The organism is Flavonifractor sp. An4, from assembly GCF_002161755.1.
In the GTDB taxonomy this organism is placed as follows: Bacteria; Bacillota; Clostridia; order Oscillospirales; family Oscillospiraceae; genus Flavonifractor; species Flavonifractor avicola.
Genome location: NZ_NFIL01000008.1, coordinates 57,672 through 103,371, shown reverse-complemented (window position 1 = coordinate 103,371; position 45,700 = coordinate 57,672). Strand labels below are relative to the sequence as shown.

Sequence of the window (45,700 nt, the reverse complement as noted above, 5' to 3'; positions counted from 1 at the left end):
CGCCCACCCAGACGGCCCAGCCATCCGCCCGGCCCTCCGCCGCTCCCGACGACGAGAAAGAGGATCAGCCGGAGGCCGCCCCCCTGGATCTGCGGTTCATCCTGATCCCTCTGGCGGTCGTGCTGGTGGTTCTGGCCTTCCCCATCCGGCGGGCCATCGGTCGAAGCCGGCGCGAGAAGCGGTTTAGCCAGGCCAACACCAACCAAGCCGTCATTGCCGCTTATCTCTATCTGAAAAAGCTGGAGAAGTGGGGCGGACAGACTTCTGAGGAAATCTTTGAACTGGCCAAAAAGGCCAGATTCAGTCCCCACACCCTGACGGAAGAGGAGCGGCAGGTCGCTGTACAGGCCGCCCATACTGTCTCCACTCAGGTGGACAAGTCCCTGCCCTGGTACAAGCGGTTCTGCTGCCGCTATATCCTGGGTCTGTGCTGACCAGACAACAGCAAAAGAGCCCGCCGCAGTGTTCTGCGGCGGGCTCTCTGATTTAATGTAACTCAGAGCACCTCAAATTCCAGCCAGGTGTACTGCTTGCGCACCATCCGCAGCCGCACCCCATCCTGATAGATCTGGTCGGATTCGGCCAGCCCGTAAAGGGACTGGGCCAGGAAGGTCTGGAGGGTCTCCAGGTCGGAGGTGGGCAGGGCTGCGAAGAGCAGCCTGGACACAACCTTTACGAAATCCACCGCGCTGTCTTCGCTGAAGCTGCCGTTGATGCCGAAACAGCACTCGCCGGAGCAATCCTGGTGGATGGACTTGGCATGGAGGGCCAGATGGACGCCGGTAACGTCCTCTCCCCTCACAAGGTTGATCCGGTACTGCTTGTCCTCATTGGGGTCGTCCACCCACTCCTTCTTTTCGCTTTTCCGGCCCTGGAGGGCATCGGTAAGGCCCTGGATGGACTGGGCCAGGTCGTGGGAGGTCTTGCTGTAGTTGACGATGGCCGCCTCGCCCTCCTCCTTGCCCGCCTTGTAACCCTGGGGCAGTATGGCCTGGATCTTGCGGAGGACCTCCATGGGCGAGTCCTTGAAGTGCCTGCCCTCCAGCAGCTCCAGCTGCTCGCCATGGACCATGGGCAGCCGGCCCCGGGAGCGGTTCAGCTCCTCGCCGATCTCGGTGGCCCGGCTGCGGAGGGGCTGGAGCTTCTGGCTGCACGCCTCCTCCATCTGGCTGATGCGGCTATTCACCTGTCCCAGCTCACCCTGGATCTGGTCGATCTGCTCCTGGATGGCCTTTTTCTCCTTGCCTTTGAATAAACCCAGCCCCTGCTTCTGCCGGCTGAGGTCATCGATGGCCTCCTGCTTGCGTTTGCGCTCCTCATAGACCGGATCGGCGGCCAGGTCGGCCTCCAGCTGATCGGCCTGGCGGGTGAGGGCCTCCCGCTCCTGCTCCAGGGCCGCCTTCTCCTGGGCGTGCTCGCTCCAGTACTGCTCCCGGGCGGCATCCTCCTCAACGCTGACGCGGGCCGCCTCGCACTGCCCCAGTACCGCTTCCATGTGGGTCTTCCGATGGGCGGGATCGTACCAGTCCATCCGCTTCTGCCAGGTCTCAATGGCGTTGGTGCGGGACTTCTTGGCCGCCTCGGTAAAGGTGTAGTCCACCTGATAACTGCCGTCGGTATAGGCGTTGGGCACGAATTTGTAGGAGCAGGAGTCCCGCACAGCGGTGGCGATGACCACATAGTTCTTGCTGATGGTGAAGTTCAGCTCGTCGTCGTAGGACAGCTGGAAAGCCCTGTCCAGCAGTGTGAGGCACCGGTCGGAGCTCTGGGTGTAGCGGTTCCACTCGTACTTGCCCCGGTTAAGGTCCTCCGGACCGAACTCCTCGTCGGCGTTGTTGCTGCCCCCCACGGCGGCCCCGTTAATGATGCGGCCCAGCTGGGTGGAGAAGTCGTTGGTGTAGAACTCCTCCCCGGTCTGCTCCTTCAGCATTTGCAGCTGTTCCTTCACATTTTGGGCAGAATTGAGCACATCCAGCTTATTATCCTCGCTGCGGTAGTCCACAAAATGGTTGCCGTGCATCTGCACGATGGCCGCGCCGATCTGCTGGGCGGACACCATCACCTCGATGCGCAGATTGCTGCGCGCCTCCTCAGGCACATAGGTCAGCGCCTTGATCCAGGCCACCACGCTCTCCCCGTACCGGTTGTTCCGTCCGGTGGTCTGCCAGCCGGCGGCGGTGCCCTTGATGGACCAGGCCTGCCAGTTCTGGGGATCTATCTCAATGATCTTGTTGGCGTAGTTTTCGGCTTCTTCGTTGTTGCTTCCCTCCAGAGCGCTCTTGGCCATACTCAGATAGTTGTCTATCTGAGCCTGATTGACCGCGTCGGTCCCTCCGGCGGAGGCAGTGGGAGCTCCGGCGCCCCCACCCTCCATCATCATCTTCCGGGCTTCTTCCACGGAATACTTGCACCCGCAGCCCTGGCAGACAAAGACGCCGTCCTGCTTCAGCAGATCGTCGCTGCCGCACATTTCACAAACCAGTTTTTTCATAATATCCCTCCATTTGATGGATCTCCCGTGAAATCGCCGTTTCCTTTACTGTATTCAATTTATTCCAAAATTTCAATATGCCGCCTGCATACCCTTTGCTGTTTTTTTGATACAACAACACGCCCCCGGAGGAAATACCTCCGGGGGCGTGTTGCTTATTCCGTCAGGCTGAAGAACTGCTCCAGCCGGTTGGACTTATCAAAGATATTGTTGTACAGCAGTACCTTGTAGGCCTCAATGGTCTCATCCAGCTGGTCGGGCAGCGCTTCGTTCTCCCCGTACCAGTTTCCTTCCGCATCCCGCACCCCCACGGTATTGATGACCGGGGCGGCCTCCCACAGCTGGGACAAAAACTTCTGGTAGCCGGTCATGGGCAGGTTGGCGGTGTCCATCAGCAGGGCGGACAGGTAGTTGAGGGAGAGCTCCACCCCCTGCTCCTCCGGGATGTCGTAGTTGGCCCACAACAGGAAGGGTACCATCTGCTTTTTCTGGGCCAGAGCGGTGTCCGGGTTCTCCCCCAGCACGTCGGTGTAGAAATTGGTGGCCACCTGGGGCTGATGGTCTCCGAAGAGGAGAATCATGGTGGGCTCCTCTACCTGAGAGAAGTAGTTGATCAGGTATTCAAAGGCCTGATCGCTCTGATAGATAAGGGACAGATATTGGTTCACCGTCTGGAACCTACCCTCCAGGCTGCCGGTAAGCCACACCTCCCGGGGCAGGTTATCCCAGGACATCTGGTAGCCGCTGTGGTTCTGCATGGTGACGTTGAAGAGGAACAGGGGCTCCCCCGCCTCCTTCTCCTCGTACAGCCGAATCAGATTTTCATAGTCACACTGATCGGTGACATATCCGGATTTCTCGTCTCCCCGCATATAGGTACGGTTCTGGAAGTCGCTTTCGAAATACACCTCATCAAAACCGTAATCGCTGTACACCGCAGGCCGGTTCCAACCGGAGGACCGGTAGGGGTGGGCGGCGATGGCGGTATAACCCAAGGCCTTCATCTGGCCCACCAGGGTGGGGTCCCCGTCGGAGACATACATCTGATAGGGCACCGTACCGGCGGGCAGGTATGCGGTGGTGTTGCCGGTGAGGAACTCATACTCCGAGTTGGCGGTGGTGCCGCCGAACACGGAAGAGTAGGCATAGCCCTTGATGGTGTTCTCTGTCAGGGAGCGAATAAAGGGCATGGCGTCCTGGTTGGTCTCCACTCCCGGCAGCACAGACAGGTCGGAAAAGGACTCGTTCATAATGACGATGACGTTCACCGGCCGCACCGTCCCGTCCGGGTCCACCACCGTTACCGACAGATCATCGCTGGCGTTTTCCGTGCCCAGATCGTTCAGGGTCTGCTGGGAGTAGGCATCCGGTTTTTCCACCTTCATGTACTTCATACACACGGCAAAGTTGAGGAAGAGGCCGTTGCCACGGGTGGTCCACATGGAGGGCTCGATCCCCAGCTTCTCCACCATGCTGGTGCCGAAAAACACCGGCAGGAACACCACAGCCGCCCCCGCCGAGGCCCCGAATACCTTCCAGGAGAACTTTTTCCGGGGCTCATTGGGCAGTACCTTCATGGCCAGAATCACCGCGATCATCATGATCAGGGTCACCCACTGCCGCTGGGACAGGGAATAGTCATAGTTGCCCGCCACGTTGGCCGCGGTGCCCAGGCTGAGGAAGTCTCCGGGGAACAGGGTACGCCCCCGGAAGGCAATGAGGTAGTGGTTGGCGCAGCCGAAGCCCCAGGCGATGCCCAGGCCCAGCTTTACCGCACCGCTGCGCCGGCCCCGGAGGAAGTAGAAGAACAGCTCTCCAAAGTAGTACCACACCAGATTCAGCAGGATCTGGGCGAGGGTAAAATCCTTCCAGGGGTCGTTATAATTCAGATACTCCACCATGGTGAAGGAGATCAGGGGCACTACGATCAGCAGGACCATGGTGGTCCACCAGTACTGCCGGGGACTCATGGCCAGCTTGGGCCACTTCAGCCGGAACCGCCGCTTTGGGGGCGTCTGGGGCTCCGGTACCTCCTGCACCTCAGGCGTTTCAGTGATGTTGCTCATATCATTACGCTGCCTTTTTCAAAAATTCATGGTTCCCATTTTATCATAAAAGAGCGAAAGCGCAACGCGCTTTCGCTCTTTTTTAGAAAACCTTAGAAAACCTGAAAAGAATCCAAAAAGATCACATCTGCCTGAGGGGCGGCCCTTCCAGGCCGATCACCCGGTCGCACAGGGCCACCGTCTCCCGCTCATGACTGGACAGCACCACCGGCAAACCCAGTGAGCGCACCCGCTCCAAAATCCGGGCTGTCCGGGGGGCGTCTACCCCGGCAAAGGGCTCGTCCAGCAGAATGAGCCCGCCACCGCAGGCCAGAGTCCGGGCTAAAGCCAGCCGTCTCCCCATGCCGCCGGACAGGGCGGCGGGGTAGTGCTTCTCCTCCCCCTCCAACTCCGCCAAAGCCAGCCAGCGGGGGACCTCCCCTCGGCGTTCCCGGGGCAGCACGTCGGCAATATGCTGCTCCACCGTCCGCCAGGGCAGCAGCCGGTTCTCCTGAAAGAGGATCACCGGGTCCGGCGGGGTAATAACTGTCCCCGCCTCCACCGGCTGGAGCCCTGCCAGTACCCGCAGCAGGGTGGTCTTGCCGCAGCCGGAGGGGCCGGAGAGAGCGGTGATCCCCGTCTCCGGCAGGTCCAGAGAAAACCGGTTCAATACCAGCTTTTCCCCAAAACGCACCGTAATATTGGAGACTGATATCATGGTTTCCTCCCTCCCCGCCGCCGGAACAGGATACCCAGGGCGCATTCCAGCACAAAGCTCAGCACGATGACCACTGCCGTCCAGGCAAAGAGGTCGGGGGTCTCCAGGGTGATTTTGGCCCGGTAGAGTTGGGTCCCGATGGCCAGTTTGGGCTGACACAGCACCTCGGCCGCCACCCCCGCCTTCCAGGCCAGACCCAGGCCGGTGGCGCAGCCGCTGACAAAGTAGGGCCGCACAGAGGGCAGGTATACCAGCCGGAGGGTCTTGCCCCGTCCAAAGCGATAGGCCCGGGCGGCCTCCAGCAGCAGGGGATCGGTCTGGGCTACCCCCTTGCTCACATTGCCCCACAGTACCGGCAGCACCATCAGGCCGGACACGATGGCGGGCACCCAGCCGGAGGAGGGGGCCCACAGCAGCACCAGCACGATAAAGGAGGCCACAGGGATGGCCCGGATCACCTTCACCGCCGGGGTGAGCACCCAGTCCGCCGCCCGGAGGGCGGAGGTGGCCGCCGCCACCAGAGCCCCCACCACCGCACCGACAGCAAAGCCCCCGAAGATGCGGCCCAGGGTCACCGCCGCCGACTGCCAGAAGGCTCCCTGTCCCGCCAGGGTCCATAGCCTCTGGGCCACCAGCAGGGGGTACGGCAGCAGCAAGGCTCCGTGGCCGTTGGTCCTCATGTCCACCAAAAAGGCCGCAAGCTGCCAAACCCCCAGCCAGAAGGCCAGGGGTATGACGGCTCGCAGTAATTTGCTCCGTTTTACATTACGGGATGTAGTAGAAGGCGTCATCGGGGATGGAACCTCCGATCGAAGTGGGGTCGGCGGCGAAAAGCACCTCATAGTAGCTGGAGATGGACTTCAGGTCCTCACCGGCAACAAAGACCATGTTGGCCTGGGGGATGGCCGCGGTGGCAATGGCAGCCTTGGGCACGATGCCGTACTGCTCGATGAGCCGACCGCTCTCCTCCGGGTTGTCCTTGATGTAGTTGATGGAGGCCTCATACTCCTGCAGGAAGGCTTCCACCGCCTCGGGGTGCTCCTGGGCAAATTCGGTGCGCACCACCACGCAGCCCATGGTGAAGGTGCCGGAGGCTCCGGACTCAGTCCAGGCGTCGCTCAGGTCGATGGCATCCCGCACGTCGCTGTTCTGCATGAGCACGGTGGTGGCAGCAGGCACAGGGAGCATACACAGGTCGATCTCGCCGGAGGCCATCAGGGTGGTGACCTCCTCGCTGGTTTTCCACTGGATGTCCACATCGGTGTCCGGGTCCAGGCCGTTCTGGGTCAGCAGGTAGTCCAGCACATACTCGGTGTTGGTGCCCTGATTGATGGCGTAAATAGTCTTGCCGGACAGGTCAGCCAGAGAGTTGACGGTATTGCCGTTCTCCAGGATGTGGAGCACACCCAGAGTGTTCAGGGCCAGCAGCTGCACATTGCCGGTCTTGTTATACAGATTGGCGGCCACGTTGGTGGGCAGAGCGGCCATGTCCAGCTCACCGCTGTTCAGCTTGGGCACGATATCGGTGGAGGGATCGGAGCCCATGGTCACATTGTAGTGGTTGACAGTCTCGCCGGCATCGTTGTCAGCGAGCAGCTTAGCGGCGCCCATACCGGTGGGGCCGTTGAGCAGGCCCAGGTTGATCTCAGTTCCCTCCAGAGCAGGGGTTTCAGACTGGGCGGGAGTGGTCTCCGCCACGGGGGTGGTCTCAGCGGGAGGGGTGCTCTCCGCCGGAGCGGGATTGGAAGCGCAGGCGGTAAGGCCCAGCGCCAGGGCCACAGTCAGGCCCAGTGCAAGCAGTTTCTTCATGGTACCTCGTTCCTTTCTGAGCCGCATGAGCGTTTGCTCTTCATACGGTCCAGTTCAGTGTACCATGTCCCTCCAAAATGTCAACGGGCAAATTCCCCAATTCTGCCCGGGACGGACCGGGAAGTGCCCGCCAGCATAGGATAAGGGGTGAAAAGGAGGTGTTTTCTATGAACCAACCCAGCTGTCAGAGAGCCCGGGATCAGGAGGCCCGTCAGCGGGCCGCCGCCATTCTGGCTCAGAGCCAGCCTATGGAGCCTGCCATGAAGCGGTATGCCCATCCTATTCCCTGCTGGAGCGTCCCTGCCTGGTCCCCACCCTCCGTCGGAGGAGAGGGCATGGACCGGGTACTGGAGGAGCTGGCCCGGCAGAATCAGCTGCTGATGGATCTGCTGGGGGCGGTCAATTCCCTCACTGCCGCCACTCTCAGCATCCGCAGCCGGTTTGTGGGAGAAGCGTAAGGTTTCCTGTCAAAAAGAGCCGAAAACGCGGAAACTTTTCCTTGTCTTATACCGTCTAATTCGATATAATGCGGTCATTCTAAGGATAAAAGCAATACATAATGTCATATATTACCAAAGAAAGGCGTGGTGGCCATGGCCAAGCGGCTGATGAAAAAGAAGAAAGAGAAGATCCCTCTGTCCCCCGGACAGAAGGTAGCCAGGATCCTGTTTATCATTCTGGCAGTGGCAGCCGTGCTGATACTGTCTGCCATCATCATCTTCAAGCTGTTGGCCCAGCCGCCCAAGATCCAGGAGGAGGCCCCTCCGCCGAAGGAGAGCGAAAACGTCTCTCTCCAGTCGCCCGCCCCGGAGGAGAGCGCCCAGCCCGCCCGTCAGCGGAAGGAGTATACCTATACCTTCCTGCTGTGCGCCAGCGACCAGGCCAGCGGCAACGTGGACACCATGATCGTGGCTACCTATGACACGGTAAACCAGACCATCGCCATGGTCTCTATCCCCCGGGACACCCTGATAGAGGGTGTCTCCGACAAGGGAAAGCACTTCTATAAACTGTGTAATATGTATCCCTACAACGGCATCGATGCCCTGAAGGAGGAGGTCCGAAATATCGTGGGCTTCCCCATTGACTTCTACGTAAAAGTGAACACCCGGGGCTTTGTAAAGCTGGTGGACGCGGTGGGTGGCATCAATTTCAATGTGCCGGTGCATATGTCCTACGATGATCCCGAACAGGATCTGCATATCCACTTTGAGCCGGGGATGCAGTATCTCACCGGCTCCGACGCTCTGAAGGTGGTGCGCTGCCGCAAAAATTCCGACGGCCCCGGCGTCTATCCGCACAACATCTACGACGCCTATCCCGACGCCGACATCGGCCGCACCAACACCCAGCGGGAGCTTATCATGACTGTGCTCAAAAAGGCCATCTCCCAGCCCCTCAACCTGCCTACCTATTACGACATCTTCATGGAGAACGTGGAGACCGACCTGAGCGTCACCGATCTGGCCTTTTTTGCTGACAAGGGCCTGAGTTTTGACTTTGACAACGTGACCGCCACCTCCCTGCCGGGGGACGGCACAGTAAGCTATAAGGGCTGGGACTGGTGCTACGAGCTCTATCCCGACCAGGTGCTGGACATCGTCAACACCTCCGGGCTCAATCCCTACACCACCGACATCACGGCCGATATGCTGGACATCACCCAGAGCGGCACCGCCAAGCAGCCCGCCTGACAGCGCAAAAAAGGACGCCGGGAGGCGTCCTTTTTTCGTGCTTTCAGGCTTACACAAACTCGTAGTCTACGAATTTGTCCTCGCCCTGCTTGTTGTCCTTGGTCTCCCCTACAAAGGTTCCCATCACATGGCAGTCCGGGCAGAAGCCGAACTCGGGCTCGGAGGCAAACTCCAGCTCATAGCGGTACTTCTTGCCGCACTGCGGACACTCATAAAAGAAATAATAGGTTCCCCAGGTCATTTGTACTTCCTCCTCTTTTTCCTGTTACTTCCCCAGCAGACCCAGACGCTCCAGAATCAAAGCGGCCTGCTCCCGGGTCAGGGGAGCACCGGGGGCGGTGCCGTCAAACACGCCGGCGTCCTTGGCCTTGTTCCAGGCCTCTCTGGCCCACTCGCTCACCGCCCGGTCGGAAATCCCCTTCTCATGGACGGCAAAGGCGTCGTCAAACTGCTCCTGCGTCATCTCCGGTTCACCCCCCTTCAGCCGCGCTTTCACGTCGGCGCGGAGGGTATCCATGCTCTTGCCGTGTTTGGGGAACCATTGTCCCACATCGCTGTGGTTGGAGGCCAGCCCCAGCTTACAGCCTTCCGCATGGTCGATGATGTCCCGCTCGGGGTCCAGACCGTATTTTTCACACAGATAGGCGCACAGCTCCACCGCCGTGTCGTATACCTGCTGAAAATAGGCCTTATTTTTTACCGGGTCGTATCCGATCATGGCGCCGCCTTTGTAGGTGTGCCCGGCAGGCTCCAGGATCTCAAAACTGATATGGGTGTTATTGGCCGCGCCGCCGGCGTGCCATCCCCGCCAGTTCCAGGGCAGGGTCTCGGTAACGCCTCCCCGGTGGACGATGGCATGGACACAGGCGTTCACCCCCGGTTTATCCCAGGCCTTGAGAAAGACGTTGACGTCCGGCTGGGCCACGCCGGTGGAGTGGACCATGATCCCCTTGGGTTTGATGGTGCGCCCTGCCTTGTAGCAGTCGCTGTTGGTGAGAATATGCTCTGTGATGTGCATTGGCAACCCCTCCGGGTTATCCTATGCGCTTCACAGATTTGCGGTTATTCTTCCTTGCTTTGGGCCTCCAGCTCCGCCCGGCGGGCGTCTCTGGCCTGGAGGGTCTCCGCCAGACTTCTCTCCGGGCGGGCATTGATGGTCTGCTGCCAGGCCATCACCCATACCCGCAGCTCCTCCAGCCCCTCCTCCGTCATGGGGAAGGACTTTGTCTCCTCTACAGTGCTGTCCTGGAGCCGCCAGGGCCCCTCCCACACCTGGGCAGTCAGGGAGGGGGGATTCTCCTCGTCCCCCTTCACCGGGTCCACCCGGTAGCGCATCCGGCCGCCGCTGGCGGTCCAGAAATTCTCATTTTCAAAGTGGGAAAGCACCGGCAAAAAAATGGCTTCCTCCATGGCGTCAACTCCTTGCAGTGTAAAAGCGTGGTATCCAGATTATGATACCACGCTTTTTGACCCTTTTCAATTCTCGGAATAGCGGGACAAAAACTGACGGGTCCGCTCTTCCCGGGGACTCTCGATGACCTGCCGGGCGGGGCCCTGCTCCACGATGATGCCGCCGTCCATGAAGATCACCTGGTCGGCCACATCCCGGGCAAAGGCCATCTCATGGGTAACAATGATCATGGTGGTCTTTTGCTCGGCCAGGGAGCGGATCACCTTGAGCACCTCGCCGGTGAGCTCCGGGTCCAGGGCGGAGGTGGGCTCGTCAAAGCACAGGATGTCTGGCTGGAGGGCCAGAGCGCGGGCGATGGCCACCCGCTGCTGCTGGCCGCCGGAGAGCTGATGGGGATAGTGGCCCGCCCGGTCGGCCAGGCCCATCCGTTCCAGCAGGGCCTGACCCTGGGTGCGGATCTCCTCCAGAATGGCCTTCTTGTTCTGCTTGAAGTCGGGCCGTTCCTTGGCCAGCAGTTCCCCGGCCAGGGTCACGTTCTCCAGGGCGGTGTACTGGGGGAACAGGTTGAAGGACTGAAACACCAGTCCGAAGTGGAGCCGCTTTTTGCGCACCTCTGCCTCCCGCTGGGTGGCGGGATCGTCGGCATCAAAGAGGGTCTCGCCGTTCACCAGGATCTTGCCCTGGTTGGGTGTCTCCAAGAAGTTCAGGCAGCGCAGCAGGGTGGTCTTGCCGGAGCCGGAGGAGCCGATGATGGCCAGGGCCTGTCCCTGCTCCAGGGAAAAGCTGATGTCCTCCAGCACCCGGGTGGCCCCGAAATGCTTCTCAATGTGCTGTACGTCCAAAACAGGCATGGTCCGGGCCTCCTTACTTGAAATAGTTCAGCTTCTTCTCAAACCAGCTGAACAGCAGGGTGAGAATACCGTTGGCCACCAGATAGAACACGGCGGTGTAGAACAGGGGCCAGATCATGCCCTTCTTGATGTAGGACTCACCCATCCAGATGATTTCATACACCGAGATGACCCGCACCAGTGCGGTATCCTTCACCAGGGTGATGAACTCGTTGCCCATGGGAGGCACGATACGCTTGATGACCTGAAGGAGGGTCACCTTGAAGAAGATCTGGCTGCGGGTCATTCCCAGCACCAGGCCGGCCTCCTGCTGGCCCGCCGGTACACCCTGAATACCGCCCCGGTAGATCTCGGAGAAGTAGCAGGCGTAGTTGATGACGAAGGTCACCACCGCCGCGGTGAACCGGGGCAGCAGGGGCAGGTCGAACATCAGGCCCGGGCCGTAGAACACCACCATGATCTGGAGCATCAGGGGGGTGCCCCGGATGATCCACACCACAGTCTTGACCACCCACCGCAGGGGGGCGCACCGGCTCATGGAACCGAAGGAGATCACCAGACCCAGGGGTAGGGCAAACAGGAGGGTCAGGAGAAAGAGCTCCAGGGTGACCACAAACCCCTCCAGCAGGGTGAGCGTAACAGACATCAGCATAGCATTTCCCTCTTTTGACCGGGGAAGGGCAGAGAGCGCCCGGCTCTCTGCCCAATTCCCTTAGGCTATGTTATTTTTCGATGACGGACTCCTGGACGCCGTAGGTGGTGGCCGTCTCCATGACGGTACCGGCGTCATAGGCCTCTTTCCAGAAGGTGTTGAAGGCCTCGGTCAGATCGGAGCCCTTCCGGAAGGCCACGCCGTACTCCTCATCGTTGAGCTGCACGGTGTAGGTCAGATCGGGGTAGCTGGTGCCCTCACCGATCATGGCGCCCGCCATCAGCAGGTCGATGACGCACGCGTCGGAGGCGCCGGAGGCCACCTCCATCAGGGCATCGGCCTGGGTGGTCTTGGCCACATAGGTCAGGCCCAGTTCATCCAGCTGAGCCGCGCCCTGAGAACCGTTCTCCACGGCGAAGTTCAGGCCGCTGAGGCTCTCCACCGTCTGGTAATCCTCCGCCTTGTCAGCGGGAACCACCACCACCTGACCGTTGCGGCAGTAAGGCTCGGACACGGAGGCACCGGCCTTCACCTCGTCATTGATGGTCATGCCGTTCCAGATCACATCAATGCCCTTGGTGTCCAGCTCCATCAGCTTGTTGTCCCAGTTGATCTCGATGAACTCCACTTCCACGCCCAGGCTCTCAGCGAAGGCCTTGGCCATGTCGGCGTCGAAGCCGATCCACTCGCCGTTTTCGTCCTTATAGTCCATGGGCTTAAAGTCAGTCATGCCAACGACGAGGGTGCCCTTCTCCTTCACATAGGCCATATCGCTCTCGGCAACAGGGGTCTCAGAATTGCCGGCAGGGCTCTCACTGTTATTGGAAGGGGTATTGGCGGTACCGCCGGTGCCGCCACCGCAGGCGGCCAGGGTAAAGGTCAGTCCCAGCGCAAGGGCCAGAGCAGTCAGTCTCCGTTTCATGTACATTCCTCCAAACCATGTATGTCGTGGTTGCTTTCGTATGTTACCACACTAAAGCGTCGTTGTAAAGAGGAATTTTCATTTTTCTTTTTCCGATTCCACCGCCCGACGGAACTCCACCCCTGTATTTACATTCCACAGGGCCCGCTCCAGGTCAAACTCCGGCAGTTCTTCCTCCTCCAGCCAGCGGCAGTCCACCCGGTCCAGCAGGGCCTTGACCGCCCGGCGGCCCTCATCCAGGCAGGCGGTCAGGGGCTCCAGACAGCTGCGGCGGTACAGGGCAAACAGGGGTTCGGCCTCCCCGCCCCGCCGCCGGATCACACAGGCGTCCCCATTCCCCACGCCGGCCAACACACGTTCTGCCAACCCGGAGCAGGCAAAGGGCAGATCCACCGCGGCCAGGAACACCGCCTCCGCTTCGGTGCGGAGAAAGGCGGCCTCCAGCCCCGCCAGGGGACCCTGGCCCGGCCTCAGATCGGGCAGTTCCCGGCAGCCGGGATAGCGCCCCGGCCGGTCCACCGACACATAGATCCCATCGAACAGCGGGGAGAGTTCCTTCGTCATCCGGTCCAGAAAACTTTGCCCCGCCAGGGACAGGCCCGCCTTGTCACGGCCCATCCGCCGGCTCTGCCCGCCAGACAGGATCACTCCAATGGTGCGCTCCATCCTCCTGCCTCCCTGTGTTTTTCAATGATTTTGCCATTGTACCAGAAAAAATTACCCACGTCAAAAGCCGTATAGAAGCCCTTTTCCCTCCATATCCTCTCCCACAGAGCATTTCAGCATTGGAGGCGTCACACACCATGAAAAAACTGGCCGCGGCCCTGCTGGCCGCCACCCTACTGGCTCTGCCCGTCCAGGCCGCCGAGGCCGATCCATCCGCCGCTGGTGCGCCCACCGTGGATGCGGCAGGGGCTGTATTGATGGAAAAGGAGACAGGCACCGTTCTCTACGAGCAAAATGCCCACGACAAACTGGAACCCGCCAGTGTCACCAAAGTCATGACCCTGCTGCTGGTGATGGAGGCCATCGACAGCGGCAATCTGTCCAAAGACGATCTGGTCACCGTTTCCGCCTACGCCGCCTCCATGGGCGGCTCCCAGGTCTATTTAAAGGAAGGCGAGCAGATGACGGTAAACGACCTGCTCAAGGCCGTGGCGGTGGCCTCTGGCAACGACGCCTCGGTGGCCCTGGCCGAACATCTCTGCGGCAGCGAGGAGGCCTTTGTGGCCAAAATGAACGAGCGGGCCGCCCAGCTGGGCATGACAGACACCTGCTTTGTCAACTGCACCGGTCTGCCTGCGGCGGGCCATCTCACCTCCGCCTATGACATCGCCCTTATGAGCCGGGAGCTCATCCTTAGCCACCCCTCCATCCGGGACTACACCACCATCTGGATGGACTCCCTCCGGGACGGCCAGTTCCAGCTGGCCAACACCAACAAACTGATCCGATTCTATGAGGGAGCCACCGGTCTCAAGACCGGTTCCACCGATGCCGCCGGCTACTGCCTGTCTGCCACGGCGGAACGGGACGGCATGGAGCTCATTGCCGTTATCCTGAAATCCTCCACCAAGGACACCCGGACGGCAGCCGCCCAGACCCTGCTCAACTATGGCTTTGCCAACTACACCCTAATGGATGTGTATCCTTCCCAGGCCCTACCCCCGGTGGATGTACTGCTGGGTGAGCAGGAGACCGTCCAGCCCGTGCTCTCCCAGCCCACCCGTATCCTGGTCAGCCGGTCTATGATCAATCAGGTGGAGACTCAGCTGGAGCTGTGTCAGGATGTGGAGGCCCCGGTGGACCCGGGACAGACTTTAGGCAGAATGACGGTGACCGCCGGCGGTCAGGTCCTGGCACAGATCCCCATCGTGGCAGACCAGGCCGTGGCCCGGCTCTCCGCCCCCGGTATCTTCCTGCGCCTGATGCGCACCCTGCTCATGGCCGGCTGACGCCGGAAACAGAGGCCCGCCGCAGTAAAACTGCGGCGGGTCCTGCGCGTTCTTTACAAAAGATATTGCACATATTACTGGAAATTTTACACGCCGATTGGTAATCCGCATCTTGACTATCTTGCCATATGGTTGTATACTTTACACAAATAAAATCCGCGTATTTTGGATTTTATTTATTACCAATGACAAGAACCCCCAGTTTACGTCATCCCAGTTACTCTGGGGGACTGCCAACAAGGAGAGGATACCTATGGCTTCCACCAAACCGAGTACGATCCTCCATGATTTCTCACAGGGCCACGCGGTACGGGCCCAGGAGTTTATGGGCGCTCACCCTGCTGTGCAGGACGGGCAGGATGGCTGGGTCTTCCGGGTTTGGGCTCCCCACGCCCAATCGGTCGCTGTAATGGGCGATTTCAACGGCTGGAACGACTCCGACCACCCCATGCAGCTGCTCTCCGACGGCGTTTGGGAGGTCTTTATCCCCGGTCTGAAGCAGTTTGACAGCTACAAGTACGCGGTCCATACCGCCTCCGGCCGGGTCCTGGCCAAGGCCGACCCCTACGCCTTCCACGCCGAGACCCGTCCCGGCAACGCCTCCAAGCTCTATGACCTGTCCGGTTACGGCTGGGGAGACGGCAGCTGGATGGATTACCGGAAGAACAATCCCATTTACCAGAAACCGCTGAATATTTATGAAGTTCATTTGGGTTCCTGGCGGCGTACCGGCGAGGACGAGATGCTCTCCTACCGGGATATCGGCAAGTATCTGGTGCCCTATGTGAAGGAGATGGGATTCACCCATGTGGAGCTGCTTCCCATCACCGAGCACCCCCTGGACGCCTCCTGGGGCTACCAGTGCACCGGCTACTTTGCCGCCACCAGCCGGTACGGCACCCCCCACGACTTTATGTGGCTGGTGGACCAGCTCCATCAGGCCGGCATCGGCGTGATCCTGGACTGGGTACCCGCCCACTTCCCCAAGGACGCCTTCGGCCTGTACGAGTTTGACGGCGAACCCTGCTATGAGTACGCCGACACCCGCAAGGGCGAGCACGCCGACTGGGGCACCCGTGTCTTCGACTACGCCCGTCACGAGGTCCGTTCCTTCCTGTTCTCCTCCGCCCTCTTCTGGCTGGAGCAGTTCCACATCGACGGCCTGCGGGTAGACGCGGTGGCCTCCATGCTCTACCTGGACTACGGCCGCCAGGGCGGTGAGTGGGTGCCCAACGTGTTCGGCGGCCACGAGAACCTGGAGGCGGTGGACTTCATCCAGGAGCTCAACGGTCATGTGTTCCAGGAACACCCCGACGTGATGATGATCGCCGAGGAATCCACTGCTTGGCCCCGGGTATCCCACCCGGTGGGCGAGGGTGGCCTGGAGGGCGGCCTGGGCTTCAACCTGAAGTGGAACATGGGCTGGATGAACGACATTCTCCACTACATCAAGCTGGACCCCTATTTCCGGCAGTTCAACCACAAGGACATCACCTTCTCCCTGATGTACGCCTTCTCGGAGAACTTCGTGCTCCCCCTGTCCCACGACGAGGTGGTACACATGAAGGGCTCCCTCATCAACAAGATGCCGGGCACCAACGAGGAGAAGTTTGCCGGCGTCCGGGCCTTCTACACCTATATGCTCACCCATCCCGGCAAAAAGCTGCTGATGATGGGCAGCGAGTTCGGCCAGTGGAACGAGTGGCACTATGAGCACTCCCTGGACTGGCACCTGCTGGACCCGGACCAGGAGTGGGCAAAGCCCCACCGCCAGCTGCAGCAGTACTTTAAGCAGGCCAACGCCTTCTACCTGGCCCACCCCGAGCTGTGGGAGCTGGACTTCTCCTGGGAGGGCTTTGAGTGGATCGAGGCCAATGACAACCAGGCCAACACCGTGGCCTTTCTGCGGAAGGACACCAAGGGAAACGCCCTGGTCATCGTGTGCAACTTCTCCCCGGTGGACCGCACCGGCTACACCGTAGGCGTACCCGTCCCCGGCGTGTACTCCGTTGTGTTCAACTCCGACGATCTCGACTTCGGCGGTAAGGGGGGCGGCGACCACGAACCGGTCCGCAGCCGCTATGTAGAGAGCCAGGGTCGGGAGCAGTCCATTACCATTTCCCTGCCACCCATGAGTGCGGTGATCTATAAGTGTACCCGTAAGTTCCCTGTCCGCAAGAAGAAGGCGGATAAGGAGGAAGCCCCCAAGCCCGCCGTGCGCAAGAAAGCCGCAGCTCCCGCAGTGAAGGCCCCCGCCGCCAAGCCTGCGGTCCGCAAAAAGGCTGCCGCACCTGCGGTAAAGGAAGCGGCCCCCAAGCCTGCCGTGCGCAAGAAGGCCGCCGCTCCCGCCGTTAAGGCGGAGGCCGCCAAACCCGTGGTCCGCAAAAAGAAGGAAAAGTGACCCCTCTCCGGAGAGCCGGAGTTTATCAGTTAGTTCCAGTTCAAACTCTGAGGTGATAGAATGAAAAAGGAATGTGTTGCCATGTTGCTGGCCGGCGGGCAAGGTAGTCGCCTGCACGCCCTCACCAGCCACGTGGCCAAGCCCGCAGTCCCCTTCGGCGGTAAGTACCGCATCATCGACTTCCCCCTGTCCAACTGCATCAACTCCGGCATTGATACCGTGGGTGTGCTGACCCAGTACCGCCCCATGGAACTCAACGCTTACATCGGCAACGGCGAGCCCTGGGATCTGGACCGCTCCTACGGCGGCGTCCACATCCTGCCCCCCTATATGCGCGAGGGTGAGAAGGGCACCTGGTACAAGGGTACCGCCAACGCCATCTACCAGAACATCAACTTCCTGGATACTTACAATCCGGATTATGTGCTCATTCTGTCTGGCGACCACGTCTACAAGATGGATTATGCCGATATGCTCCGCCGCCACAAGGAGGCTAAGGCCGCCTGCACCATCTCCGTGCTGGAGGTCCCCATGGCGGAGGCTCCCCGCTTCGGCATCATGAACGTCAACGAGAACGACGACATCTATGAGTTCGAGGAGAAGCCCAAGAAGCCCAAGAGCAACCTGGCCTCCATGGGCATCTATATCTTCACCTGGAAGAAGCTGCGGGAGTACCTCATCGCCGACGAGGAGGACGAGAAGAGCGCCAACGACTTCGGCAAGAACATCATCCCTGCCATGCTCAATGCCGGCGAGAAGATGACCGCCTATCGCTTCAAGGGCTACTGGAAGGACGTGGGCACCATTGACTCCCTGTGGGATGCCAACATGGATATGCTCTCTCCCGACAACGGCATCGATCTGTACGACAACGAGTGGCCCATCTTTGCCCGCACCCCCACCAAGCCCCCTCACTTCATGGGTAAGAACGCCAAGGTGGACCATTCCATGGTCACCGGCGGCTGCGAGGTGTACGGCACTGTGGAGAACTCCGTCCTGTTCCACTCCGTCATCGTGGAGGAGGGCGCCGTGGTGCGCTACTCCATCCTGATGCCCGGCACCGTGGTCAAAGCGGGCGCCGTGGTGGAGTATTCCATCATCGCGGAGAACAGCGTCATCGGTGAGCGGGCCCGTGTGGGCTCCTCTCCCGACGGCACGGAGGACTGGGGCGTGGCCGTGGTAGCCCAGAACCTGACTGTGGGCCCCGACGCCGTGGTCTCTCCCAAGGCCATGATTACTCGTAACGTGAAAGGAGGTGGGGTGAAATGATGAACAAACTGCACGGCATCATCTTCTCCTACCTTTCCAACCCCGACCTGCGGGAGCTGACCCAGAACCGCAACACCTGCTCTATCCCCTACGGCGGCCGGTACCGGGTCATTGACTTCATGCTCTCCAACATGGTCAACGCCGGTATCTCCGACGTTGGCATGATCGTGGATGCCAACTATCAGTCCCTGCTGGACCACGTGGGCTCCGGCAAAGACTGGGACCTGTCCCGCAAGCACGGCGGCCTGCGCATCCTGCCCCCCTTCAGCTACTCCGGCAGACGGGAAGGGATGTACCGGGGGCGCATGGACGCCCTGGCGGGCATCCGCTCCTACCTCCAGAACATCCGTCAGGATCACGTGGTGCTGGCCGGCGGCGACCTGGCGGTGAGCCTCCCCCTGCGGGATATCTTTGAGGCCCACATCCGCAACGACGCCGACATCACCGCCGTGTGCACCGGCCATCCCAAGGGCGACCCCAAGGGCTGCGACTACTTCACCATCGGCGCCGGCGGACGGATCACCGACGTGTCGGTCCATCCTCCCATCGCTCAGGGCTGTGAGTCCCTGGAGGTTTACATTCTCTCCAAGGAGCTGCTGCTCTCCCTGGTGGACCATTGCGCCGCCCACAACATCCACTCCTTCAGCATTGGTGTGCTCCAGTCCATGGTGGGCCAGCTGAAGATCGTCCCCTATGTGTTCGACGGTTATGCCGCCCGGCTGCAGTCGGTGGCGGGCTACTTCGCCCGCAGCATGGAGCTGCTGGATCCCGCCGTCCGGGAGCAACTCTTCGTGCCCGACCGTCCCGTCCGCACCAAGGACCGCTCCGATCCCTCCACCTACTACGGACCCGACTCCCGCTCCTACAACTCTCTGGTGGCCGACGGCTGCATCATTGAGGGCGAGGTGGAGAACTCCATCCTCTTCCGGGGCGTCCGGGTGGAAAAGGGTGCCAAGGTCTCCGGCTGTGTGCTGATGCAGGGCACCACCATCCAGGCCGGTGCCGTGCTGAAATATGCCATCACCGACAAGAACGTCCGGGTCAACCCGGGCCGGATGCTGATGGGCCACAGCACCTACCCCCTGTCCATCGCCAAAAACGAGATCGTCTGACCTGTATGCGGGGAGGCGGCGGCAAAACGCCGCCGCCTCCCTTTCCTGCGGCGTCTCCCGGGAGGCGTCCCGCATCCCGGCAAATTTATGGTTGGAGGTAATGTATGAATATCCTGTTTGCCACCTCTGAGTGCGCTCCTTTCATCAAAACCGGCGGACTGGCCGACGTGGCCGGCGCTCTCCCCAAGGCCCTGGCCAAGGACGAGAACAACGACGTCCGGGTGATCCTGCCTCTGTATGAGGGGATCGGCGAAGAATGGCGCAGCCAGATGACCTTTTTGAAATGCTTCCATATCACTGTGGCCTGGCGCACCCCCTACTGCGGTATCTTTGAGCTGAAGCGGGACGGCGTCACCTACTGGTTCGTGGACAACGAATATTACTTCAAGCGCGCCTCCATCTACGGCCACTATGACGACGGCGAGCGCTTCGCCTACTTCTCCCGGGCCGTTGTGGAGTCCATGGGCTGGCTCGACTGGCACCCTGATGTGCTCCACTGCAACGACTGGCAGACCGCCCTGGTGCCCATCTACCTGCTGGAGGAGCGTCACCGCATCCCTCAGCTGTATGACACCAAGAGCGTGTTCACTATCCACAACATCGAGTACCAGGGCCGCTATGGCAGCCAGACCCTGAAGGACCTGTTTGGCCTGAATGCCGGCTACTTTAACGAGCATATGCTGGCCTATCACGGCGACGTGAACCTAATGAAGGGCGCCATCTACGCCGCCGACTATGTCACCACCGTGTCCCCCACCTACGCCGATGAGCTGCAGTACAGCTTCTACGCCCACGGCCTGGAGGGTGTCATTGCCGACAACCGCCACAAGCTGCGGGGCATCCTCAACGGCATCGACACCGAGGTGTACGATCCCTGGCACGACAAGGGCCTGACCAAACCCTTCTCGGTCAAGCAGATGGGCGGCAAGAAAAACTGCAAGGCCGCTCTCCAGCAGATGTCCGGCCTGCGGGAAAATCCCGACACCCCCATTATCGCCTGTGTCTCCCGCCTGGTGAAGCACAAGGGCTTCGACCTGGTCACCGCCGCCATCCACGACATTATGGGCATGGACGTGCAGATGATCGTACTGGGCACCGGCGACTGGAACTTTGAGGAGGCCTTCCGTCAGGCTCAGAACCAGTATCCCGGCCGCTTCGCCGCCCACATCATGTACTCCCCCAATCTGTCCACCGCCATCTACGGCGGCGCCGACATTTTCCTCATGCCCTCCATCTCCGAGCCCTGCGGCCTGAGCCAGATGATCGCCATGCGCTACGGCACCATCCCCGTGGTGCGGGAAACCGGCGGTCTGCGGGACTCTGTGATTCCTTACAATAAATTTACCGGCGAGGGCACCGGCTTCTCCTTTGCCAACATCAACGCTCACGAGATGACCGGCGTGCTGGCCGACGCGGTAAACCTCTATCACAACGACCAGAGTGCCTGGAAGGGCCTCCAGAAGAACGCCATGTCCGCCGATTTCTCCTGGACCCGCTCCGCCGCTGCCTACCGGGAGATCTACAGCTGGGTCACCGGGAAGTAATGGGAAGGTTTTCCTTCTCTTGACAAATGGAATCCTGTTGTGATAAAATTCCGCTCCGCAGGGGGATTTTCCCTGCGGAGCGCCTATTTTGTTGCCATCCTAACTGTATAGGAGATGTCTGCATTGCATAAATACACAAAAAAAGAGCTGATGACCCTCATAACCGGCAAATTGCGCCGCAATTTTGGCCGTGACGTGGAGGAGGCCACCAGCCTTCATATGTTCAAGGCCTGCGCCATGGTGCTGCGGGATATCATTTCCGAGCGGCAGATGAAGTCCGAGGACAAGGTGATCGCGGAGCATCAGCGCCAGGTCCACTATCTGTCCCTGGAGTTCCTCATGGGCCGCTCCCTGATGAAGAACGCCTACAACCTGGGCGTGCTGGAGCCTCTGAAGGAGGCCATCGAGGGTCTGGGCTTCTCCGCTCCCGACCTGTTTGAGACCGAGCCCGACGCCGGTCTGGGCAACGGCGGCCTGGGCCGTCTGGCTGCCTGCTATCTGGACTCCATGACCACCCTGGATATCCCCGCCACCGGCTATTCCATTTGCTATGAACTGGGTATCTTCAAGCAGAAGATCGTGGACGGCCAGCAGGTAGAGCTGCCCGACAACTGGCTGGGCCTGGGCGACGCCTGGCTCATCCCCAAGATGGACGAGGTAGAGGAGGTCCGCTTCGGCGGCAAGGTGGAGGACGAGTGGGATGAGCTGGGTCACCACCGCATCAAGCACACCGACTACGACACCGTGCTGGCTGTGCCCAAGGATATGGAGATCTCCGGCTACCACACCGAGCACGCCAACATCCTCCGTCTGTGGGACGCCAAGAGCCCCACGCCGGTGGATATGCACCTGTTCTCCTCCGGCCAGTATCTGAAGGCTGTGGAGCAGCGAGCCATGGCGGAGTCCATCTCCAAGGTGCTCTACCCCGAGGATAACCACTACGAGGGCAAGTCCCTGCGTCTGAAGCAGCAGTATTTCTTCGTGTCCGCCACCATTCAGTCCATCGTGCGCAAGCACCGGGCCGAATACGGCACCCTGCGCAACTTCCACCAGAAGCACGTCATCCAGATCAACGACACCCACCCCACTCTGGCCATCCCCGAGCTGATGCGCATTCTGCTGGACGAGGAGGGCTACGGCTGGGATGAGGCCTGGTATATCGTCACCCACACCATCGCCTACACCAACCACACCGTGCTGGCCGAGGCTCTGGAGCGCTGGCCCCAGCAGCTCATCGAGACCCTGCTGCCCCGGATCTGGCAGATCCTTATCGAGATCTCCAACCGGTACCAGAAGGTGCTCACCGACTACTTCCACGGCGACCTGTCCAAGGTGGCTCCCATGGCCATCATCTGGGGCGGCGAGGTCCGTATGGCCAACCTGTGCGTGTGCGCCTGCTTCAAGATCAACGGCGTGTCCGCCCTTCACTCCGACATCCTGAAGAAGGATGTGTTCCACGACGCCTATCAGCGTACCCCCGACAAGTTCACCAACGTGACCAACGGCATCGATCACCGCCGCTGGCTGGGGGAGTGCAACCCCCGCCTGGATGAGCTGATCCGGGACTGCTGCGGCAGCGACAAGTACCTGCTCCAGCCCGACGCTCTGAAGGAGCTGGAGAAGTTCCAGAACGATGCCGGCGTGCTCTCCCGCCTGGGCGAGATCAAGACCGCCAACAAGAAGGCCTTCGCCACCTGGGTGGCCCGGGAGCACGGCATTTTCCTCAACACCGACGCCATGTTCGACGTGCAGGTGAAGCGGCTCCACGAGTACAAGCGTCAGCTGCTCAACGTGCTGCACATCATCTACCTGTACCAGCGGATGAAGAACGATTCCCACTTCGACTTCACCCCCCGCACCTACCTGTTCGGCGCCAAGGCGGCCCCCGGCTACGCCGTGGCCAAGCGGATCATCCGCCTCATCAACTCCGTGGCCGACATGATCGCCAAGGACCCCATCTGCAAGGACCGGCTCCAGGTGGTCTTCCTGGAGAACTACCGGGTAAGCCTGGCCGAGAAGCTGATGCCCGCCTCCGAGCTCTCCGAGCAGATCTCCACCGCCGGCAAGGAAGCCAGCGGCACCGGCAACATGAAGTTCATGATCAACGGCGCCGTGACCATCGGCACCCTGGACGGCGCCAATGTGGAGATGCACCAGGTGCTGGGCGACGAGAATATCTTCCTCTTCGGCCTGAAGGCCCATGAGGTTGCCGAGCTCAAGCACAACGGCTACAAGTCCTATGAGTACTATATCCACAACAACGACCTGCGGTCTGTGGTGGAGCAGCTCAACCTGGGCTTTGGCGACGGCGTTAACTACGACGACATCGCCCGCCGGCTGCTGTTCGGCGACGGCGGCCCCGCCGACGAGTACCTGCTGCTGGCCGACTTCGAGAGCTACCGGGACGCCCATGCCCGGGCCGGTCAGGCCTATCTGGACCCCAAGCGGTGGAACAAGATGTCTCTGATGAACATTGCCCGCTCCGGCATCTTTGCCGCCGACCGTTCCATCCGGGACTACGCCAAGGATATCTGGAACGTTCCCGTCCGGGAGATCAAGTAAATCACCTGCGATTCCGCGGGCGGCCTTTTGGCCGCCCGCTTTTTTACCCGGATGCAATCATTCGGCCCGCCGCCGCGCTTTCTAGGCAGAAGGACAAGAAGGGAGTGAACGCAATGCCCACCCTCAATGGCAATTCTCTCTCCTGTGAGGAGATCCTGGACCGCTACGGCCCGCTGGTCTACCGCATGGCCATCCAGGGCACCGGCAGCGTGGCTGACGGGGAGGACGTGGCCCAGGAGGTCTTTGTGAGCCTCATCCAGTGCGACCCCCGCTTTGCCGATGAGACCCACCTGAAAGCCTGGCTCATACGGGCCACCGCCAACCGCTGCAAAAGCTGGGGGCGCTCCCCCTGGCACAGACGCACCGTTCCTCTGGAGGAGGCCCGTCAGGCCGCCCCGCCGCCGGAGACCGGCGGCACCTGGGAGGCGGTGGCCGCCTTACCCCCCAAGTACCGCTGGCCGGTGTACCTCCACTACATCGAGGGCTATACCGCCGCCGAAATCGCCCAGCTGCTGGGCTGTCCCCGGAACACGGTGCTCTCCCGGCTGAGCCGGGCCAGAACCAAGCTGAAAGACGCGCTGAAGGAGGAATGGGCATGAACAGCAAAGATTACCGCAGCACACTGGGCGGCGTGACCCCCTCCCCCGCCTGGCGGGAGCGCACCCTGGCCGCCATGGAGCAGGCCCAGGGAAAAAAGCGGCCCTCCCGTAAGCCTCTGGCCATCGCCGCCACGGCGGCGGCTCTGGCTGTAGCAGTCACCGGGGGCGTATGGCTGTCCGGCCGGACCGAAGTGGACCCCGACGGCCCCGGCGTGGCCCGCACCCCGGAGCCGGTGGTGACCCCTACGCCCACCCCCGGTATGCCCAAGGTGTGGGACGAAAGTTTTTCCTTCGTCACTAATCCGGGAAATCTGGCCGCAAACTCCCCCTCCGCGGGACGTCTGGATGAACTGACCGAGCTGCCCGTCTATGAAAATCCCATCCCCACCGAGGAGGAGCAGCGCACCCTGCTGGATCAATGGGCAGGAATCCTGGGGCTTACCATCACTGATGTTGAATGGACAGCCAGCTATGGGGAAGAAACCATGGGCCGGGAACCCACTTTGAGGGCGGAATGTGCCGACGGCACCAAGCTGTGGCTGAGAGGTATGTACGACCTGTACCTTTATGATTCTCCCGACCTGACCGCCATCCATGATCGGGCCCTGCAGGCTCTGGTCCAAGCTGCAGCTTCCAGATCGGAAAATCAGGCTGCCGCCCCGGCAGTGTACACCAGCAAATCGGAGACCTACGGTTTCGATGGCATGGCCCGCACTACCTGGACCACCGTGGTTCGAGATCCGGACGCCCCTCTGGAGGAACAGATCTGGGACACCGCTTTCCAGTGCATGGAGTCCACGGACAGCACCCTGAGGATCTATCTCCCCCCTGCTGAAAGCATATCCACCTATCCCCTCCGTTCGGAGGCGGAGGCCGTAGCTTCCTTCCTCTCGGGGGACTACTGGGGATGCCACTATACCTCCCACCCCGACCAGGCAACCGTCTTGCTAGTTGAACTGGAATATGATCTCACTATGGGTCAGCCCTACTTCCAGCCCGTATACCGCATCCTCTATACCCAGGATTACTGGGATGAGGTCATCGCCGACTGGGTGTTTGACGGGGTGGACCCCTCCCCCTTTACCGGGGTTGGCGTTGCCTACGTCCCCGCCATTGACCCGGAGTATCAGGACGAGGTGCCCTACCGGCGGTATTGCAACGACGGTCTGGCTCACATGACCCCTGCGGATCTGCTCTAAAGAGCTTCTTCCCCTTTTTGACCGAAAATCGTCACAAAGATGTAACCCCCCTGTTACCCATCCCGCCTGCCGCACTGGTATACTGGAGCAAAAGGAGGGATGCATCATGACGGAAGATTACGCCCGTACGCTCAAACGCAGGACGCTGGTCGCCCTGGTTGCAACTTTGATTTCTCTGGTCCTGCTGGGGGCCGCCGTGTTCTGGATGTGGTGCAGACTGTTCGGCCCCCCGGAGTTCATGCGCAAGGACAATCCTCCCCTCACCCCCCAGAGCGCCCAGTCTCAGCTGGACGCCGGGGCCGCCGTCCCGCCGGTATGGTAAAGGGCCTGACTGTCTCTCTTGCTGCTCTGGTACCAGTATGATCTCAAACAAAAACGCAGGCTGCGCATGATGCGCAGCCTGCGTTTTTTGTTTAAACGACTTACTCAGCCTTCTTGAACATTTCCTTGTCCACGCCGCACAGGGGGCAGGACCAGGAGGAGGGCACCTGCTCCCAGGGGGTGCCGGGGGCCACACCGTGGGCGGGGTCACCCTCAGCGGGATCATAGATATAGCCGCACAGGGAGCACACCCACTTGCCGCCCTCGGTCTTGGGGGCGTCCACCGGCACGGTGCACAGGGCGGCCACAGACTTGGCGTAGTCGGCCATGGCATCCAGGTCGGCCTGGGTGGGAGTGAAGAGCACCCGGAAGGGGGCCTCGGGGGCGGCATAGCGCAGGCCCTTCAGGAAGGTGTGGAGCATGGGTGCCGCCTCGCCGCTCCAGCCGTAGGCGCCAAAGGCGCCGGCGGCCTTGCCCTTCAGGTTGATGGGATCGATGGAGGTGAGCACATCCCACACAGCCTTGGGAGCGGCGCGGTTGATGGTGGGGGAGCCCACCAGCAGCACGTCGGCCTCATGGGCCAGCTTCACGCACTCGGCATAGGGCACCACGGTAACGTCGGCGGTGGTGACGGCGTAGCCCTCACCCTCCAGAGCCTTGGCGGCAGCTTCCGCCAGAGTGCGGGTGCAGCCGTAGGCGGAGGCGTACACCACAAAGGCGGTGCGCTGGGTCTTGGGAGCGGGGGTGCTCCAGGTGCGGTAGAGCTCCTTGGCCTTGGCAATGGTCTCGGTCAGGCAGGGGCCGTGGCTGGGGCACACCAGCTCCACGTCGGCGGGCATCTTGTCCAGACCGGCCAGCACGCTGGGCTTGAAGGGTCCAAAGATACCGGCGTAGTAGTAGGCGAACTCGCCCTCATAGGCCTCCTTGGCGTGGATGTTCTTATCCAGCATGGTGGGCTCGCAGAAATGAGCGCCCAGGAAGTCGCAGGTAAAGAGGGTCTTGCCCTCCTTGTCCCAGGTAAACATGGAGTCAGCCCAGTGGAGCATGGGAGAGGGGATGAACTCCAGCACCCGGTTGCCCAGGTCCAGGGTATCGCCGGCAGCCACGGTACGGCAGGGCAGATCCAGGTTGGTGATATCCTGCAGGTGCTTCTTGCCCGCCTTGGTGGCGATGATCTCCAGCTTGGGGCAGACCGCCATCAGCTTAGCCACGCTGCCCGAGTGGTCGGGCTCGTTGTGGTTCATAATCAGGTAATCCACATCCTCCACAGGAATGACCTGGCGGATGTTGTCCAGATATTCGTCAAAATAGTCGGTATGTACCGTCTCAATGAGGACGTTCTTCTCCCCCGTCAGCAGGTAGGCATTGTAGGAGGTACCATATTTGGATTCCATTACGATGTCAAAGACCCGCAGCGCAGGGTTGAGGACGCCCACAGACCAGAGATTTTCACGCAGCTTGATGGCGCTCATGGTGGTTCCTTCCTTTCTTATTGTCAAAAATTATTTCCTAGCAGGTCACAGTATATTATCCTCTCTTCCGCTTGTCAAGCGCTATGGGATAAACTGTCACGTCTGTTTTCCACAATTCTGCCGCCTTGACTTTCCTTCTGTATAAGGCTACAATGAAGAATTGCGAAACCGCACTTTTTTTGTCTGAGGTGACTGTTCATGTCCATCTATCTCGATAACGCCGCCACCACGCCGGTGTGTCCCCAGGCGGCCAAAGCGGCCTATGAGGCCATGACGGAGGGCTACGGCAACCCCTCCTCCGGCTATGCCATCGGCCAGGCCGCCGCCGCCAAAGTAAAGGAGTACCGTGCTGTGGTGGCAGGCAGGCTGGGCTGCCTGCCGGAGGAGTTGACCTTTACCTCCTGCGGTACCGAGGGAGACAACTGGGCCATCCGGGCCGCCGTGGAGCATGGGAAGCGGAGCGGGAAACATATCATCACCACCGCCATCGAGCACTCCGCCGTGCTGGAACCCATCCGCGCTCTGGCCGCCCAGGGCTATGAGGTCACCTACTTAAAGCCGGACAAGTCCGGCCACGTCTCCATCGACGATCTGAAGGCCGCCCTGCGGCCCGACACGGTACTGGTGTCCATGATGCTGGTGAACAACGAGCTGGGCACCCTTCTGCCGGTGGCGGAAGCCGCCCGGGCCATCAAGGCCGCCAACTGCCCCGCCCTGCTCCACTGCGACGCGGTGCAGGCCTTTTTGAAGGTCCCCTTCACTCCCAAGGAGCTGGGGGTGGATCTGCTCACCATCAGCGGCCACAAGATCCGGGCGCCCAAGGGTATCGGCGCCCAGTACATCCGCAAGGGTCTGGACCTGAAGCCCCTGCTGCTGGGAGGCGGGCAGGAGAACGGCCTGCGTTCCGGTACCGAGCCCACCGCCCAGCTGGCGGCCCTGGCTGCTGCCTGTGAGGCCTGGGACCCCGACGCACCCGCTCGTATCGCAGCTGTAAAGGCCCATGCCCTGGAGGTCCTCTCCTCTGTTCCCGGCCTGGAGGTGGTCAGCCCCGGCGACGCCCCCCACATCTGCGCCATTTCTCTGCCCGGCTATCCCAGCGAAATGCTGGTGCGGGACCTGTCCGACCGGGGGATCTACGTCTCCTCCGGCTCGGCCTGCCACAAGGGCAAACCCAGCCACGTCTTTGCGGCTCTGGGGCTGCCCAAGCGCACCCTGATGGGTGTACTGCGCATCTCCTTCTCCCCTGACAGCACCTGTGAGGAGGCCGGCGCTCTGGCCGGCGCCCTCACGGAGATCACACAAACTCGGATCGCAATGAGGTGACGCTTTGTTTTCCTATATGAACCGAGGGCGGGCTTTTTACCGCAACGTGGTATCACTGGCCCTGCCCATCCTGCTGCAAAATCTGTGCACCACTCTGCTGGGTCTGGTGGACACCTTCATGGTAGGCTCTCTGGGCGAGGCCCCTCTGGCCGCTGTGGCCCAGGCCAATCTGCCGGTGTTTGTCATTCAGCTGGTGATTTTTGGACTGCAAAGCGGCTCCTCGGTGCTTATCAGCCAGTTCTGGGGCAAGAAAGACACCGATACCATCAACCGGGTCATCGGCACCGGCTGCTATGTGGCGGGAGCCATTGCCGCTCTGTTTGCCATCATTATGTGCTTTTTCCCCACCCAGCTCATGGGCCTGCTTACCGACAATGAGGAGCTGATCCCTCTGGCTGCCAGCTACGCCCGCATCGTAGGCCCCTCCTACCTCTTTAACAGCCTCACCGGTGTGTATGTGGGCGCCCACCGCTCCATGGAGAACCCCAAACTGGGCATGATCGTCTTTGCCACCTCCATGGCCACCAACACTTTCCTGAACTGGGTGTTCATCTTCGGCAACCTGGGGGCCCCCGCTCTGGGGGTGGAGGGTGCAGCCTTTGCCACCCTGCTCTCCCGTATCCTGGAGTTCGGCATCACCATGACCTATGCCCTCACCAACAAGCGGTTCCAGCTCAAGCCCACTCTCATGTTCCGGCCGGGACGGCCCCTGATCCAGAAGTTCTTCCGCTATTCCGGCCCGGTGGTCCTCAACGAGACCCTGTGGGGCCTGGGCACCTCCATGCACAAGGTGGTCATGGGCCATATGGAAAACTCCACCGAGATCCTGGCTGCCCGGGCTCTGGCAGGCAATCTGGAGGATCTGTGTACCGTGGCCATCTTCGCCGTGGGCGGCACCACCGCCATCATTATCGGCCGTGAGATCGGCGCCGGGCGCCGGGAACACCTCTATGAGATCGGGGCCACTTTGAACACTCTGGCCATGATCTGCGGCCTGGTGATCGGCGGGCTGCTGGTCACCTTCACCCATACCTTCTTCCCCACCCTGGTCTATCCCTTCTTCCATCTGTCCCCCATGGCGGGAGAAATTGCTACCATGATGCTCACCATGATCGGCGTCTGTCTCCCCCTGCGGGCCTTCAACTCGGTGAATACCGTGGGCGTGCTCCGGGGCGGCGGCGACGTGCGGGCGGCCTCCCTCATCGACGTGTGCCCCCTGTGGCTGGTGGCCCTTCCCCTGTCCGCCCTCTTCGGTCTGGTGCTGAAGTGGGGTGTCTTCTGGGTGTATGTGGGCGTTATCATGGAGCAGATCACCAAATTTATTGTGGGTGTGCCCCGGTTCCGCTCCAAGGCCTGGATCAATGACGTGACCCAATATGTGAAGAAAGAGGAGGTCTCCCAATGAAGATCACCGTTCTAATGGAAAACTCCGCCCAGGATGGACTGATTCCCGAGCATGGCCTGTCCTTTTATGTGGAATACCGGGGCGGCCGCTACCTGCTGGATGCCGGAGAGTGCGGCGCGGTGGTGTACAACGCCGCCAGGCTGGGGGTAGACCTTTCAAAGGTGGACAAGGCCGCTCTGTCCCACGGGCACTATGACCACGCCGACGGCTTCAACGCCTTCTTCGCCGTCAATCCCTCCGCCGCCGTCTACGCCCGGCCCCGGATCACCGACCCGGAGATCTGGGCGGAGAAGGAGTACATTGGCGTCAACATGGGGATGTTCTGCCGGCACGAGAAGCGCTTTGACCTGGCGGAGGGACCCCGGGATCTGGCGGAGGGCCTCCACCTGATCCCCGACCGGGTGAAGCATGAGCAGTCCCTGGTGGCTGAGACCTCCGAAGGTCTGGTGGTCCTCAACTCCTGTTGCCACGCCGGAGTGGTGAAGATTCTCACCCAGCTCTCCGAACAGTTCCCCGGCACCCCGATCCGTGCGGTATTGGGCGGCTTTCATCTGATGGGCAAGGAGGGCGTGACCACCCTGGGCCCTACCCCGGAGAAGGTACGATCCATCGCCGCCGCCCTGCGGGATGATTTAAAGGTACAGGACATCTATACCGGCCACTGCACCGGAGATCCCGCCTACGCCCTGCTGGAGGAGGAACTGGGCGACAGGCTTCACCACCTCACCGCCGGAGCGGTGTATGAATTTGCCGACTGAATCAAAAAGGACGCGCCTGCGGCGCGTCCTTTTCTTATAATTCCCGTTCCATTCTAATATCGGACAGTTGAAACCACTTGTCAGAATACGTGACGTATTCAAATCCCAGCTTCTCATAGATCCGCAGGGCAGCCTTCAGCTTGTGGTTGGAGGTGATCACGATGGTCTTTTGTCCCGCGTCCCGGGCGGCCTGGATCACCGCCTCCATCAGGGCGGTGCCAATGCCCCGCTCCCGGTACTCCTCTTTGACGCCGAACTTCAGTGCCTCGCACACACCGTCGCCCTGAAGCTCCAGCATGACCATGCCCACAATCTCCCGGCCGCAGCGGGCCAGCAGCACACGGCCGCCCCCGGCGATAAAGCGGTGCGGATCGGCCAGCATCTCCAGGTCTACCGGCTCCAGCAGGTCATACTCCAGCAGCCAGGGCAGAGAGATGTCCTCCAGATCCTGTTTGTAGCGCTCCTCGTAGTCAATGATCTCCACGGGCACCGTTCCGTCCACAGAGACACCCCTCCTGTTTGCAAGTATTGTTCCTTATTGGATAGAATACCATTGAACGGCTCCCGCGTCAACCGCTCTGATTTGCATTCTGAAGGTCTGTCTGCTATCTTTTCTTCGTTCACATTTAATTTACAACCCTGCCTATTGACTTTTTTCCCGGACGGTGCTACATTATCTTTAGCACTCAGGTAGTATGAGTGCTAAATCAAAAGTGAGGTGGCCGCTATGGATTTAACCGAACGCAAAAAACGAATCCTGCGCGCCATCATCGAAAGTTACATCCAGTCGGCGGAGCCGGTGGGTTCCAAGGCCATTGCCTCTTCCATCGGCATGGAGATCTCTTCCGCCACCATCCGAAACGAGATGGCGGATCTGGAATCTCTGGGACTGCTGGAAAAGCCCCATACCTCCGCCGGACGCATCCCCTCTCCCAAGGGGTATCGGTTCTACGTCAACGAACTGATGGAGGAGCACAAGCTCTCCCTTCAGGAGACCGAGCGCATCAACCAGGCCCTGCGGATGAAGATGCAGGAGCTGGACCGGGTGCTGGACCAGGCCGGCCGGGTGGTGTCTCAGTTGACCAACTACCCCGCCTTTGCTCTGTCCTCCGGCATGAGCCGGGTGACGATCCGCCGGTTTGACCTTCTGATGGTGGAGCACAACGCCTTTATCATCGTGGTAATGACCGACACCAATGTGGTGCGCAACCGGCTGATCCGGCTGCCCTCCGATTTGACGGAGGCTCAGCTGCAGATGCTCAACACCCTGCTCAACGCCACCTTTACCGGCCTGCCTCTGGATGAGATCACGCCGGAGCTGATGCGGGTGGCCCAGCACGCCGCCGGAGAGGCCTACGGGCTCATCTCCTTGGTGGTCTCCTTCGCGATGGAGGTGCTGGAAAGCCTGGAGCAGCGCACCGTCCACACCTCGGGCATCGCCCATCTGCTGGAGCTGCCTGAGTACCGCTCTTTGGAGCGGGCCCAGCCGCTGCTGAGCTACCTCTCCGAGGACGCCGATCCCGCCCGCTTCCCCGTTCCCAAGGACGCCGCCATGAAGATCCTCATCGGCCCGGAAAATGTGGCCGACGCATTGAAGGATACCAGCGTGGTGGTGGCCAGCTACGATATCGGCGACGGAATGCGTGGCGTTATCGGTGTGGTGGGACCTACCCGTATGGATTATGCCAAAATTACCGCCCGCCTTTCCTATCTGGCCGAGGGACTGTCCCGGCTGTTCGGGCAGGGCGAGCTGCCGGGCGGCAGCGACGATCATAAATAGGAGATGAATGCATCCCATGAGTAAGAAAGAGAAACAGCCCGAAGAGGTCATCCCCGAGGAGCAGACCGCGCAGACCGCCGCCCCCGAGGCCGCGGAGGATGCCCCCAATCCCCTGCTGGAGGAGCTGGAGGCTCTGAAGCAGAACCTCACCGACCAGGAGGACAAATTCCTCCGCCTGGCCGCCGAGTACGACAACTACCGCCGCCGCAGCCAGAAGGAAAAGGAGTCGGCCTGGGCCGATTCCAAGGCGGAGACCGCCGCCGCCTTCCTGCCGGTGTACGATAACCTGGAGCGGGCCCTCAAGCAGGACACCGCCGACGAGGCCTATAAGAAGGGCGTGGAAATGACCATGACCCAGCTGAAGGAGGTCCTCTCCAAGCTGGGCATTCAGGAGATCCCCGCCCTGGGCGAGACCTTCGACCCCAACCTGCACAACGCCGTCATGCACGTGGAGGACGAGAACGCCGGAGAGAACACCATCGTAGAGGTGTTCCAGGCCGGTTTCCGCACCGAAGAAAAGGTGATCCGGTTCTCCATGGTCAAGGTGGCCAACTAATTCATGTTAAAAAACAATTTACGATATATTGGAGGAATTGATTATGTCTAAGATCATCGGTATCGACCTCGGTACGACCAACTCTTGTGTTGCTGTTATGGAAGGCGGCGAGGCCGTCGTTATCGCCAACGCGGAAGGCAACCGCACCACCCCCTCTGTCGTGGCCTTCTCCAAGGACGGCGAGCGCATGGTGGGCCAGGTGGCCAAGCGCCAGGCTATCACCAACCCCGACCGCACCATCGCTTCCATCAAGCGTGAGATGGGCTCCAACTACAAGGTGAACGTGGACGGCAAGGCCTACACCCCCCAGGAGATCTCCGCTATGATCCTGCAGAAGCTGAAGGCGGACGCCGAGGCTTATCTGGGCCAGCCTGTCACCGAGGCTGTCATCACTGTTCCCGCTTACTTCACCGACGCTCAGCGTCAGGCCACCAAGGACGCCGGCCGCATCGCCGGTCTGGACGTGAAGCGTATCATCAACGAGCCCACTGCCGCCGCTCTGGCCTACGGCGTGGATAAGGAGACCGACCAGAAGATCATGGTGTACGACCTGGGCGGCGGTACCTTCGACGTGTCCGTGCTGGAGGTTGGCGACGGCGTCATCGAGGTGCTGGCCACCGCCGGTAACAACCGTCTGGGCGGCGACGACTTCGACAAGGCCGTCATGGACTGGATGGCCGCCGAGTTCAAGAAGGACACCGGCATCGACCTGACCGGCGACAAGGTCGCCATGCAGCGCCTGAAGGAGGCCGCCGAGAAGGCCAAGATCGAGCTGTCCGGCGTGACCTCTACCAACATCAACCTGCCCTATATCACCGCCGACGCCACCGGCCCCAAGCACCTGGATCTGACCCTGACCCGTGCCAAGTTCGATCAGCTGACCGCTTCCCTGGTGGAGGCCACCGCCGGCCCCGTCCGTCAGGCCATGAGCGACGCCGGCCTGGGCTCCGGCGACCTGTCCAAGGTACTGCTGGTGGGCGGCTCCAGCCGTATCCCCGCCGTGCAGGACATGGTGAAGAAGCTGACCGGTAAGGAAGGCTTCAAGGGCATCAACCCCGACGAGTGCGTGGCCATCGGCGCTGCTCTCCAGGGCGGCGTTCTGGTGGGCGACGTGAAGGGCCTGCTGCTGCTGGACGTGACTCCTCTGTCCCTGGGCATTGAGACCATGGGCGGCGTTATGACCAAGCTCATCGAGCGCAACACCACCATTCCCGCCAAGAAGAGCCAGGTGTTCACCACCGCCGCCGACAACCAGACCTCCGTTGAGGTCCACGTGCTCCAGGGCGAGCGTGAGATGGCTCAGTACAACAAGACCCTGGGCCGCTTCAACCTGGACGGCATTGCTCCCGCCCGCCGCGGCGTGCCTCAGATCGAGGTTACCTTCGACATCGACGCCAACGGCATCGTGAACGTGTCCGCCAAGGATCTGGGCACCGGCAAGGAGCAGCACATCACCATCACCTCCTCCACCAATATGTCCAAGGAGGACATCGACAAGGCCGTCAAGGAGGCCGAGCAGTTTGCCGCCGAGGATGCCAAGCGCAAGGAAGAGGTTGATGTGCGCAACCAGGCCGACCAGGTGATCTACCAGACCGAGAAGGCTCTGGAGGACGCCAAGGACAAGATCGACGCGGGCGACAAGGCCACTGTGGAGGCCGCCATCAACAAGCTGAAGGACGCCATGAAGGGCACCGATATCGAGGCCATCAAGGCTGCCACCGAGGAAGCTTCCAAGGCCTTCTACCCCATCGCTGAGAAGATGTATCAGCAGGCCAATCCCCAGGGCGGTCAGGCCGGCCCCGACATGGGCGGCGCCAACTTCGGCGGCCAGGCCGGCGGCACCAACACCGACCCCAACGTGGTGGACGCCGACTATCAGGTCGTGGACGACGATCAGAAGTAATTAAACAGGAAAACACCGCGGGCGGGGGCTTGTCCCCCGCCTGTGTGGCGTTCCGTTTTCTCCCAAACGGTGGATCGTGGAGAGCTGCTTTCACACTTCACTTTCCACGCTCCACTCTGAAACAGAGGTGAACACCAATGCCTGAACAGAAACGAGATTATTACGAAGTCCTGGGCGTAGCCAAAACCGCCAGCGAGGACGAGCTGAAAAAGGCCTACCGCAAGCTGGCCAAGAAATACCACCCCGACCTGAACCCCGGCGACAAGGACGCCGAGGCCAAGTTCAAGGAGGTCAATGAGGCCTATGAGGTCCTCTCCGACAAGGAGAAGCGGGCCAAGTACGACCAGTTTGGCCACGCCGGCGTGGACCCCAACTTCGGGGCCGGCGGCTTTGGCGGCGGTGGGTTCGGCGGCTTCGATATGGGCGATATCGACCTGGGCGATATTTTTGGCTCCTTTTTCGGCGGCGGCTTTGGCGGCGGTGGAAGCCGCCGGAGCAACGGCCCCATGAAGGGCGAGACCCTGCGGGCCTCGGTGACCATTTCCTTTGAGGAGGCCGCCTTCGGCTGCGAGAAGGAGATCACCCTCAACCGCACCGAGAACTGCGATTCCTGCAAGGGTACCGGCTGTGCCCCCGGCACCACCGCGGAGGTCTGTCCCGACTGCCACGGCAGCGGCACCATCCGCATCCAGCGGGGCGGCGGGGCCTTTACCTTCGCCACCACCACCACCTGCCCCAAGTGCGGCGGCAAGGGCAAGATTATCCACCAGCCCTGTAAGGACTGCGGCGGCACCGGCAATGTGCGCAAGCAGCGCAAGATCACCGTCAGCATCCCTGCCGGTATCGACAACGGCCAGGCCGTCTCCCTCCGAGGCCAGGGCGGCGCGGGCCGCAACGGCGGTCCCGCCGGTGACCTGCTCATCAGCGTCACCGTCCGTCCCCACGAGTTCTTCAAGCGGGACGGTACATCGGTATTCCTGGAGCACCCGGTCACCTTCCTCCAGGCCACCCTGGGCGCCGAGCTGGAGATCCCCACCATCGACGGCAAGGTGAAGTGGAACCTGCCCGCCGGTACCCAGCCCGGCACCACTTTCCGCCTGCGGGGCAAGGGCATTCCCTCCGTCAACGGACGGGGCCGGGGCGATCAGTACGTCACTGTCAATGTGCAGGTCCCCACCGATCTGACCCGTGAGCAGAAGGAGGCGTTGCGTGCCTATGGCGAAGCCATGGGCGAGATTCCACCCAGTCCGGCGGACGGCGTGAAATCTTTCTTTGACAAACGCAAGAAGAAGAAATAAAATAAGAGGACGAGTACACTATACTCGTCCTCTTATTTTGTCTGTGAGGTGCTCCTATGGGACCCATTCGATACATCGTCTATCTCTTTCCCATCCTGACCATTGCGGCGCTGCTGGGCTTCTTCCTGTGGTATGCCCAGACCATGCGGGCCCCCCTGGCCCAGCAACTGGCCCCGCTCCCGGAAAAGAGGCCCTTCACCTTTGCAGGCCGGCGGCATCCCCTGGTGAAAAAGGACGCCATCCCCATGGTACTGATCACCATTGCCTATGCCGTCACCGCCTTCTTTAACCTGGGCTCCACCACCGCCCCTCAAAACCCCTGGGACTTCGGCGATGAAAAATCCGCCACCTTCGCATTTTCGGAGGAATACCTGGCCTCCAAGCTGTGGTATTTCTGCGGTCTGGGCACCGGCAAGTATCAGGTTGAGATCTCCGCCGACGGGATGAACTGGCTCTCCCTGTGGCAGCGGAAGGACAACGCTGATGATCCTGACCAGATCACCGGCTACTACTGGGCCGACGGCACCGGCTACGGCGCCAGCTATGCCATGACCCAGAACTACAACCAGTTGTTCAAATGGAATGAGATCACCTTTGATAACCCCCAGTATATTCGCTATATCCGGATTACCGGTCAGGCCAACAAAGGCCTGCTGGAGCTGAACGAGCTGGCCCTGTTTGACGAAAACGGCAACCGCATTTGGATCAGCGACAGCACCAATCCCCTCTTCGACGAGGCGGATACGGTACCTGAGACCATCTCCTTTGAGAACTCCGCCTACTTTGATGAGATCTATCATCCCCGCACCGCCTATGAGCATCTGCGGGGTGTGGAACCCTATGAGATTTCCCATCCGCCTCTGGGCAAGCTTATTATGAGCGTGGGCATCGCCCTGTTCGGCATGACCCCCTTCGGCTGGCGGTTTATGGGCACCCTCTTCGGGGTCGCCATGATCCCTCTGCTCTATCTGTTTTTGAAAAACCTCTTTGGCCGCACCTCCATTGCCACCTGCGGCACCATTTTGCTGGCAGTGGACTTCATGCACCTGACTCAGACCAGGCTGGCCACCATCGATACCTACGCTTTTTTCTTCATCCTGCTGATGTACTACTTCCTGTACCGGTATCTGACCCTGCCTGACGGTGCCTCCTTCAAGCAGTGCGCCCTGCCCCTCTTCCTGTCGGGGCTGTTCTGGGGCATCGGTGCTGCCTCCAAATGGACGGTAATCTACGGCTGCACCGGACTGGTGGCTCTCTATTTCATCGGTCTGGTGGTCAAACTGCGCCGCTGGCCGGAGGAATCCCGCCAGGAGCGGACAGGCTGGACGGTGAAGATCCTGGTCTTCTCGGTGCTGGTCTTTGCGGTCATTCCCGCCATCATCTATGTTCTGTCCTACCTGCCCTACGCCGCGGCCTCCGGGGACCTGTCCCTGGGAAATCTACTCAGCGAGATGTGGGAGAACCAGAAGTATATGCTCTCCTACCACAACGGCGTCACCTCCTCCCACCCCTACTCCTCCCGGTGGTACGAGTGGCTGGTCAATGCCCGGCCCATCCTGTACTACATGGACAACTCCGTGGCCGGAGTCACTACCCGCTTTGCCGCCTTCCTCAATCCTGTGGTCTGTTGGGGTGGTCTGGCAGCCATGCTGGTGTGCGCCGCCCAGACCTTCCGTCCCCTGTGGGCCAAGCTGACCTTCTTTGGCCTCTCCGGACTGGGCGGAGCAGCCTCCGCTGCCTGGGTCACCGGCGTTTTTGACCCGGAGACCGATACCCAGACCCGACTGCTCTGCCTGGTACTCATCGTGGCCCTGCTGGCCCTCTATCTGGTCCTGAGCTGGTTTGTCAGCCGCACCTTCCGGCAATCCTCTCCCATTGCATTGTTTATTCTCATCGGCTATCTGGCCCAGCTGGTGCCCTGGTTCTTCATCGGACGTATCACCTTCGCCTACCACTACTTCCCATCAGTACTCTTCCTCATCCTGGCTCTGTGCTATGTATTCTATACCCTGTCCAAGAAGGAAGAGATGATCCGTTGGAAACCGGCCATGTATGCTGTCACCGGCGGCGCAGCGGCGCTGTATGCTCTGTTTTACCCAGCGCTGGTGGGCATTACCTATCCCAGCTGGTATGGAACCTGCATTCTGAAGTGGTTCCCCGCCTGGCCATTTTGAGGAGGTTACCATGTTTCTCACCGACTATCACACCCACACCATTCTCTCTCCCGACGGCAGCGTGCCCCTGGCCGATATGGCCGATGCCGCTGTGGCTGCGGGACTGAATGAGCTGTGTATCACTGATCACTGCGACCTGCTGGAGCTCTACGGAGAGCCGGTAGACCACTACGACTGGCCCCCCGCCTTGGAGCAATACGCCGCCGTGGCTCCCCGTTACGCCGGCAAGCTGACCATCCGCCTGGGCCTGGAGTTCGGCATGGCCCACCTGAATCCGGAACTGAGCCGCACCATTCTGGACCAGCCGGAGCTGGATTTTGTGCTGGGCTCGATCCACAACCTGTGTCCGGAAAAGGGGGGTACCGACTTCTACTATGTGGACTACCCCGATCCTGCGGCCTGCTATGCCGCTCTGGACGATTATTTTGCTTCCATGGCGCAGCTGGCAGTCACCGATTTCTACGACGTGCTCAGCCACATCATCTACCCCCTGCGCTACATGGATCACCCCATCTCCCTGGACCGCTACCACGATGTGCTGGACGGTATCTTCCGGGCAGCGGCGGAACGGGGCCGCGGCATCGAGATCAACACCTGGCGTGGCCGCACTCTGAAGGAGTGGCTGCCGGTGCTCAAGCAGTTCAAGGCCTGCGGCGGCGAGATTGTTACCATCGGCTCTGACGCACACACCACTGACGGGGTGGGCAAGGGCTGTGAGCAGGCCTGCCAGCTGCTGGCGGAGGCGGGCTTCCGCTATCTGGCCACCTACGAGAAGCGCAGACCTGTGTTCCACACACTGTAAGGAGGATGTTATTATGATCGCACTGGGTTCTGACCACGGAGGACTGGCCCTCAAGCGCCACGTCATGGACTATCTGGACCAGCACCAGCTGGCCTACAAGGATTACGGCTGCTACACGTCTGACAGCTGCGACTATCCCGACTTCGGCCGGGCGGCGGCTGAGGCGGTGGCCTCCGGCGAATGTGACCGGGGCATCGTCATCTGCACCACCGGTATCGGCATCTCCATCGCCGCCAACAAGGTGAAGGGCATTCGCTGCGCCCTGTGCAGCGAGCCCCTGTCCGCCGAGATGACCCGCCGGCACAACAACGCCAATATGCTGGCTATGGGCGGCGGTCTCATCGGCAACAACATGGCCGACAAGATCCTGGATGCCTTCCTCAACACTGAGTTTGAGGGTGGCCGCCACCAGCGCCGGGTGGACAAGCTGGAGCCCTGACCATTACCGCCAAAAAAGGCGCGCCTTACGGCGCGCCTTTTTGCTGCTTATTTAACCTGTTTTCCCTCCAGGAACACGGCCTGGACCTTACCGTTCCAGTCAAAGGGATGGCCCTGGGTGACCACGATATCGGCGTCCTTGCCGGGGGTCAGGGTACCCACCCGATGGCCGATGCCGGCGATCTCAGCCGGATTGCGTGTGATGGCCGCCAGAGCCGCCTCCTCCTCCATGCCACCCCGCACCGCCATGGCGGCGCACAGGGGCAGGTACTGGATGGGGGTCTCCGGGTGGTCGGTACAGATGGCCACCCGTACCCCAGCTTTGGCCAGCAGGGCCGGGTTGGCCAGGGTCTGGCCCAACAGCTCCGGCTTGGAGCGGTCGGTGAGGCAGGGGCCGGTAATCACCGCAGCCCCCTCAGCGGCCAGCAGGTCGGAGATCTTGTAGCCCTCGGTACCGTGGACAATGACGTACTTCAGGCCGAACTCCCGGCTGAGCCGTACCGCCGTGGCGATATCATCCGCACGGTGGGCGTGGAAGTGGGCGGGCACCTCCCCCTTCAGCACCGGCAGCAGAGCCTCCAGCTTGGCGTCATAGTCAGGCATATCGGTATCCGGGTCCTCCGAGGCCTTGTCCTGCTTGTCCTGATATTCCATGGCCTTGGACAGCTCCTCCCGAATCAGGGCGGCTGTGGCCATGCGGGTCACCGGGGTCTCCTTCCGGTCGTTGTATACCGACTTCGGGTTCTCCCCCAGAGCAAATTTCATAGCCGCCGGGGCTTTAACCACCATCTCATCCACCCAACGGCCGTCGGTTTTCAGAGCCAGGAACTGCCCAGCGATGGGGTTGGCAGAACCGGGGCCGGTGAGCACCGTGGTGACGCCCCCCTCCCGGGCCTCCTGAAAGCACCGGTCCAGAGGATTCACCCCGTCGATGGCCCGCAGCTGGGGGGTGCAGGGGTCGGTGGACTCGTTGCCGTCGTCCGCTTCAAACCCCAGGGAGTCTCCAAACAGGCCCAGGTGGCAGTGGGCGTCAATAAAGCCGGGCAGGATGTGCCCTCCCCGGGCATCCATCGCCCCCTCTGCGACGGCGGTCAGCTCCTCCATGGGTCCCACCGCCGTGATCTTTCCATCCTCAAAGGCCACATAACCCCGCTGGATCACCGGCCCATCCATGGGGTGGACCACCCCATTGACAATCATCATCTTCTTTCCGACCCCTTTCGTCAAATCTTTTGTTTGACATTTTTAGTAATTTATAGTATATTGTATTCACAGCTCACAGGAAGGACAAGTGCGATCCACGTCACCATTCAATCCATTCTTCTGTGTAATATTGGGCGTCTCCTAACGGAGACGCCCGTTTTTTCTGTCTTTGTTCAGGGAACATACTGTTCCATCAGGGTCACATCCCGCTCCAGGTATCCGCCGCTCCGCCACAGGCGGAAGTGGATCACATCGCCCGCTTCCATGCCTTCCTTCAATGCCAGCAGCTCCTCAATGGTGGTGATGCTCTGTCCATTGGCCTCCACGATCACGTCGCCGGGAAAAACACCCTGCTTTTTGGCGTCGGAGTCCTGCTGTACACTTTTCACATAGACCCCCAGCGGCAGGTCATATTCCTCCGCCATCTCTTCGGTAACTGTGTAGCAGGTGATACCGATGGAAGGCTCCCCGCTGACGTAGCCCTGGCGGATCAGATCGTCCACCACCGTCTTGACGGTAGTGGTGGGGATGGCAAAGCCAAGACCCTCCACCGTATCGTCATAAGCGGACATCTTCATATTGGTGATCCCCACCACCTGGCCGTATTCATTGATGAGGGCACCTCCCGAATTGCCCGAGTTGAGGGCGGCGGTGGTCTGGATGAGCACCATACTGTACCCGTCCACATCCACATCCCGGTTGATGGCGGAGATGATGCCGTCGGTCATGGTGCCCCGCAGCTCCTGGCCCAGGGGATTGCCGATGGCAACCACCGTATCCCCCACCTGCAGCTCGTCGGAATTGCCGAACACAGCAGGATGCAGGTTCTGCGCGTCGATCTTGAGCACGGCCAGATCGGTGGGCACATCCATCCCCACCAGCAGAGCCTCATAGCTGCTGTCGTCCTGGAGAACCACCTCCACGGAACTGCAGCCCTCGATGACGTGGGTATTGGTAATAATGTAGCCGTCGGCAGACAGCACCACACCGGTGCCGAAGGAGTAGGACGTCCCCGCGTCGCCCCAGATGGACACGATGGACTGGATGTTTTCCTGGTAGATGGTCTGGAGCGTATGGGCCTGCGTCTGAGGCTGGGGCGTCAACGTCAGGGTCACATCGTCCCCCAAGGGGGCCCGCTCCACGGTGGTCTCTCCGGTCTCCTCGTCCTCCCAATCCCAGGTATCGCCCCAGTCATAGGGGGTGTTTTCGGGGGATTTATCACCAGAGTGGAATAAATCCTCCCGGGGGGACAGGGAATCACCCACCCAGCGCAGCACTACCGCCGCGACCAGCAGCAGAGCCAGGGCGCAGCAGAAGAGCACCACAGCCTTCCCCGGCCCTCTCCGGCCCGGACGCCGTCGGCGGTCCTGGTCCTCCGGCGGATAGACCCGGTTCTGGTCGTAATAGTAGCCGTGCATGGCTCCCTCCTGTCCTTATGCCAGGGTCAACGTAAAGTTAAACTCGGTCACACCGTCCTGGCTGGTCACTGTAATATTTTCCTTATGGTTGTTCAGAATGGTCTTGACGATATACAAGCCCAGGCCCACGCCTTCCCGGTCCACACTGCGGGATTTGTCGCTCTTGTGGAACCGGTCGAAAATCATGGCCAACTCATCCGGCGGGATGGTCTGCCCGGTGTTGCGTACCGCCACATGGGCCTTTCCGCCTTTGGTAGTGATGGAGATGCCCATGGTGCTCCCCTCATTGGAGAACTTGATGGCGTTGTCCAGCAGGTTATAGCACACCTGGGTGATGGCGTCCGGATCGCCCCACACCATCACCGCCCCGTCAGGCAGCTGGGTGTCTACGTCCAGATGCCGGGCGTTGATCTTGGTCTCCAGGCTCACCAGTACCCGCAGCATGATTTCGGAGACATCAAACTGCTCCTGGGCAGTGACATTTTCCGCCGACTGGAGCCGGGACAGGTCCAGCATTCGCCGCACCAGCCGGGACAGCCGCCGGGTCTCGGAGGAGATGGTCTGGAGGGCAGCCCTCTCCCGCTCCGGCGGGATGGTGCCATCCAGAATGCCGTCGGAAAAGCCGGCGATGGTAGTCATGGGGGTCTTTAACTCATGGGAGATGTTGGCCACAAACTCGGACCGCCGCTCCTCACTCTTGGAGATGGAGTCGGCCATGGCATTAAAAGCCTCGGCCAGCTCTCCCACCTCGTCCCGCCGGTCCTCATAGCCCTTGACCCGCAGCTCATACTCGCCGTGGCCAAACTTTCTGGCGATCTCGGCGATCTCCTTCAACGGTTTGGTCTGCTTGAGAGAGGTCACAGAGCTGGTCAGGAAGGCAATGCACAGCACCACCACCGCGGTAAAGAAGAAGATGGTGGTAAAGGCCCGCCACAGTTCGGTGAGGCTGGAGGCCTCCGCCGCCACATAGGCCACACCCACCATGGTCTTGACCACCTGACCGCTGCTGCGGTCCAGGGTCTCCACCACAATGGGCGTACCGGCCACATAGCGCTTTTCAGAGAAGAACCCGCCCAGGGTGCTCATGCCGGTATATCCTCCAGACTGGGTCACTTGCTCCACTACGGTGCGGGGCAGATAGCGTCCGCCCAGGGTGTTGTAGCCCTGAACCGTTACGCCGTCGGTGGATACCACCATCTCGCCATCCGCCTCCGTGATGAGTACCACGGCGTCAGAGATCTGGGCGATGGTGGCGATCATGGTAATGTAGACGTCATCCTCCACACCCAGCCCCAGAGCCCGGGACTTGGACGTGAAGTTGGCCACATAATCGGCGTTGCGCTCCATGGATTCTTTGGTCTGACGGATGGTGTACTGATAGGACAGAGTAAAGAACGCCACACCCAACAGAGCAAAGGACACCAGGATCATACCGGCTGTCAGGATAAACTGCCGCTTATACAGGCTTCTCATGAGGCCGTCACAACCTCGAATTTATATCCTACGCCCCACACGGTCTTGAGGCTCCACTGGCTGCTGACGCCCTCCAGCTTCTCCCGCAGGCGCTTGATGTGTACGTCCACGGTGCGGGAGTCTCCGAAGTAATCGAAGCCCCACACCTCATCCAGCAGCTGGTTGCGGGTAAACACCCGGTTGGGGGAGGCAGCCAGATGGTACAAAAGCTCCAGCTCCTTGGGGGGCGTGTCTACCCGCTTGCCGTCCACCAGCAGCTCATAGGAATCCAGGTTGATGACCAGCTTGTCAAAGGAGAGTTTCTTCTCTCCCCCTCCGTTTTCGTCACCGCCGAACCGGCGCATCACCGCGTGGATGCGGGCCAGCACTTCCTTCATCTCAAAGGGCTTGACAATGTAATCGTCGGCGCCCCCCTCCAGGCCCGCCACCTTGTCCTGGGTCTCGCCCTTGGCGGTGAGCATGATCACGGGGGTCTTGTCATTCTCCCGGATCTTTTTCAGCACCGACCAGCCGTCCATAACGGGCAGCATAATGTCCAGCAGAACCAGGTCAGGCCGGAAGGAGCGGAACAGTTCCACACCCTTGCCGCCGTCGCCGGCCACCGCTGTTTCGAACCCCTCCTTCTCCAGATAGAGATGGAGCAGTTCAGCAATGTTGGAGTCGTCTTCCACGATGAGGACTTTCTTGGCCATAGTACACCGTCCTTTTCAGACTAATCAAATGGTATTCTTCCGGTATGTCCGTTTATACCTGGGCGTCTGTGCCATACTTAACCTTATTATAATGCGTAATGAACAGAGCCGGAAGGCTTGAAAGCCAAATCTTTCAAGGCCAAATAGCTTTGTTCAGGTGCAAGGTTTTTGGACAAAGTTATCCAAAAAACCTTGCACCTTCCATTGGTGCGTCTCAACGCACCAATGGAAATACGCGGCTACAGCCGCGGGAATAAACCGATTTTCGGTTTATTCATCAGACATTATTATACACGTTTCCCCACAGTGGGGGTGAACAATTTGTAAATCGCCTTATCTTGCCCCCACATAGGACCGATCCAGCTGGAGCACCACATAGCAGCCGGGCACCACCTGCTCTGCCGCCTCGGTAATGCGTCTGCGAATCTCCTCATCGCTGAGACGGCAGCGGTGGGGCACCACCACATCAAAAATCAAGTTGGAGTGTCGGGGACCACGGGTCAGGCGGAAGTCGTGGATGCTCATATCTGGGTCGATCTCCCGGACCAGCTCGCTCACCTGCTCCCGCAGACGGGCTACCTCACTGTCTCCGGTGGCAATGGGGTCCATGTGGGCGGTGGTCTCAATGCCGAATTTCTCCTGGATCTCCCGCTCGATGTGATCGATGGCATCGTGGGCCTCCATGATGTCGTCTCCCTCCGGCACCTCGGCGTGGAAGGAGCACATCCGACGGCCCGGTCCGTAGTCATGAATCACCAGATCGTGCATCCCCACCACCTGCTCGTGGGACAGAACCAGCTGCTGGATGGCCTTCACCAGCTCCGGGTCGGGGGCGGTGCCCAGCAGGGGATTCAGGGTATCCTTGGCGGCGCCCCAGCCGGCCCGCAGGATAAAGACTGCCACCACCACGCCGATCCAGCCGTCAATGCTCACATGAGCAAAGTGACCGATGAGGGTGCCCGCCAGCACGGCGGAGGTGGCCACCACATCGGACAGGGAGTCGGTGGCAGTGGCCTGCATGGCCGCCGAGTGGATACGCTTGCCCAGCTTCCGGTTGAAAAGACTCATCCACAGCTTGATCAGGATGGAGCAGACCAGGATGCCCACCGACAGGATGGAAAAGGCCACTTCCTCCGGCTGGATGATCTTCTCAATGGAGGTCTTGCCCAGCTCCACGCCCACCATTAAAATTAGCAGAGACACCAGCAGTCCCGCCAGATACTCAATGCGGCCGTGGCCAAAGGGGTGTCCGTCGTCAGCCTTCTGCCCCGCCAGCTTGAAGCCCACCAGGGTCACCACCGAGGAACCTGCGTCGGACAGGTTGTTGAAGGCGTCGGCAGTGACAGCGATGGAGCCGGTGACCACGCCGGCAAAAAACTTGCCCAGCGACAGCAGCAGGTTGAGGAAAATACCTACTCCGCCGGACAGTACACCGTAGCGCTCCCGCACC

Annotated in this window: 41 protein-coding genes (1 of these 41 running past the window's edge); 22 read left to right on the top strand and 19 right to left on the bottom strand. The window is 60.8% G+C overall.

The features are described from left to right. Nucleotides 1-434 (top strand): hypothetical protein (locus tag B5F94_RS16420; RefSeq protein ID WP_158100260.1); only part of this gene is annotated, 434 nt, incomplete at its 5' end. A 62-nt stretch (nucleotides 435-496) separates the two neighbouring features. Here the strand turns inward: B5F94_RS16420 and B5F94_RS05645 are convergent. From B5F94_RS05645 to B5F94_RS05625, 5 genes are all read right to left on the bottom strand, one after another. Continuing rightward, the gene (locus B5F94_RS05645) at nucleotides 497-2,491 is read right to left on the bottom strand and encodes a hypothetical protein (RefSeq protein ID WP_087328621.1); all 1,995 of its coding nucleotides are present in this window, start codon (nucleotides 2,489-2,491) and stop codon (nucleotides 497-499) included. A gap of 155 nt (nucleotides 2,492-2,646) precedes the next feature. Then, complete coding sequence (locus B5F94_RS05640; protein ID WP_242965599.1) at nucleotides 2,647-4,557, bottom strand: LTA synthase family protein; 1,911 nt, start codon at nucleotides 4,555-4,557, stop codon at nucleotides 2,647-2,649. Between the two features lie 121 nt (nucleotides 4,558-4,678). Continuing rightward, nucleotides 4,679-5,254 (bottom strand): ATP-binding cassette domain-containing protein, encoded by a 576-nt coding sequence (locus tag B5F94_RS05635; protein ID WP_087328620.1) that lies wholly within the window; start codon nucleotides 5,252-5,254, stop codon nucleotides 4,679-4,681. Continuing rightward, nucleotides 5,251-6,045 carry an ABC transporter permease gene (locus B5F94_RS05630; protein WP_087328618.1) on the bottom strand — a complete coding sequence of 265 codons (795 nt, stop codon included), beginning with the start codon at nucleotides 6,043-6,045 and terminating at the stop codon, nucleotides 5,251-5,253. Before B5F94_RS05630 ends, B5F94_RS05635 begins: the two co-directional genes overlap by 4 nt. Beyond that, nucleotides 6,020-7,063, bottom strand: a complete 1,044-nt coding sequence (locus B5F94_RS05625; RefSeq protein ID WP_087328617.1) for an ABC transporter substrate-binding protein — start codon at nucleotides 7,061-7,063, stop codon at nucleotides 6,020-6,022. The genes B5F94_RS05630 and B5F94_RS05625 overlap by 26 nt, the downstream gene beginning before the upstream one ends. A gap of 167 nt (nucleotides 7,064-7,230) precedes the next feature. Here B5F94_RS05625 and B5F94_RS05620 point away from each other — a divergent pair, with 167 nt between their 5' ends. Both B5F94_RS05620 and B5F94_RS05615 read left to right on the top strand, forming a co-directional pair. Continuing rightward, nucleotides 7,231-7,521, top strand: coding sequence for a hypothetical protein (locus tag B5F94_RS05620; RefSeq protein ID WP_087328616.1), 291 nt, complete (start codon nucleotides 7,231-7,233; stop codon nucleotides 7,519-7,521). A 135-nt stretch (nucleotides 7,522-7,656) separates the two neighbouring features. Then, on the top strand, nucleotides 7,657-8,757 hold the full coding sequence (locus B5F94_RS05615) for an LCP family protein (protein WP_087328614.1): 1,101 nt from the start codon (nucleotides 7,657-7,659) through the stop codon (nucleotides 8,755-8,757). A 49-nt stretch (nucleotides 8,758-8,806) separates the two neighbouring features. Here B5F94_RS05615 and B5F94_RS05610 read toward each other — a convergent pair whose 3' ends face one another. From B5F94_RS05610 to B5F94_RS05580, 7 genes are all read right to left on the bottom strand, one after another. Beyond that, nucleotides 8,807-8,998, bottom strand: a complete 192-nt coding sequence (locus tag B5F94_RS05610) for a hypothetical protein (protein WP_087189476.1) — start codon at nucleotides 8,996-8,998, stop codon at nucleotides 8,807-8,809. 24 nt (nucleotides 8,999-9,022) lie between these two features. Continuing rightward, complete coding sequence (locus B5F94_RS05605; RefSeq protein ID WP_087328612.1) at nucleotides 9,023-9,775, bottom strand: peptidoglycan recognition protein family protein; 753 nt, start codon at nucleotides 9,773-9,775, stop codon at nucleotides 9,023-9,025. A 44-nt stretch (nucleotides 9,776-9,819) separates the two neighbouring features. After that, on the bottom strand, nucleotides 9,820-10,167 hold the full coding sequence (locus B5F94_RS05600; protein ID WP_087328610.1) for a hypothetical protein: 348 nt from the start codon (nucleotides 10,165-10,167) through the stop codon (nucleotides 9,820-9,822). Between the two features lie 66 nt (nucleotides 10,168-10,233). Continuing rightward, nucleotides 10,234-11,019, bottom strand: a complete 786-nt coding sequence (locus tag B5F94_RS05595; protein WP_087269790.1) for an amino acid ABC transporter ATP-binding protein — start codon at nucleotides 11,017-11,019, stop codon at nucleotides 10,234-10,236. A 13-nt stretch (nucleotides 11,020-11,032) separates the two neighbouring features. Then, nucleotides 11,033-11,671 carry an amino acid ABC transporter permease gene (locus B5F94_RS05590; protein WP_087328607.1) on the bottom strand — a complete coding sequence of 213 codons (639 nt, stop codon included), beginning with the start codon at nucleotides 11,669-11,671 and terminating at the stop codon, nucleotides 11,033-11,035. 70 nt (nucleotides 11,672-11,741) lie between these two features. Further along, nucleotides 11,742-12,593, bottom strand: coding sequence for a transporter substrate-binding domain-containing protein (locus B5F94_RS05585; protein ID WP_087328605.1), 852 nt, complete (start codon nucleotides 12,591-12,593; stop codon nucleotides 11,742-11,744). Nucleotides 12,594-12,671: 78 nt separating this feature from the next. Further along, nucleotides 12,672-13,259: a molybdenum cofactor guanylyltransferase gene (locus B5F94_RS05580; RefSeq protein WP_087189482.1), complete on the bottom strand. Its 588-nt coding sequence runs from the start codon at nucleotides 13,257-13,259 to the stop codon at nucleotides 12,672-12,674. Between the two features lie 137 nt (nucleotides 13,260-13,396). Here B5F94_RS05580 and B5F94_RS05575 point away from each other — a divergent pair, with 137 nt between their 5' ends. The 9 genes from B5F94_RS05575 to B5F94_RS05535 all read left to right on the top strand — a co-directional run bounded on the left by B5F94_RS05575 (nucleotide 13,397) and on the right by B5F94_RS05535 (nucleotide 25,556). Next, entirely contained in the window at nucleotides 13,397-14,548 is a 1,152-nt protein-coding gene (locus B5F94_RS05575) for a D-alanyl-D-alanine carboxypeptidase family protein (protein ID WP_087328604.1), read from the top strand. A gap of 253 nt (nucleotides 14,549-14,801) precedes the next feature. Further along, nucleotides 14,802-16,949, top strand: coding sequence for a 1,4-alpha-glucan branching protein GlgB (gene glgB, locus B5F94_RS05570; protein WP_087328602.1), 2,148 nt, complete (start codon nucleotides 14,802-14,804; stop codon nucleotides 16,947-16,949). A gap of 60 nt (nucleotides 16,950-17,009) precedes the next feature. Next, nucleotides 17,010-18,218 carry a glucose-1-phosphate adenylyltransferase gene (locus tag B5F94_RS05565; RefSeq protein ID WP_087269779.1) on the top strand — a complete coding sequence of 403 codons (1,209 nt, stop codon included), beginning with the start codon at nucleotides 17,010-17,012 and terminating at the stop codon, nucleotides 18,216-18,218. Beyond that, nucleotides 18,215-19,330, top strand: coding sequence for a glucose-1-phosphate adenylyltransferase subunit GlgD (gene glgD, locus B5F94_RS05560; RefSeq protein ID WP_087328600.1), 1,116 nt, complete (start codon nucleotides 18,215-18,217; stop codon nucleotides 19,328-19,330). Before B5F94_RS05565 ends, glgD begins: the two co-directional genes overlap by 4 nt. A 104-nt stretch (nucleotides 19,331-19,434) precedes the next feature. Then, entirely contained in the window at nucleotides 19,435-20,874 is a 1,440-nt protein-coding gene (glgA, locus tag B5F94_RS05555) for a glycogen synthase GlgA (RefSeq protein ID WP_087328599.1), read from the top strand. A 114-nt stretch (nucleotides 20,875-20,988) separates the two neighbouring features. Further along, entirely contained in the window at nucleotides 20,989-23,436 is a 2,448-nt protein-coding gene (locus tag B5F94_RS05550; RefSeq protein WP_087328597.1) for a glycogen/starch/alpha-glucan phosphorylase, read from the top strand. A gap of 113 nt (nucleotides 23,437-23,549) precedes the next feature. Further along, nucleotides 23,550-24,035 (top strand): RNA polymerase sigma factor, encoded by a 486-nt coding sequence (locus tag B5F94_RS05545; protein ID WP_087328595.1) that lies wholly within the window; start codon nucleotides 23,550-23,552, stop codon nucleotides 24,033-24,035. Further along, nucleotides 24,032-25,234, top strand: coding sequence for a hypothetical protein (locus tag B5F94_RS05540; protein ID WP_087328593.1), 1,203 nt, complete (start codon nucleotides 24,032-24,034; stop codon nucleotides 25,232-25,234). Before B5F94_RS05545 ends, B5F94_RS05540 begins: the two co-directional genes overlap by 4 nt. Before the next feature lie 106 nt (nucleotides 25,235-25,340). Then, nucleotides 25,341-25,556: a hypothetical protein gene (locus B5F94_RS05535; protein WP_087328591.1), complete on the top strand. Its 216-nt coding sequence runs from the start codon at nucleotides 25,341-25,343 to the stop codon at nucleotides 25,554-25,556. A gap of 100 nt (nucleotides 25,557-25,656) precedes the next feature. Here the strand turns inward: B5F94_RS05535 and B5F94_RS05530 are convergent, their stop codons facing one another. Further along, a complete protein-coding gene (locus B5F94_RS05530) occupies nucleotides 25,657-27,027 on the bottom strand; it encodes a rubredoxin (protein ID WP_158100259.1) in 1,371 nt (456 codons plus the stop codon). 198 nt (nucleotides 27,028-27,225) lie between these two features. On the opposite strand from B5F94_RS05530, the gene B5F94_RS05525 reads away from it, so the two are divergent. Genes B5F94_RS05525 through B5F94_RS05515 form a run of 3 tightly spaced genes read left to right on the top strand, consistent with a single transcriptional unit; the run spans nucleotide 27,226 to nucleotide 30,513 of the window. Next, a complete protein-coding gene (locus B5F94_RS05525) occupies nucleotides 27,226-28,350 on the top strand; it encodes a cysteine desulfurase family protein (RefSeq protein ID WP_087328589.1) in 1,125 nt (374 codons plus the stop codon). 4 nt (nucleotides 28,351-28,354) lie between these two features. Further along, nucleotides 28,355-29,755, top strand: coding sequence for an MATE family efflux transporter (locus B5F94_RS05520; protein WP_242965598.1), 1,401 nt, complete (start codon nucleotides 28,355-28,357; stop codon nucleotides 29,753-29,755). Then, the gene (locus B5F94_RS05515) at nucleotides 29,752-30,513 is read left to right on the top strand and encodes an MBL fold metallo-hydrolase (RefSeq protein ID WP_087328587.1); all 762 of its coding nucleotides are present in this window, start codon (nucleotides 29,752-29,754) and stop codon (nucleotides 30,511-30,513) included. The genes B5F94_RS05520 and B5F94_RS05515 overlap by 4 nt, the downstream gene beginning before the upstream one ends. 34 nt (nucleotides 30,514-30,547) lie before the next feature. On the opposite strand, the gene B5F94_RS05510 is transcribed toward B5F94_RS05515, so the two are convergent. Beyond that, the gene (locus B5F94_RS05510; RefSeq protein ID WP_087188862.1) at nucleotides 30,548-31,015 is read right to left on the bottom strand and encodes a GNAT family N-acetyltransferase; all 468 of its coding nucleotides are present in this window, start codon (nucleotides 31,013-31,015) and stop codon (nucleotides 30,548-30,550) included. Between the two features lie 225 nt (nucleotides 31,016-31,240). Between B5F94_RS05510 and hrcA the strand changes: the two genes are divergently transcribed. From hrcA to rpiB, 7 genes are all read left to right on the top strand, one after another. Next, nucleotides 31,241-32,293 (top strand): heat-inducible transcriptional repressor HrcA, encoded by a 1,053-nt coding sequence (gene hrcA, locus B5F94_RS05505; protein ID WP_087328585.1) that lies wholly within the window; start codon nucleotides 31,241-31,243, stop codon nucleotides 32,291-32,293. 16 nt (nucleotides 32,294-32,309) lie between these two features. Continuing rightward, the gene (gene grpE / locus B5F94_RS05500) at nucleotides 32,310-32,849 is read left to right on the top strand and encodes a nucleotide exchange factor GrpE (RefSeq protein WP_242965597.1); all 540 of its coding nucleotides are present in this window, start codon (nucleotides 32,310-32,312) and stop codon (nucleotides 32,847-32,849) included. Between the two features lie 43 nt (nucleotides 32,850-32,892). Continuing rightward, nucleotides 32,893-34,752, top strand: coding sequence for a molecular chaperone DnaK (gene dnaK, locus B5F94_RS05495; protein ID WP_087328580.1), 1,860 nt, complete (start codon nucleotides 32,893-32,895; stop codon nucleotides 34,750-34,752). 137 nt (nucleotides 34,753-34,889) lie between these two features. Continuing rightward, nucleotides 34,890-36,050: a molecular chaperone DnaJ gene (dnaJ, locus tag B5F94_RS05490; protein WP_087328578.1), complete on the top strand. Its 1,161-nt coding sequence runs from the start codon at nucleotides 34,890-34,892 to the stop codon at nucleotides 36,048-36,050. A gap of 56 nt (nucleotides 36,051-36,106) precedes the next feature. After that, complete coding sequence (locus B5F94_RS05485; protein WP_087328576.1) at nucleotides 36,107-38,224, top strand: glycosyltransferase family 39 protein; 2,118 nt, start codon at nucleotides 36,107-36,109, stop codon at nucleotides 38,222-38,224. 10 nt (nucleotides 38,225-38,234) lie between these two features. Continuing rightward, nucleotides 38,235-39,026: a histidinol-phosphatase HisJ family protein gene (locus B5F94_RS05480; RefSeq protein WP_087328574.1), complete on the top strand. Its 792-nt coding sequence runs from the start codon at nucleotides 38,235-38,237 to the stop codon at nucleotides 39,024-39,026. A 13-nt stretch (nucleotides 39,027-39,039) separates the two neighbouring features. Next, complete coding sequence (gene rpiB / locus B5F94_RS05475) at nucleotides 39,040-39,465, top strand: ribose 5-phosphate isomerase B (RefSeq protein WP_087188855.1); 426 nt, start codon at nucleotides 39,040-39,042, stop codon at nucleotides 39,463-39,465. 47 nt (nucleotides 39,466-39,512) lie between these two features. Here the strand turns inward: rpiB and B5F94_RS05470 are convergent, their stop codons facing one another. The 5 genes from B5F94_RS05470 to B5F94_RS05450 form a co-directional block, all read right to left on the bottom strand. Continuing rightward, nucleotides 39,513-40,667 carry an amidohydrolase gene (locus B5F94_RS05470; RefSeq protein WP_087328573.1) on the bottom strand — a complete coding sequence of 385 codons (1,155 nt, stop codon included), beginning with the start codon at nucleotides 40,665-40,667 and terminating at the stop codon, nucleotides 39,513-39,515. A gap of 173 nt (nucleotides 40,668-40,840) precedes the next feature. Then, nucleotides 40,841-42,085: a S1C family serine protease gene (locus tag B5F94_RS05465; protein WP_087328571.1), complete on the bottom strand. Its 1,245-nt coding sequence runs from the start codon at nucleotides 42,083-42,085 to the stop codon at nucleotides 40,841-40,843. Between the two features lie 15 nt (nucleotides 42,086-42,100). Then, nucleotides 42,101-43,558, bottom strand: a complete 1,458-nt coding sequence (locus tag B5F94_RS05460; RefSeq protein ID WP_087269729.1) for a sensor histidine kinase — start codon at nucleotides 43,556-43,558, stop codon at nucleotides 42,101-42,103. Further along, the gene (locus tag B5F94_RS05455) at nucleotides 43,555-44,250 is read right to left on the bottom strand and encodes a response regulator transcription factor (protein WP_087188851.1); all 696 of its coding nucleotides are present in this window, start codon (nucleotides 44,248-44,250) and stop codon (nucleotides 43,555-43,557) included. Before B5F94_RS05455 ends, B5F94_RS05460 begins: the two co-directional genes overlap by 4 nt. Before the next feature lie 333 nt (nucleotides 44,251-44,583). Next, nucleotides 44,584-45,700 carry the 3' portion of a cation diffusion facilitator family transporter gene (locus B5F94_RS05450; RefSeq protein ID WP_087188850.1) on the bottom strand. Its footprint extends 59 nt past the window's final position, so the window shows 1,117 of its 1,176 coding nt (coding positions 60-1,176); its start codon lies beyond the right edge, outside the window; the stop codon is at nucleotides 44,584-44,586.

Coding starts and splice junctions, on each gene's coding strand:
- B5F94_RS05535 (WP_087328591.1), top strand. CDS start 25,341: ATGACGGAAGATTACGCCCGTACGCTCAAACGCAGGACGCTGGTCGCC.
- B5F94_RS05625 (WP_087328617.1), bottom strand. CDS start 7,063: ATGAAGAAACTGCTTGCACTGGGCCTGACTGTGGCCCTGGCGCTGGGC.
- rpiB (WP_087188855.1), top strand. CDS start 39,040: ATGATCGCACTGGGTTCTGACCACGGAGGACTGGCCCTCAAGCGCCAC.
- B5F94_RS05635 (WP_087328620.1), bottom strand. CDS start 5,254: ATGATATCAGTCTCCAATATTACGGTGCGTTTTGGGGAAAAGCTGGTA.
- B5F94_RS05645 (WP_087328621.1), bottom strand. CDS start 2,491: ATGAAAAAACTGGTTTGTGAAATGTGCGGCAGCGACGATCTGCTGAAG.
- B5F94_RS05620 (WP_087328616.1), top strand. CDS start 7,231: ATGAACCAACCCAGCTGTCAGAGAGCCCGGGATCAGGAGGCCCGTCAG.
- B5F94_RS05525 (WP_087328589.1), top strand. CDS start 27,226: ATGTCCATCTATCTCGATAACGCCGCCACCACGCCGGTGTGTCCCCAG.
- B5F94_RS05545 (WP_087328595.1), top strand. CDS start 23,550: ATGCCCACCCTCAATGGCAATTCTCTCTCCTGTGAGGAGATCCTGGAC.
- glgD (WP_087328600.1), top strand. CDS start 18,215: ATGATGAACAAACTGCACGGCATCATCTTCTCCTACCTTTCCAACCCC.
- B5F94_RS05605 (WP_087328612.1), bottom strand. CDS start 9,775: ATGCACATCACAGAGCATATTCTCACCAACAGCGACTGCTACAAGGCA.
- B5F94_RS05465 (WP_087328571.1), bottom strand. CDS start 42,085: ATGCACGGCTACTATTACGACCAGAACCGGGTCTATCCGCCGGAGGAC.
- B5F94_RS05470 (WP_087328573.1), bottom strand. CDS start 40,667: ATGATGATTGTCAATGGGGTGGTCCACCCCATGGATGGGCCGGTGATC.
- B5F94_RS05615 (WP_087328614.1), top strand. CDS start 7,657: ATGGCCAAGCGGCTGATGAAAAAGAAGAAAGAGAAGATCCCTCTGTCC.
- B5F94_RS05575 (WP_087328604.1), top strand. CDS start 13,397: ATGAAAAAACTGGCCGCGGCCCTGCTGGCCGCCACCCTACTGGCTCTG.
- dnaK (WP_087328580.1), top strand. CDS start 32,893: ATGTCTAAGATCATCGGTATCGACCTCGGTACGACCAACTCTTGTGTT.
- hrcA (WP_087328585.1), top strand. CDS start 31,241: ATGGATTTAACCGAACGCAAAAAACGAATCCTGCGCGCCATCATCGAA.
- dnaJ (WP_087328578.1), top strand. CDS start 34,890: ATGCCTGAACAGAAACGAGATTATTACGAAGTCCTGGGCGTAGCCAAA.
- B5F94_RS05540 (WP_087328593.1), top strand. CDS start 24,032: ATGAACAGCAAAGATTACCGCAGCACACTGGGCGGCGTGACCCCCTCC.
- B5F94_RS05485 (WP_087328576.1), top strand. CDS start 36,107: ATGGGACCCATTCGATACATCGTCTATCTCTTTCCCATCCTGACCATT.
- B5F94_RS05610 (WP_087189476.1), bottom strand. CDS start 8,998: ATGACCTGGGGAACCTATTATTTCTTTTATGAGTGTCCGCAGTGCGGC.
- B5F94_RS05480 (WP_087328574.1), top strand. CDS start 38,235: ATGTTTCTCACCGACTATCACACCCACACCATTCTCTCTCCCGACGGC.
- grpE (WP_242965597.1), top strand. CDS start 32,310: ATGAGTAAGAAAGAGAAACAGCCCGAAGAGGTCATCCCCGAGGAGCAG.
- glgB (WP_087328602.1), top strand. CDS start 14,802: ATGGCTTCCACCAAACCGAGTACGATCCTCCATGATTTCTCACAGGGC.
- B5F94_RS05550 (WP_087328597.1), top strand. CDS start 20,989: ATGTCTGCATTGCATAAATACACAAAAAAAGAGCTGATGACCCTCATA.
- B5F94_RS05590 (WP_087328607.1), bottom strand. CDS start 11,671: ATGCTGATGTCTGTTACGCTCACCCTGCTGGAGGGGTTTGTGGTCACC.
- B5F94_RS05530 (WP_158100259.1), bottom strand. CDS start 27,027: ATGAGCGCCATCAAGCTGCGTGAAAATCTCTGGTCTGTGGGCGTCCTC.
- B5F94_RS05515 (WP_087328587.1), top strand. CDS start 29,752: ATGAAGATCACCGTTCTAATGGAAAACTCCGCCCAGGATGGACTGATT.
- B5F94_RS05600 (WP_087328610.1), bottom strand. CDS start 10,167: ATGGAGGAAGCCATTTTTTTGCCGGTGCTTTCCCACTTTGAAAATGAG.
- glgA (WP_087328599.1), top strand. CDS start 19,435: ATGAATATCCTGTTTGCCACCTCTGAGTGCGCTCCTTTCATCAAAACC.
- B5F94_RS05565 (WP_087269779.1), top strand. CDS start 17,010: ATGAAAAAGGAATGTGTTGCCATGTTGCTGGCCGGCGGGCAAGGTAGT.
- B5F94_RS05595 (WP_087269790.1), bottom strand. CDS start 11,019: ATGCCTGTTTTGGACGTACAGCACATTGAGAAGCATTTCGGGGCCACC.
- B5F94_RS05460 (WP_087269729.1), bottom strand. CDS start 43,558: ATGAGAAGCCTGTATAAGCGGCAGTTTATCCTGACAGCCGGTATGATC.
- B5F94_RS05630 (WP_087328618.1), bottom strand. CDS start 6,045: ATGACGCCTTCTACTACATCCCGTAATGTAAAACGGAGCAAATTACTG.
- B5F94_RS05585 (WP_087328605.1), bottom strand. CDS start 12,593: ATGAAACGGAGACTGACTGCTCTGGCCCTTGCGCTGGGACTGACCTTT.
- B5F94_RS05455 (WP_087188851.1), bottom strand. CDS start 44,250: ATGGCCAAGAAAGTCCTCATCGTGGAAGACGACTCCAACATTGCTGAA.
- B5F94_RS05640 (WP_242965599.1), bottom strand. CDS start 4,557: ATGAGCAACATCACTGAAACGCCTGAGGTGCAGGAGGTACCGGAGCCC.
- B5F94_RS05580 (WP_087189482.1), bottom strand. CDS start 13,259: ATGGAGCGCACCATTGGAGTGATCCTGTCTGGCGGGCAGAGCCGGCGG.